The organism is Spirosoma arboris (assembly GCF_009754945.1).
GTDB lineage: Bacteria > Bacteroidota > Bacteroidia > Cytophagales > Spirosomataceae > Spirosoma > Spirosoma arboris.
The window spans coordinates 692058-749728 of sequence record NZ_WPIN01000002.1; the positions used below are offsets into that span (position 1 = coordinate 692058).

53 protein-coding genes and 1 pseudogene (2 of these 54 cut by a window edge) are annotated in these 57671 nt (G+C 45.9%); 38 read left to right on the top strand and 16 right to left on the bottom strand.

Features of this window, described 5'->3' with window-relative positions:
* From GO755_RS06805 to GO755_RS06830, 6 genes are all read left to right on the top strand, one after another.
* A protein-coding gene (locus GO755_RS06805) for a 2Fe-2S iron-sulfur cluster-binding protein (protein WP_157583966.1) crosses the window boundary here: on the top strand, positions 1 to 254 show its 3' end. The gene continues 832 nt to the left of window position 1, outside the view; only the last 254 of its 1086 coding nucleotides appear in the window; the start codon falls outside the window, past its left edge; the stop codon is at positions 252 to 254.
* 90 nt (positions 255 to 344) lie between these two features.
* Positions 345 to 1499: an NADH-quinone oxidoreductase subunit NuoH gene (gene nuoH, locus GO755_RS06810; RefSeq protein WP_157583967.1), complete on the top strand. Its 1155-nt coding sequence runs from the start codon at positions 345 to 347 to the stop codon at positions 1497 to 1499.
* Between the two features lie 54 nt (positions 1500 to 1553).
* Positions 1554 to 2120: a NuoI/complex I 23 kDa subunit family protein gene (locus tag GO755_RS06815; RefSeq protein WP_157583968.1), complete on the top strand. Its 567-nt coding sequence runs from the start codon at positions 1554 to 1556 to the stop codon at positions 2118 to 2120.
* Positions 2121 to 2234: 114 nt separating this feature from the next.
* The gene (locus GO755_RS06820) at positions 2235 to 2789 is read left to right on the top strand and encodes an NADH-quinone oxidoreductase subunit J family protein (protein WP_157583969.1); all 555 of its coding nucleotides are present in this window, start codon (positions 2235 to 2237) and stop codon (positions 2787 to 2789) included.
* Positions 2790 to 2934: 145 nt separating this feature from the next.
* On the top strand, positions 2935 to 3804 hold the full coding sequence (locus tag GO755_RS06825) for an alpha/beta hydrolase family esterase (protein ID WP_157583970.1): 870 nt from the start codon (positions 2935 to 2937) through the stop codon (positions 3802 to 3804).
* A gap of 127 nt (positions 3805 to 3931) precedes the next feature.
* Positions 3932 to 5110 (top strand): acetyl-CoA C-acyltransferase, encoded by a 1179-nt coding sequence (locus tag GO755_RS06830; protein ID WP_157583971.1) that lies wholly within the window; start codon positions 3932 to 3934, stop codon positions 5108 to 5110.
* 203 nt (positions 5111 to 5313) lie between these two features.
* On the opposite strand, the gene GO755_RS06835 is transcribed toward GO755_RS06830, so the two are convergent.
* The 5 genes from GO755_RS06835 to GO755_RS06855 form a co-directional block, all read right to left on the bottom strand.
* Positions 5314 to 5661 (bottom strand): hypothetical protein, encoded by a 348-nt coding sequence (locus GO755_RS06835; RefSeq protein WP_157583972.1) that lies wholly within the window; start codon positions 5659 to 5661, stop codon positions 5314 to 5316.
* Between the two features lie 69 nt (positions 5662 to 5730).
* Entirely contained in the window at positions 5731 to 6495 is a 765-nt protein-coding gene (locus GO755_RS06840) for an SDR family NAD(P)-dependent oxidoreductase (RefSeq protein ID WP_157583973.1), read from the bottom strand.
* Between the two features lie 93 nt (positions 6496 to 6588).
* The gene (locus tag GO755_RS06845; protein ID WP_157583974.1) at positions 6589 to 7380 is read right to left on the bottom strand and encodes an SDR family oxidoreductase; all 792 of its coding nucleotides are present in this window, start codon (positions 7378 to 7380) and stop codon (positions 6589 to 6591) included.
* A gap of 97 nt (positions 7381 to 7477) precedes the next feature.
* The gene (locus GO755_RS06850; RefSeq protein WP_157583975.1) at positions 7478 to 8407 is read right to left on the bottom strand and encodes a helix-turn-helix domain-containing protein; all 930 of its coding nucleotides are present in this window, start codon (positions 8405 to 8407) and stop codon (positions 7478 to 7480) included.
* A gap of 42 nt (positions 8408 to 8449) precedes the next feature.
* Positions 8450 to 8779, bottom strand: a complete 330-nt coding sequence (locus tag GO755_RS06855; protein WP_157583976.1) for an ArsR/SmtB family transcription factor — start codon at positions 8777 to 8779, stop codon at positions 8450 to 8452.
* Between the two features lie 202 nt (positions 8780 to 8981).
* Between GO755_RS06855 and GO755_RS06860 the strand changes: the two genes are divergently transcribed.
* The 7 genes from GO755_RS06860 (at position 8982) to GO755_RS06890 (ending at position 18951) form a co-directional block, all read left to right on the top strand.
* Positions 8982 to 10067: an efflux RND transporter periplasmic adaptor subunit gene (locus GO755_RS06860; protein WP_157583977.1), complete on the top strand. Its 1086-nt coding sequence runs from the start codon at positions 8982 to 8984 to the stop codon at positions 10065 to 10067.
* Positions 10068 to 10108: 41 nt separating this feature from the next.
* A complete protein-coding gene (locus tag GO755_RS06865) occupies positions 10109 to 13195 on the top strand; it encodes an efflux RND transporter permease subunit (protein WP_157583978.1) in 3087 nt (1028 codons plus the stop codon).
* Positions 13196 to 13332: 137 nt separating this feature from the next.
* Positions 13333 to 14679: a TolC family protein gene (locus GO755_RS06870; protein ID WP_157583979.1), complete on the top strand. Its 1347-nt coding sequence runs from the start codon at positions 13333 to 13335 to the stop codon at positions 14677 to 14679.
* 16 nt (positions 14680 to 14695) lie between these two features.
* A complete protein-coding gene (locus tag GO755_RS06875) occupies positions 14696 to 15100 on the top strand; it encodes a VOC family protein (RefSeq protein ID WP_157583980.1) in 405 nt (134 codons plus the stop codon).
* 110 nt (positions 15101 to 15210) lie between these two features.
* On the top strand, positions 15211 to 17010 hold the full coding sequence (locus GO755_RS06880; protein ID WP_157583981.1) for an acyl-CoA dehydrogenase family protein: 1800 nt from the start codon (positions 15211 to 15213) through the stop codon (positions 17008 to 17010).
* A 147-nt stretch (positions 17011 to 17157) separates the two neighbouring features.
* Entirely contained in the window at positions 17158 to 17643 is a 486-nt protein-coding gene (locus tag GO755_RS06885; RefSeq protein ID WP_157583982.1) for a GyrI-like domain-containing protein, read from the top strand.
* A 129-nt stretch (positions 17644 to 17772) separates the two neighbouring features.
* On the top strand, positions 17773 to 18951 hold the full coding sequence (locus tag GO755_RS06890; protein ID WP_157583983.1) for a Gfo/Idh/MocA family protein: 1179 nt from the start codon (positions 17773 to 17775) through the stop codon (positions 18949 to 18951).
* Positions 18952 to 19055: 104 nt separating this feature from the next.
* Here GO755_RS06890 and GO755_RS06895 read toward each other — a convergent pair whose 3' ends face one another.
* From GO755_RS06895 to malQ, 4 genes are all read right to left on the bottom strand, one after another.
* Positions 19056 to 19550, bottom strand: a complete 495-nt coding sequence (locus GO755_RS06895) for a heme-binding domain-containing protein (protein WP_157583984.1) — start codon at positions 19548 to 19550, stop codon at positions 19056 to 19058.
* Between the two features lie 61 nt (positions 19551 to 19611).
* Positions 19612 to 20334, bottom strand: a complete 723-nt coding sequence (locus GO755_RS06900; RefSeq protein ID WP_157583985.1) for an ABC transporter ATP-binding protein — start codon at positions 20332 to 20334, stop codon at positions 19612 to 19614.
* A 30-nt stretch (positions 20335 to 20364) separates the two neighbouring features.
* The gene (locus GO755_RS06905; protein ID WP_157583986.1) at positions 20365 to 23385 is read right to left on the bottom strand and encodes a tetratricopeptide repeat protein; all 3021 of its coding nucleotides are present in this window, start codon (positions 23383 to 23385) and stop codon (positions 20365 to 20367) included.
* 184 nt (positions 23386 to 23569) lie between these two features.
* Complete coding sequence (gene malQ, locus GO755_RS06910) at positions 23570 to 25153, bottom strand: 4-alpha-glucanotransferase (RefSeq protein WP_157583987.1); 1584 nt, start codon at positions 25151 to 25153, stop codon at positions 23570 to 23572.
* A 297-nt stretch (positions 25154 to 25450) separates the two neighbouring features.
* On the opposite strand from malQ, the gene atpD reads away from it, so the two are divergent.
* From atpD to udk, 4 genes are all read left to right on the top strand, one after another.
* Positions 25451 to 26977, top strand: coding sequence for a F0F1 ATP synthase subunit beta (gene atpD, locus GO755_RS06915; RefSeq protein ID WP_157583988.1), 1527 nt, complete (start codon positions 25451 to 25453; stop codon positions 26975 to 26977).
* A gap of 109 nt (positions 26978 to 27086) precedes the next feature.
* Positions 27087 to 27779: a hypothetical protein gene (locus tag GO755_RS06920; RefSeq protein ID WP_157583989.1), complete on the top strand. Its 693-nt coding sequence runs from the start codon at positions 27087 to 27089 to the stop codon at positions 27777 to 27779.
* A gap of 81 nt (positions 27780 to 27860) precedes the next feature.
* Positions 27861 to 28106 carry an ATP synthase F1 subunit epsilon gene (gene atpC / locus GO755_RS06925; protein ID WP_111346111.1) on the top strand — a complete coding sequence of 82 codons (246 nt, stop codon included), beginning with the start codon at positions 27861 to 27863 and terminating at the stop codon, positions 28104 to 28106.
* Positions 28107 to 28211: 105 nt separating this feature from the next.
* Positions 28212 to 28829, top strand: a complete 618-nt coding sequence (gene udk, locus GO755_RS06930) for a uridine kinase (RefSeq protein ID WP_157583990.1) — start codon at positions 28212 to 28214, stop codon at positions 28827 to 28829.
* Between the two features lie 22 nt (positions 28830 to 28851).
* On the opposite strand, the gene GO755_RS06935 is transcribed toward udk, so the two are convergent.
* Positions 28852 to 29898 carry a ferredoxin--NADP reductase gene (locus tag GO755_RS06935; RefSeq protein WP_157583991.1) on the bottom strand — a complete coding sequence of 349 codons (1047 nt, stop codon included), beginning with the start codon at positions 29896 to 29898 and terminating at the stop codon, positions 28852 to 28854.
* 248 nt (positions 29899 to 30146) lie between these two features.
* On the opposite strand from GO755_RS06935, the gene nadA reads away from it, so the two are divergent.
* From nadA to GO755_RS07000, 15 genes and pseudogenes are all read left to right on the top strand, one after another.
* On the top strand, positions 30147 to 31136 hold the full coding sequence (nadA, locus tag GO755_RS06940) for a quinolinate synthase NadA (RefSeq protein WP_157583992.1): 990 nt from the start codon (positions 30147 to 30149) through the stop codon (positions 31134 to 31136).
* A gap of 16 nt (positions 31137 to 31152) precedes the next feature.
* Positions 31153 to 31383, top strand: coding sequence for a DUF433 domain-containing protein (locus GO755_RS06945; RefSeq protein WP_157583993.1), 231 nt, complete (start codon positions 31153 to 31155; stop codon positions 31381 to 31383).
* A 124-nt stretch (positions 31384 to 31507) separates the two neighbouring features.
* Positions 31508 to 31738 (top strand): DUF5615 family PIN-like protein, encoded by a 231-nt coding sequence (locus GO755_RS42140; RefSeq protein ID WP_394351013.1) that lies wholly within the window; start codon positions 31508 to 31510, stop codon positions 31736 to 31738.
* Between the two features lie 8 nt (positions 31739 to 31746).
* Positions 31747 to 33333: an L-aspartate oxidase gene (nadB, locus tag GO755_RS06950; RefSeq protein ID WP_157583994.1), complete on the top strand. Its 1587-nt coding sequence runs from the start codon at positions 31747 to 31749 to the stop codon at positions 33331 to 33333.
* Positions 33334 to 33507: 174 nt separating this feature from the next.
* Complete coding sequence (locus tag GO755_RS06955) at positions 33508 to 34881, top strand: glutamine synthetase family protein (RefSeq protein WP_157583995.1); 1374 nt, start codon at positions 33508 to 33510, stop codon at positions 34879 to 34881.
* A 72-nt stretch (positions 34882 to 34953) separates the two neighbouring features.
* Positions 34954 to 35994, top strand: coding sequence for an aminoglycoside phosphotransferase/kinase family protein (locus tag GO755_RS06960; RefSeq protein WP_157583996.1), 1041 nt, complete (start codon positions 34954 to 34956; stop codon positions 35992 to 35994).
* A 71-nt stretch (positions 35995 to 36065) separates the two neighbouring features.
* Complete coding sequence (locus tag GO755_RS06965) at positions 36066 to 36665, top strand: RNA polymerase sigma factor (protein WP_227686877.1); 600 nt, start codon at positions 36066 to 36068, stop codon at positions 36663 to 36665.
* A gap of 81 nt (positions 36666 to 36746) precedes the next feature.
* Positions 36747 to 37070 (top strand): hypothetical protein, encoded by a 324-nt coding sequence (locus tag GO755_RS06970; protein WP_157583997.1) that lies wholly within the window; start codon positions 36747 to 36749, stop codon positions 37068 to 37070.
* On the top strand, positions 37049 to 37600 hold the full coding sequence (locus tag GO755_RS06975) for a Spy/CpxP family protein refolding chaperone (RefSeq protein WP_157583998.1): 552 nt from the start codon (positions 37049 to 37051) through the stop codon (positions 37598 to 37600). The genes GO755_RS06970 and GO755_RS06975 overlap by 22 nt, the downstream gene beginning before the upstream one ends.
* A gap of 132 nt (positions 37601 to 37732) precedes the next feature.
* Positions 37733 to 37870 (top strand): annotated as a pseudogene (locus GO755_RS42145) (SCO family protein); the annotation flags it as partial.
* Positions 37871 to 37948: 78 nt separating this feature from the next.
* Positions 37949 to 38797: a TIGR01459 family HAD-type hydrolase gene (locus tag GO755_RS06980; RefSeq protein ID WP_157583999.1), complete on the top strand. Its 849-nt coding sequence runs from the start codon at positions 37949 to 37951 to the stop codon at positions 38795 to 38797.
* Positions 38798 to 38998: 201 nt separating this feature from the next.
* Positions 38999 to 39238: an acyl carrier protein gene (locus tag GO755_RS06985; protein ID WP_018617787.1), complete on the top strand. Its 240-nt coding sequence runs from the start codon at positions 38999 to 39001 to the stop codon at positions 39236 to 39238.
* 152 nt (positions 39239 to 39390) lie between these two features.
* Positions 39391 to 40641 carry a beta-ketoacyl-ACP synthase II gene (fabF, locus tag GO755_RS06990; protein WP_157584000.1) on the top strand — a complete coding sequence of 417 codons (1251 nt, stop codon included), beginning with the start codon at positions 39391 to 39393 and terminating at the stop codon, positions 40639 to 40641.
* A gap of 3 nt (positions 40642 to 40644) precedes the next feature.
* A complete protein-coding gene (gene rnc / locus GO755_RS06995; RefSeq protein ID WP_111346076.1) occupies positions 40645 to 41406 on the top strand; it encodes a ribonuclease III in 762 nt (253 codons plus the stop codon).
* A gap of 373 nt (positions 41407 to 41779) precedes the next feature.
* Complete coding sequence (locus GO755_RS07000) at positions 41780 to 43327, top strand: Do family serine endopeptidase (protein ID WP_157584001.1); 1548 nt, start codon at positions 41780 to 41782, stop codon at positions 43325 to 43327.
* Positions 43328 to 43494: 167 nt separating this feature from the next.
* Here GO755_RS07000 and gmd read toward each other — a convergent pair whose 3' ends face one another.
* Together gmd and GO755_RS07010 are read right to left on the bottom strand one after the other, a co-directional pair.
* The gene (gene gmd, locus GO755_RS07005) at positions 43495 to 44607 is read right to left on the bottom strand and encodes a GDP-mannose 4,6-dehydratase (RefSeq protein ID WP_157584002.1); all 1113 of its coding nucleotides are present in this window, start codon (positions 44605 to 44607) and stop codon (positions 43495 to 43497) included.
* Between the two features lie 82 nt (positions 44608 to 44689).
* A complete protein-coding gene (locus GO755_RS07010; protein ID WP_198174771.1) occupies positions 44690 to 45274 on the bottom strand; it encodes an SPOR domain-containing protein in 585 nt (194 codons plus the stop codon).
* A 122-nt stretch (positions 45275 to 45396) separates the two neighbouring features.
* Here GO755_RS07010 and murB point away from each other — a divergent pair, with 122 nt between their 5' ends.
* Positions 45397 to 46422, top strand: coding sequence for a UDP-N-acetylmuramate dehydrogenase (murB, locus tag GO755_RS07015; RefSeq protein ID WP_157584003.1), 1026 nt, complete (start codon positions 45397 to 45399; stop codon positions 46420 to 46422).
* 88 nt (positions 46423 to 46510) lie between these two features.
* On the opposite strand, the gene GO755_RS07020 is transcribed toward murB, so the two are convergent.
* On the bottom strand, positions 46511 to 47425 hold the full coding sequence (locus GO755_RS07020; protein WP_157584004.1) for an ROK family protein: 915 nt from the start codon (positions 47423 to 47425) through the stop codon (positions 46511 to 46513).
* A 154-nt stretch (positions 47426 to 47579) separates the two neighbouring features.
* Complete coding sequence (locus GO755_RS07025; protein ID WP_157584005.1) at positions 47580 to 48269, bottom strand: SDR family oxidoreductase; 690 nt, start codon at positions 48267 to 48269, stop codon at positions 47580 to 47582.
* Between the two features lie 161 nt (positions 48270 to 48430).
* Between GO755_RS07025 and GO755_RS07030 the strand changes: the two genes are divergently transcribed.
* Both GO755_RS07030 and GO755_RS07035 read left to right on the top strand, forming a co-directional pair.
* Entirely contained in the window at positions 48431 to 49162 is a 732-nt protein-coding gene (locus tag GO755_RS07030) for an MlaE family ABC transporter permease (RefSeq protein WP_157584006.1), read from the top strand.
* Between the two features lie 80 nt (positions 49163 to 49242).
* Complete coding sequence (locus GO755_RS07035) at positions 49243 to 49989, top strand: ABC transporter ATP-binding protein (protein ID WP_157584007.1); 747 nt, start codon at positions 49243 to 49245, stop codon at positions 49987 to 49989.
* 5 nt (positions 49990 to 49994) lie between these two features.
* Here GO755_RS07035 and GO755_RS07040 read toward each other — a convergent pair whose 3' ends face one another.
* Both GO755_RS07040 and GO755_RS07045 read right to left on the bottom strand, forming a co-directional pair.
* Positions 49995 to 52091, bottom strand: a complete 2097-nt coding sequence (locus GO755_RS07040; RefSeq protein WP_157584008.1) for a ComEA family DNA-binding protein — start codon at positions 52089 to 52091, stop codon at positions 49995 to 49997.
* A gap of 154 nt (positions 52092 to 52245) precedes the next feature.
* Positions 52246 to 53502, bottom strand: a complete 1257-nt coding sequence (locus GO755_RS07045; RefSeq protein WP_157584164.1) for a hypothetical protein — start codon at positions 53500 to 53502, stop codon at positions 52246 to 52248.
* Between the two features lie 208 nt (positions 53503 to 53710).
* Between GO755_RS07045 and GO755_RS07050 the strand changes: the two genes are divergently transcribed.
* The 3 genes from GO755_RS07050 to GO755_RS07060 form a co-directional block, all read left to right on the top strand.
* Complete coding sequence (locus tag GO755_RS07050; protein WP_157584009.1) at positions 53711 to 54340, top strand: thymidine kinase; 630 nt, start codon at positions 53711 to 53713, stop codon at positions 54338 to 54340.
* An 82-nt stretch (positions 54341 to 54422) separates the two neighbouring features.
* Complete coding sequence (gene porZ / locus GO755_RS07055) at positions 54423 to 56645, top strand: type IX secretion system anionic LPS delivery protein PorZ (RefSeq protein ID WP_227686878.1); 2223 nt, start codon at positions 54423 to 54425, stop codon at positions 56643 to 56645.
* A 153-nt stretch (positions 56646 to 56798) separates the two neighbouring features.
* A protein-coding gene (locus GO755_RS07060; RefSeq protein WP_157584011.1) for a pyruvate dehydrogenase complex E1 component subunit beta crosses the window boundary here: on the top strand, positions 56799 to 57671 show its 5' portion. The gene runs 108 nt beyond the window's last position; the window shows 873 of its 981 coding nt (coding positions 1-873); it begins with the start codon at positions 56799 to 56801; its stop codon lies beyond the right edge, outside the window.

The following is a 57671-nucleotide window of genomic DNA, read 5'->3' on the forward strand; positions in this document are numbered from 1 at the left end:
ACACCTGCCGGTTCGATACGAAGAAAACCAGCGATTGGACTATCGAAGGGCCAACGAAAATTTCTAGAAGTTCAGTAATTTCGGCTAATAAGTACCGGGCCGACACAATCAAACCAAGTTTCGGCCAACGCTTAGCCGCTGCCGAATACAAGGCCATTCACGATGAACGGGATACGTCGCAGCTGGATATTAAGCAATTAGCTCCAGAGCGTTTCGCGAAGGTATTACCATCGGCAATGGAGCCAGAACCTTGAGGAGTTTTATTAATGTGGTATCGGTTTTTTTTACCCGATACGTCACTCATTAAAATGTGTCGGGTTCCTAAACCTGACACCACGCTAAAAATGGACTTAACCGTATTACTCGTTAAAGGATTAATTATCCTTATCATTTTTGCGATAACGCTGGGTATTGCCGCCTACTCTACGTATGGAGAGCGGAAGGTAGCCGCTTTTTTGCAGGATCGAATTGGCCCAAACCGAGCCGGTCCCTGGGGCTTGTTACAGCCCCTTGCCGACGGCGGCAAAATGTTCTTCAAAGAGGATTTTATCCCCGCTCAGGCCAGTAAATGGCTATTTATTCTGGGCCCATGTTTAGCTATGCTTACGGCTCTGATGTCGAGCGCAGTGATTCCTTTTGGTGATACGATCAAATTTGGTACGTATTCCATTCCGGTACAAGCTATTGAAATCAACATCGGAGTACTCTATATTTTCGGTGTTGTTTCGTTAGGTGTGTATGGCATTATGGTAGGTGGCTGGGCCTCCAACAACAAGTTCTCTCTGCTAGGAGCCATTCGGGCAGCCTCGCAGAACATCAGCTACGAAATTGCGCTGGGCCTATCGCTCATTGCCATCTTGATGATGAGTGGCTCCCTGTCGCTTTCGAAGATTATTAATGAACAAGCTACGTTCTTTGAGTGGAATATTTTTACGCAACCTTTAGGCTTCGTCATTTTCCTGACCTGCGCTTTTGCGGAGTGTAACCGTACTCCTTTCGATTTGCCAGAGTGCGAAACAGAGCTCGTTGGTGGTTACCACACCGAATATAGCTCGATGAAACTAGGCTTCTATTTATTCGCCGAATACATCAATATGTTTGTTTCGTCGGCGTTTATCTCGGCTCTGTATTTCGGCGGCTTTCATTATCCATTCATGAATGAGATTGGTCAGGCGCTCGAAAAGTCTTTGGGAGCTATAACTGGCCATAATGTAGCAACAGCCATTGGTGTGGCCGTTTACTTTGGCAAGATTTTGTTTTTCATTTTCTTTTTTATGTGGGTTCGCTGGACAGTTCCACGTTTCCGGTATGACCAGCTGATGAATCTGGGTTGGAAAACATTTATCCCGTTAGCTATTCTGAATGTTGTGATAACGGGTGCTGGTTTGCTCTATAATTTCAAATATGCAACCTGGCTGATTGCCATCGTAATGATTGTATTGGCTGTTTCATCAATGTCTCGCGCCCCCAAGCGGGAAATTGTACCACAAAGAGGTTAATCGGTTTATAGCTTGTAGTCCGAAGTTGATTATAACTACAAACGCCTTACTATTATGCAATTAACAAACCGCTCCAAGCAGGTTAGCAATAAGGAAATGACACTGGCAGAGAAGATGTATCTGCCTGCTGTTATTGGTGGTCTGGCCATCACGATTCGTCACTTTTTTCGTAAAAAGCCAACCATTCAGTACCCAGAGGTCAAGAAATATCTTGGGCCGATTTATCGGGGACATCATATTCTGAAACGCGATGAGCAGGGTCGAGAACGGTGCACAGCTTGCGGATTGTGCGCAGTTGCCTGCCCAGCCGAAGCCATTTCGATGGTAGCAGCCGAACGCAAAAAAGGCGAAGAAAGCTTGTATCGGGAAGAGAAATACGCGGCTGTATACGAGATCAATATGCTACGTTGTATCTTCTGCGGTCTGTGTGAAGAAGCTTGTCCCAAACAGGCTGTTTATCTTCGCCACGATCGGATGGTGCCGGTTTTCCAGGAGCGCGATGAGGTAATCTATGGCAAAGATCGGCTGGTTGAAAAAATGGACGATCGGTATATTCGGGTAAACAACTCTGAGGTAAAAGCTACGCCAACCGAACCAAGCCTGACACGAGCTGCTACCTAGTAAAACTGTCATTCATTGTCAGGAGCAGCAAAAATAGCCAAGTATTGCCAATAATGGGTACTTGCTGGATTTGGACAGCTTCTGACCACACTTGACAATTTCTGACCACTGATTATGACTGAGACACTTAACTTTTTTAAAACACTGACGCCTACCGGCTATCTATTCCTTCTTCTAACGGCACTTACCTTGTTTAGTGCGATTGGAGTAGTAACAGCGCGAAATCCAATTTATAGCGTTCTGGCCCTCATTGCTACGTTCTTTTGCCTATCTGGACATTATATTTTGCTGAATGCTCAGTTTTTGGCCGCAGTGAATATCATCGTGTATGCAGGAGCCATTATGGTTTTATTCCTGTTCACGATCATGTTCCTGAATCTTCGGAAAGAAGATGAGGAGTCAAAGACAAATCTGACAAAAATGGCTTCCGTAGTTGTCGGCGGTTTGTTGATGGTGATGCTCATTACCATTTTCAGGGCCAAAAGTGCTCAGGTACCTGTGGTCAATACCGCTTCGTTCAACAGTAAAACAGGTTTGGTTGAGAATCTAGGGCAACTGCTCTATAGCAGCTATATTCTACCCTTCGAATTAGCGTCTATTTTATTCATAATCGCGATGGTTGGAGCAGTTATGCTTGGGAAGCGGGAAGCGGGTGACCGCCATTTCTGACCATTGATTTAGTTGATTTTTTTGACTGACTTTGATTATTGGCCGCTCTTTATGAGCGGCCATTTTCGTTTATGGAGTATGAATATGCTTTGAGTACTTTATGTCACAAGGAGATAAATTTGCTTACACTTTTCCTATCTATTTTATGATACGATCCTTACTCTTTTTCTGGGTTCTTGGCCTCGGCACAGTATCAGCCCAAAAGCCATTATTAACTGATTCTATTTTAATAGAAGGTCATTATCGGGTCTTTCATTTTATAAAACCAGCCAAAGCATATTCGTCGTTAATTTTCATTCTGCATGGTTCGGGAGGAAATGGCGAAGGAGCCCGAAAAGGAGCCGATAAACTGGAAGAAAAAGCGGATACTGAGAATTTGCTGCTGGTTTACCCGGATGGTTATAAACGATACTGGAATGAATGCCGTAAAACGGCAAGCACAATAGCTAACAAGGAAGACATTAATGAAAATGCATTTTTTGGTCAAATGATCAGCTATTTCGCTGCAAAATACCAGATCAATACGAAGCAGGTTTTCGCCGTCGGCACTTCAGGAGGAGGTCATATGGCCTACAAACTTGCGCTAACTATGCCCGAAAAGTTTAGAGCGATAACAGCTCTGATTGCCAATCTCCCTGATACAAACAACCTGGATTGCCCCGAAAAAAGAATCGCGATTCCCGTGATGATTGTAAATGGTACAGCCGATCAAACGAATCCTTATGAAGGTGGAGAAGTAATAACTGGGAGTATTAGTATGGGGCTTGTTCGTTCTACTGAGCGTACGTTTCATTATTGGGCAGACTTGGCAGGGTACAAAAAACAACCTCTCAAAGAGCTATTACCCGATACAGATCCGAATGATCTCAAAACAATTGAGCGCTATACATATAAAGAAAAAGGCAAGCCAGAAGTTACGTTATTGAAAGTAATTGGCGGTAAACACGACTATCCGAACGACATTAATGTGTATCTCGAAGCCTGGGCCTTTTTCAGAAGACAGTTAACTCCTTAACGCCTTCTTGGAGTTTATTAAGAAAAATAGTATGCTTGCATAATAATTTATTAGCTCTGGCAATTAATCAGACAGAAAATCGGTTATCCTAGAAATTTCCTGCTTAACCAGTAAATACATTGCTTTTATGGACGCATACATTGTAGCCGGTTACCGTACTGCAGTGGGAAAAGCCCCACGCGGAGGTCTCCGTTTCACCCGCCCCGACGATATGGCGGCTGAAGTAATCAAGCATTTATTAAGTCAGGTACCTAACCTCGATCCAGCGCGTGTTGAAGACCTTATTGTAGGAAACGCCGTGCCCGAGGCCGAACAGGGCATGCAAATTGCCCGTTATATTGCCCTTCTTTCATTGCCCAATAGTGTACCTGGTATGACCATAAATCGGTATTGTGGTTCGGGGTTGGAAGCCATTGCTATTGCTTCGGCTAAAATCCACGCGGGTCTGGCTGATTGTATTATTGCCGGTGGTACAGAATCCATGTCGCTAGTACCCGTAATGGGATGGAAAACAGCACTGAACTACGAAATCGCCAAAGCTCATCCTGACTATTATATTGGTATGGGTTTAACGGCAGAACAAGTTGCCCAACAATTCAAGATTAGCCGCGATGCACAGGACGAATTCGCGCTCGAATCGCATCAAAAAGCGTTGCTTGCTCAGAAAGAAGGGAAATTCACCGACGAAATCGTACCGATCAAGGTAAGCGAAACCTATTTCGATGCAGAAAGCAATAAGAAGAAAACGCGCGAATGGACCGTATCGCAAGATGAAGGCCCACGGAAAGACACCAGTGCTGAAGGCCTGGCGAAATTGAAGCCTGTGTTTGCAGCTGGCGGTTCGGTAACGGCTGGTAACTCATCCCAAACCTCAGATGGAGCTGCCTTTGTGGTTGTTATGTCGGAGCGGTTAGCCAATGAGTTGAATTTGCAGCCTGTCGCTCGGATGGTCTCTTATGCTACGGCGGGTGTCGAGCCTAAAATTATGGGTATCGGCCCAGTGGCAGCCATTCCTATCGCGCTCAAGAAATCAGGTCTAAAACAGGACGACATTGATCTAATCGAATTAAACGAAGCTTTTGCCGCCCAGTCACTAGCCGTTATACAAGAATTGGGCCTCGACCGAAGTAAAATCAATCCAAACGGCGGTGCTATTGCCTTGGGTCATGCGCTTGGCTCGACTGGTGCTCGCTTATCGGTGCAGTTGCTGAACGAAATGCGTCGTCGCGATCAGAAATACGGAATGGTATCTGCCTGTGTTGGCGGTGGCCAGGGCGTAGCCGGGATTTTTGAGCGGCTGAATTGATTTGCGGCTCTGAATCTGTAGTTGGTACAGTTTCAAAGTAGGTAACCCTAGATTATCGTTAGTTTTAAGACTTTACGATAATCTAGGGTTACTTTTTGTCATTCCGACGCAAGGAGGAATCTCAAATTTCCTCATTAGTCAAGCTTGAGATTCCTCCTTGCGTCGGAATGACAAAAAATCAACAGAAAACACTTAAATAGCCTCTACTTCTTAAGTGGATGTCCCAAATAGATCATTATTAAAGGCATCAACAAAAAAGGTATTTCGATTAAGGCTGCTTTCATATTATGTGCTTTAACCTGGAAAGCCAGAATAAGCAATATCACCGCTGCATTAATAAGATTAGCACTAAAGAACGTTTGTGGAAATAAAACCAACAGCCCAACGGCCAGCGTAAGAATACTGATCAGCAGCATAACTGGCTTCCCAAAACCTAATTCCGTAAACAGTTTCGCTTCTTCGGGCTTCACATTATTCGTTATGCCAGCCCATCCGTGTTTAATACTAAAGAAGACGGTAATTAAAATGAGTATTCCACTTATGATCTTCATGGCGGGTTGGTTTAGTTAAAAAACAGGGAGGACTGAAACAATACAATCCTGCTAATAAATTCTTTTGCCTTACAGATGCATGCCGCCTGACACCTCAATACGTTGTGCGTTGATCCATTTCGCATCGTCGGTACATAAAAAAGCAACTACACCGCCTATATCATCTGGACGCCCGACCCGACCTAAAGCCGTTATTCCGGCAATGTGCTGGTTTACCTGTGGATTATCCCGCACTACACCACCACTAAAGTCTGTGGCGATCGCACCTGGTGCTACAATATTGACTGCAATACCACGTGAACCAAGTTCACTGGCCATATACATGGTTAATGTCTCAATTGCTCCTTTCATAGATGCATAAACGGCGCGGCCGGGTGACGTAAAGCGGGCCAGACCTGTAGAGATATTAATGATTCGGCCACCATCATGAATAAGTGGTAGTGCTTTTTGGGATAAAAAGAAGACGCCTTTAAAATGAATATTCATTAGTAGATCAAACTGCTCTTCGGTCGTTTCGGCAAACGAAGCACTAAGACCAATACCTGCATTGTTGATCAAAAAATCAAAATGATCGGTGGCAAACGTGTCTTTCAGGGCTGCGGCTAATTGACCGAAAAATGCGTCAAAACTTTTTGTGTCGCCGGTATTGAGTTGTAAAGCTGCGGCTTTTTGACCTGTCTTTTCAATTTCAGTGACTACTGCCAGGGCTTCGTCCTGTTTACTGTTATAGGTTAGAATTACGTCGATACCTTTTTGGGCAAGGCGAAGAGCCATGTCTTTACCCAGGCCACGGCTTCCGCCAGTGACCAAAGCGATTTTACTGTTGGTTGTCATTGTTCAATTTGTTGGTTAATTACTACGCTTAATTTTTAATCACAGAGGCACAGAGCTTTAATAGCATGCTCTATGGACAATAAAATTTGTTTATTAAAGCACCGCTAGTTGGAATGATTGAGCCAGTGACTTCTCAGCTACTTTACTCATCTGATTGAAAAGAAAGTTTGGCGCTATTCGGCTTAGGTATTTCAGGACGACAGCAATGCCTGGCAGGATTTCCAGCTTGTCTTTCATCATTCCTTTTATGGCGACGGCAATCAGCTTGTCAGGCTCCATCATCATTCCACTGTCTACGTCGCCCTCGAACTTATCGTTTAACGGTGTTTTGGCGCCCGGCGCAACTAGTTCAAATACCCTTATATTGGTCTTCTTCAACTGCACGCGCAACGCTTGCGTATAAGCCCGAAGACCCGATTTTGTAGCCCCGTAGATTGGCGATAATGGAAAGGGAACGAAGGCAATTCCGGATGTTACATTCAAAATGGCTGCCGATTTTTTGGCCATCAAATGCGGCAGAAACTGCTGCACCATACGAACTGGCCCCGACAAGTTGATGGCAATTTCCCGATTGACATTTTCCGGGTCAAGCATAGGATCGAGCAAGTTGAGCTTGCGCATTTCGCCCGCATTGTTAATCAGGATATTGAGGTCGGGAAATTGCCGGGTCACCTTCTCAAACAGTTGGGCAATAGCCTCTGGATTGCTCACATCACTTTGAAACGTGTGAACGTTGGGTAATTTTTTCTTGGTCTGGTCAAGCCTGGTCTGATCACGTCCTGTTATAAGAACTGTGTTTCCAAGATTAAGTAGCTGGCTGGCAAATTCGTAACCAAAGCCACTAGTGCCACCTGTTATTAGAATTGTGTTGTTGCTCAGTTCCATCTTCTGCTGATGTTTTGATGGAACAAAGGTAGATTAGACGTCAGGGTGACTGTTTGCGAACATCAATCCAATAGTTGCAAAATTCAAATCAAAGGGTTTATGCACGAAAGGCTACAGGAGAAAGGGAAGTCTGTTTACGGAAGAAGTTAGAGAAATGAGCCACTTCTTCAAAACCCAGGCTGTAAGCGATTTCAGAAATATTCCAGTTGGTTTGTTTTAATAGGATTTTAGCTTCCTGAACAATCCGGCTGCTGATAATATCGGTGGTGGTTTTACCCGTATTTTCCTTTAAAACCTTATTGAGGTGATTGACGTGAATGGCTAGTCGTTCCGCGTAATCTTTAGCCGTCCGTAAACTGAGTTTCTGATGGGGCGATTCTATCGGAAACTGTCGCTCTAACAACTCAACAAATAGCGAGGAAACGCGGGCTGATGCTGTATGAGTAGGATACAAAGACGTAGCAGGCTGCAATTTTTGTCCGTAATGAATCAGTTCAAGAACGTAATTGCGAATTAGGTCATACTTATAGGCATAGTCCGACGCTAACTCCTTGTACATTTTCTTGAATATGAATCGTATATCGTCAGACTCTTCATCCGAAAGCTGGAAGATAGGGTAACCGCCGGGCTGGAAAATAGGCAGCTCATCCAGAACTACACCGCTTTTAGACTGGATTAAAAACTCATCGGTGAAGACGCAGAAATAGCCTGATTGATCCATATCCTGCGGCAAATAATGATAGGGGACTTTAGGGGTTGCAAACAGGAGCGCATTTTTCTCAATATCAATGACCTTGTCGGCATATTCGGCCCTATTGCGGCCACTAATGAAGCTTATTTTATAATAAGCCCTCCGGTTATAGGGCATGAATGGCTTGTCCCGGTATCTGGCCATAAGATCGGCCATGCTAAATATATTGAAGTGGCCGATTTCCTTATTTATTCCCTCTGGTAAAAGAGAGTTTACGACTCCCCCTTCGACAGGAGCGATTTCTTTATAGAACTCATCAAGTGAGATAATGTCCATAGCCTTATTTGTAAAATTCAAATGTAGGCAATTTTAAGAATCCTACACCTCCTCCACAGAACTCGTGCTACTTGCGGCTTTCAGAACCGAATCCAATACTCCAGGAAACTTCGTTTCTAACTCATGCGACCGAAGTGAGGTCAAACTCTGCGTGCCTTCTGTTCGGATTTGAATAATACCAGCCTCGCGCAATACCCGTAAGTGATGCGACATGGTCGATTTGGCAACCGGTGTAGGAATGGCTCCGCACGGTTGTTCGCATGTAAGCTGTGCCAAACATTGGACAAAATTTAATCGAACCGGATCACTCAGCGCATGGAGTACACAGGTTAAACTAATTTGGTCAACGGTAGGGTGCTGGTACTGTTTCATAAGCCATTTTCTTCCAATTCTCTATCTACTGTAGGAAAACGAAGTAGCTACAGTAATTGCCACTACAACGATCAGACAGCCGAAAATAATTCACTGTTTTTTCAGATGAAGGAAACCATCTGGAGTACACCCTTGTTCGACATCCATAAAACAATAAAGTTCGATAATCATAGAACATTAAAACAATACAACCTCGTTCATTATGAAAACGCTAAGCAATCGAACAAAATCGCTCATCGTAGGTCTTGTAGCCTTCACGGTAGCCCTTTTTTTCATCACGCCAAAAATTTTCTCCAACAAACCAGAGTCGTCAACTAGCAAATCCTCATCACTACCCGCTTCTGACAACAAAGTTGCATCTGACGTTTTCGTCGTAAAACGGGAAACAATTACCGACGAGCTTCAAACCACAGGTACTATTGCAGCTAATCAGGAAGTGGATTTAGTCAGTGAAGTAGCGCGAAAATTGATTCGGGCCTATGTCCGCGAAGGCAGTTACGTTAATCAGGGAACGCTATTATTCAAATTAGATGACGCGGATCTGCTCGCCAAAAAGCAAAAGATAGTCCTCCAGGAAAAACTCGCCAAGTTGGACGAAAAGCGGTTCCGCGAATTACTTGCCACCGAAGCTGTCAATCAGCAGGAATACGACAAGATTTTAACGAATCTGAACGTATTACAGGCCGAGTTAGCCATGATCGATGTTGATCTGGCCAAAACTGAAATCCGCGCACCCTTCTCAGGTCGGCTGGGTTTGAAGCGTGTCGATGTTGGCGCTTACGTAACGCCAGCCACTGTTTTGAGCTCGTTTGACGATTTAAGTCGGGTAGAAATTAACTTCACGATTCCCGAGAAATACGCTTCTGAGGTTCGGGCTGGACAGGCCATTCGCTTTACGACCGAAAATAGCAGTCAACAATTCGTAGGCAAGGTCACAGCGACCGAACCTAAGCTGGAGGCCAACACGCGGAGTTTATTGGTGAAAGCCGTTAGCGACAACAAAAACGGCAAACTTGTTCCGGGTTCATCGGCCAAAATCGCCTTTGCTTTACACATCGCTCAGGATGGAATTCTGATTCCTACGGAAGCGTTGATTCCTACCGCCAAAGGGTACTCGCTATTCAGACTCAACCACGGTAAAGCAGAACATAGAGACGTAAAAACCGGCAGTCGCACCAAAGGCACAGTTCAGATTCTGAGTGGCTTATCCATCGGCGATACCGTATTAACTACCAATCTACTTCGGCTCGACACGGGTGTTCCTGTTACTATTTCTTCTGTCAATTAGGCGTTTAGCGCATTCATTATTGACCCAAAATTTACCTAATCATGAGTTTATCGGGAATTAGTATTCAACGGCCAGTATTGGCCGGAGTACTCTCTGTGCTGATTATTTTATTTGGTTTCGTTGGACTTACCTATCTGGGAATTCGGGAATATCCCGTCACTGATTCGCCCATCGTTACCGTTACAACAACCTATCCGGGAGCCAGTCCAGACGTTATTGCCTACCAGATTACCAAACCATTGGAAGAAGCTATTGGCGAGGCAAACGGCATCCGGACAATATCGTCGGTATCGCGTGAAGCGGCCAGCGTGGTTACCATTGAGTTTAACCTCGATGCTGATCTGGAAGCCGCAGCCAACGACGTTCGCGACAAAGTAACGAAAGCCCGGCGGTTGCTTCCCGGCGATGTTGATCCACCCATTGTGGAGAAAGCGAACAGTGGCGACATCGTGATTTTCATGGCCGTAGAAAGCAAAACGCGCAGCATTCTGGAAGTCAGCAATATTGCTTCTACCGTCATCAAAGAGCGGATGCAGACCATTCCCGGCGTAAAACGGGTGGGTATTGCCGGAGAGAAAAAGTACGCCATGCGGCTTCGAATCGACCCGGCAAAACTGGCAGCGTATCAATTAACACCGTCAGACATTGAGCAGGCATTACGAAAAGAAAATGTGGATTTACCGTCTGGCCGAATTGAAGGTGACCGAAACGAACTGACGGTGCGCACGTTGGGCAGGCTGACTAAAGAGGACGATTTCAACAACATGATCGTCAAGCAGGAAGGCAGCAGTATTATTCGTTTCAAAGACATTGGTTATGCCGAATTAGGTGCCGAAAACGAGCGAACCGCCATCCTGAACAGCCTGAAAGGAAATTCTCCAACGATCGGTGTCTTTGTTGAACCACAACGGGGAGCCAATGCCGTAGCCATTGCCGATGAATTTTACCGTCGGCTGAAAGAATTACGAAAAGAAATTCCAGCTGATTATCAATTAACTATCGGAAAGGATTTCACAGAACCAATTCGTGACTCGATCTCCGAAGTAGAAGAAACACTATTCGTCGCCTTCGGTCTGGTTATCCTGATTCTATTCCTCTTCCTGCGTGACTGGCTTTCGACCATTATTCCGGTCGTGGCCATTCCGGTTTCCATCGTATCGGCCTTCTTCATTATGTACGTAGCGGGCTACTCCATCAATATTCTAACCCTGTTAGCCCTGGTATTGGCCATTGGATTAGTTGTCGATGATGCCATTGTCGTTCTGGAAAACATCTATGCGAAAGTTGAGGAAGGCATGTCGCCCTTGCAGGCTGCATTTAAAGGGTCATCGGAAATCTATTTTGCCGTTATCTCAACGACCATTACGCTAGCCGCCGTTTTCCTTCCGATTTTATTTCTACCGGGGATTACCGGCAAGCTCTTTCAGGAATTTGCCGTGGTTGTAGCAGGGTCGGTAATTGTGTCGGCCTTTGTGGCTCTGACACTTTCGCCCATGATGAGCGCCTATTTGCTCAAACGGCACAGTAAACCCAACTGGCTCTATCGCACAACAGAGCCGTATTTCGTGGCCTTGAACCGAGGGTACGAAAAATCGCTGGGCTGGTTCCTGCGCTTTCGCTGGGTCGCCTTCCCAACGTTGATCGTTACGTTCGGTTTGATTTATCTTATCGGCAAGCAACTACCTTCTGAACTGGCTCCGCTGGAAGATCGCTCACAAATCAGTCTGGCCGTCGTTGCGCCAGAAGGGTCGTCGTACGAATACACGGAAAAGTACATGAACGAGATTGCCAAATTCTCGGTCGATTCTACACAAGGATTATTCCAGACGTATTCCATTCTGGCGCTCACCTTTGGCCCACCGGCGCCGGTTAACATAGCTATCCAAAACACTTTCCTCAAAAAAGCGGACGAGCGGAAAACCACACAGGCCGATGTCTTCGCCACCTATTCGCGGAATGCCCAGAATTTCAGAGGGGTAATGGTATTTCCAGTTCAACCGCCAACCATTGGTAGTCGATTTGGGCAGTCCCAGCCCGTTCAGTTTGTGTTACAGGGCACTAATCTGGCTGCCATCACAGACGTATTGCCGAAGTTCATGGACGAGGCCCGCAAAAGTCCGATTCTACGCTTCGCAGACTCGGACCTGAAGGTTAACAAACCCGAACTAGTGCTTCAGATTAATCGGGATAAAGCCGCCGAATTAGGCATATCCGTTTCCGAAATCGCTCGGGGTTTGCAACTGGCGCTCAGTGGGCAGCGGTACGGCTATTTTATTTTCAACGACCGTCAATATGAAGTCATTGGTCAGCTTCAGCGCCAGGATCGCGACACACCTTACGACCTCAAGTCCATGTATGTGCGCACCCGAACAGGCGATGTGGTTTCGCTGGACAATCTGGTTTCGTTTAGGGAAAGTATTAGTCCGGCAGCAATTTACCGCTACGATCAGGCTATCTCGGCAACTGTTTCAGCAGGGCTGGTGCCGGGAAAAACCATCGGCGACGGCGTTGCTGAAATGAACCGAATTGCTCAGAAAGTTTTGCCGCCCACGATTAAAACGTCACTTGCGGGCGAATCACGCGACTTTGCCGAAAGCTCATCGAGCCTGCTCTATGCGTTTGTGTTTGCCCTGATTCTGATTTATTTGATTCTGGCTGCCCAATTTGAAAGTCTGGTCGATCCATTTATCATCCTGCTCACCGTACCAATGGCGATGACAGGCGCTCTACTCAGCTTGTGGATTTTCGATCAGACGCTCAACATCTTCAGCCAGATTGGCATCATTACGCTAATTGGCCTGATTACCAAAAATGGTATCCTGATTGTCGAATTCGCGAATCAGAGCAAGGAAGAAGGAATGAATACATTGGAAGCCGCCAAAATAGCCGCAGCCTCCCGTTTCCGGCCCATTCTGATGACGAGTTTGGCAATGATCTTCGGAACAATCCCAATTGCGCTTACCGAAAATAGCCGCAATTCGCTCGGAACTGTAATCGTTGGTGGCCTCCTGTTCGCGGGTTTGCTAACGCTTTACATCATCCCGGCGGTGTATTCTTATTTCTCCAGAACGCCCAAACACAAGCAGGAAGAGGTGGAGTTGGCCATTGAACACGTAGAATTGAGTTAGGTGCTGGTGTGACCCCGACGGGGTCAGATGTTTATAGCGTAATGGCTTTCTCTATAAACATTTGACCCCCGTCGGGGTCATACAGAAACCATCGCTAACACCCACTACACCAACATCTTTTTACAACAACATTAATCATGAAACACACGAATTATATCGTCGTCCTGTTTTTAGCTTTTGCGCATCTGGCTCTCGGTCAGGTGACACTGGCCCAGGTTCGGCAATTAACAATGGACGATGCAGTCAAGCTAGCGCTTGACAAAAATCGGGACTTAAAGGTCGCTACACTGGAGACATCAAAATCTACTCAGAAAGTAGTGGAAGCGAGAGGCTACGCCTTACCGACTGTAGCTGCTTCGGCGCAATACTTATATTACTTCAATAAACAGGTCTCCTTCCTACCCGGCAGTTTTGTTGGCCTTGGCGACGATCAAGTGGCAACCTTTCGGGTCGGCGGATCAAATGCCTTGTTGGGTGGTGTTGCTGTATCGCAGCCGCTTTTCCAAACCAGTGTTCGATCGGGAATCAAAGTAGCGCAGATCGACGAATCGGCCACGACCGAAGCGTTGACGACTGTGCGGGCCAACGTCGTTACGGATGTGAAGAAGGCTTATCTGGACGTATTGATTACGCAGGAGCAACTTCGATTACAGCAACAGAGCATTGCCCGCAACGAGCAGGCACTAAAAGATTCGCGATCCTTATTGGCTCAAGGAAGAGCTTCACGCGTCGATACACTACGTGCCTTCGTTACGGTTGAAAACCTGCGCCCAACGCTGATCCAATTGACGAACCGGATTGGTATTACCAAAACGATTTTGAAGCAGACGATGGGTCTGGATGAACAAGAAGCCATTGAACTTCAGGATTCTCTTCTCTACAACGAAGCTCTATTCATTTCTCCCGGAACAGACGTTTTTCTGGATGCTGTTCAGGCAAGACCCGAAGTACGTCGATTGGAATTACTGGAAAAGCTGAATCAGGAGCAAATTGTCCAACAGATCGCCGAGAAGCAGCCGAAGCTATCGGCGATTGGTCTGGCGCAAGCTCAGTCGCAGGCTAATAATTTTCAGTTTGGCGATTACAAATGGCCAGTGAGTTCATACGTAGGCCTACAAGTGAATGTCCCAATTTTTACGGGTTTCCGGACAAATTCTCGTATTCAACAGGCACAGATTACCCGTCAGCAAAGCAACACGCAACTGGCTAACCTTAAAGAGATTGTACGGGCTCAAGTAAAGATTGGGCTCGCTAATGTAGAAGAAGCACGGCTTCGGATTCAAACCCAGCAACAAACCATTTCGGTCGCCGAATTAGGCTACCGTATCACCCGCGACCGCTGGAAACAGGGCATTGCCTCCCGGTTAGATATGTCGGATGCAGAACTTTCCCTAACGCAAGCCAAATCGAATTATCTACAAGCAGTTTATGACTACCTCACCGCAACGGTTAATCTGGACAAGGTGTTGGGAAAGATTAAATAACACGCTAAAACATATCATGGAAAAAGCCATAAAAGAGTTGAGACTTATTCTCACTGTCGAAAATCTGGACGAATTGATCAGTTTCTACCGAGATACAGTCGGCCTGGCAACATCGAAAGAATGGCATGAAGAAGCGGGAAACGGTATTATTCTGGATGCGGGTCGGGCATCTCTCGAATTGATCGATGCTAAACATGCCGCACGGATCGACCAGATTGAAGTAGGCAGTCGGGTTTCAGGGCCTGTTCGGTTGGCGTTGCGGGTTAGTGAGCCTATTGCCACCGCAACCGAGAAACTAATCGACGGTGGAGCGACTTCGGTTGCCCTTCCTACAACCGCTCCTTGGAGTGAGGTATCCAGAATTCAGGCACCAGATGGTATGCAAATTACGTTATTTGCGACATCTACACTTACCGATTAGTAGGTTAGAGCGCTCAGGAGAAAAATATTATTAGTATGCTTGCATACTAATTTTGAAATGATTTTCTTTGTCGTATAATTAGTATGCAAGCATAACAAACTGACTGCAATATGATTGCGACAGAGCCTAAAGCCTCCATTAAGGGTGGCGAGTTCCTGATCAAAGAAACTGAAGCCGCCAAAGTCTTTATCCCTGAAGAATTTACTGAAGAGCAACTGATGATTGCGGCTACCTGTCGCGAGTTTCTGGAGCGGGAAATATGGCCACGTCTGAATGAAATCGACAATGCCAAATCGCCAGAGCTGATTTCGTCGCTGATGGACAAAGCCGGTGAACTGGGCATTCTTGGCACATCGGTGCCTGAGCAGTACGGCGGTTTTGGCACAAATTTCAATACATCCATGCTGGTTGCCGAGGTGACTGGTGCTGGCCACTCGTTTTCAGTGGCTCTGTCGGCGCATACGGGTATCGGTACATTACCAATTGTCTACTACGGCAACGACGACCAGAAGTCGAAATATTTACCGCAATTAGCCAGTGGCGAATGGAAAGCCGCCTACTGCTTAACTGAGCCCGATTCTGGTTCAGATGCTAACTCTGGCAAAACCAAAGCAGTCCTTACTGAAGATGGTAAACACTACGTTCTGAATGGCCAGAAGATGTGGATTACCAACGGTGGTTTTGCTGATCTTTATATTGTGTTCGCGAAGATTGATGATGACAAAAATCTCTCAGCCTTCATCGTTGAGCGGACATATGAAGGCATCACGATGAATGAGCCGGAGCATAAGATGGGAATCAAAGGCTCTGATACGCGTCAGATTTTCTTCAACGATGTGAAAGTGCCAGTCGAGAATTTGTTGTCGGAGCGTGGCAACGGGTTCAAGATTGCCGTAAACATTCTGAACATTGGTCGGATCAAGTTAGGCATTGCCGCTATTGGTGGTTCGAAAGAAGTACTTAACAACGCCATTCGTTATTCGAACGAACGCAAACAATTCAAAACGGCCATCTCTCAGTTTGGTGCCATCAAGCATAAACTGGCCGAAATGGCACTGAAAATATATGCTTCAGAAACGGCTTCATATCGGGCTGGACAGAACATCGACGACCTGATTGAAGACTTCAAGGGGCAGGGAATGGAAGACGGGCAGGCGAAATTGAAAGCGCTGGAGCAGTTCGCCATCGAATGTGCGATCATGAAAGTCCACGGATCGGAAGTACTGGATTATGTGGTCGATGAAGGCGTTCAGGTATATGGTGGTATGGGCTATTCGGCCGATGCTCCTATGGATCGCTCCTACCGCGACGCCAGGATCAACCGAATTTTCGAAGGCACGAACGAAATCAACCGCATGCTTGTGGTGGACATGATGCTGAAACGGGCGATGAAAGGTGAACTTGACCTGATGGGTCCAGCCATGGCCGTTGCCAAAGAAATCATGTCGATTCCAGATTTCGGTTCGGATGAAGAAGAAGGCTTATTCATTGCCGAGAAAAAAGTCCTGAAGAATCTGAAAAAAGCGGCTCTGATGGTATCGGGGGCTGCCGTGCAGAAATTCATGATGACGCTGTCGAACGAGCAAGAGATTCTTATGAACGTAGCCGATATGGCGATTGAAGTGTACGTAGCGGAATCTGTTCTACTACGTGTTGAAAAACTGATCGGCATCAAAGGTGAAGAAGCGGTTGCCCTACAGAAGCAAATGGCACTGGTTTATTTGCACGAAGCCGTTGAGAAGGTCAACAACGCTGGCCGGGCAGCTATCACATCCTTTGCCGAAGGCGATGAATTACGGGGTATGTTAATGGGTCTAAAACGATTCACCAAAATTGAGCCGATGAACCTCAAAGATGCCCGCCGTCAGATCGCTGACGCGATGATTGCAGATAATAAGTATATCTTTTAGTCATAAATCGACAGCTAAATACCGAGAGTCAGCCCACAGGGCTGGCTCTTTTTTTTGTAGGAAAATCATCTTCAAACCCTACTGACATACCGTTGTCACTACCTCATTCGACCTTTGTTGCGGTCATTCACCAATCTCCAACAAATCATGACAACGCAACTGACAATGCCAGAAAACGCTTTATCCGAAAAAGAAACGCTGCCCTTCACAGCCCTTACATTTACTACCCGCACAACTTTGCAGACATTGTCGCAATATGCTCCCAGCGTTGCGATGGAACTCTATAAAGAAGCCAGCCTACTTAACCTGGACGTCGCAGGGCCAATCCAGTGGATTTATACGGATGCCACTGGCGATGAAACCAAAGAATTTCAGCTGGAAATTGTCTTACCTATTAATCAGCCGGGAGAGTTATCTGATCGGTTTTCGTATCAGGTATTCCCCGCATTTCGCTGCCTGTCGTATACCCACACGGGCCCTTGGAGTGACTTTGGTGCGCTATATGATGCCCTTTTTGGCCAGTTTCACGGGGGTGGTCATCAGACTGATGGGCGCGTTCGTGAGGTATACAGTGTCGTTGACTTGGAACACATGGAGAGGTGTGTAACCGAGATTCAGATTGGCCTCGTTTAAACTCACTTTTTAAGTAGTAAACGACCTCGTACCGAAGTTGGTAGAAAAGCCAGCTTCGGTACTTTTTTATGAACTCCAGCACGTATTACAGTTTACGTAGCTTTACTGAGTTCTAGAACCGGCCTATTCATGAAAAATCAGCAATCCAATTCCCGACGAACTTTCCTGCGTAATCTGGGTGCGAGCGCATCGGCAATGTCGCTACCTATGCTCGGCTATGCCGGTAATGAAGTTGTCCAGAATGAGTCCAGCGGCCTTTATTCCATTCTGACAGATCTCGACCGTAAAGGATCGGGGCAGCCTGGTCGCAAGTTAGGCATTGCCTTAGTTGGCTTGGGGTATTACAGTACAAACCTATTGGCTCCCGCTTTACAACAAACACAGAACTGCCGTCTGGCAGGGATTGTAACAGGCACGCCGTCAAAAGCCGAGGAATGGATGAAGAAATACAACATTCCCAAGGAAAACGTCTACGACTACAAAACCTTCGACCGGATTGCTGACAATAAGGACATTGACGTTGTATACGTAGTGCTTCCTAACTCGATGCATGAAGAATACGTTGTTCGGGCGGCACAAGCGGGCAAACACGTCATTTGCGAAAAGCCAATGGCGATTACGCCGAAAGCTTGCCAGAACATGATTGACGCCTGCAAAAAGGCGAACAAACAATTGGCTGTTGGGTATCGACTTCACTACGAGCCATTTACCAAAGAAGTAATGCGCCTGGGACAGGAAAAAGTATTTGGGGCCGTTAAATTCGTAGAAAGCAGTGATGGTTTCCGAAGTGGCGATCCCAACCAATGGCGCTTGAAGAAAAGCATGGCCGGTGGTGGACCGCTCATGGACGTAGGCATCTACGCGATACAGGGAGCCCGATACGTAACGGGCGAAGAACCCATTTCAGTAACAGCGCAGTTTGCTCCGAAAACCGATCCCGTAAAATTTAAGGATGTCGAGGAAACGATGTTCTGGCAGTTTGAATTTCCGAGCGGTGCAGTTTCAAATTCAACTACCAGCTATGCATCGGGCGTTGAGCGGCTTTACGCTTCCTGCGAGAAAGGATGGTTTGAACTGTCTCCCGCTTTCGGGTATGGCCCATTGAAAGGACGTACCAGCAAAGGGCCAATTGAGATGCCCGTCGTGAACCATCAGGCCGCTCACATGGACGGTGTATGCAAAGACCTACTCGATGGGAAACAACTACCCGGTCACGTTACCGGTGAAGAGGGTCTGCGGGATGTTACCTTATTACAGGCTATTTATCAGGCCGCCGAGACAGGAAAGAAGTTGAAATTGAAAGCGTAGTTTTTTGTTTTTGTCATGCTGACGAAGGAAGCATCTTAATGTGCCCTTATTGACTATTAGAAGCATTTAAGATGCTTCCTTCGTCAGCATGACAAAAAAACGAATCAATGCTCTTCGTGATGCTCACCCTCTTTTTCTTCACCAGCAGGTACCTGAATCTGGGCTTCCAATCCCTTTGCCCAGTCTGCTAGCATTTTAGCTTCTTCGGGTTTGAGTTTGGCATCGTGGTGAATCCAGAGGTAAGAACCCAAGGGCATCCAGCCTTCAGTAACAGCCTCCCCTACTTCCTCCAGTTTATGGTGGGCTTTCTTAGGCGAATACGTAGCAAACTCCGAAAAATTGAGTTCCTCCTTCCCTTCTTCGATGTGGTGATGGAGCCACCAGGCAATAGGTTGAATGTTGTCGTACCAGGGGTACGTTGTATTGTTGGAATGGCAATCAAAACAGGCCCGTTTAAGCACAGTATGAACATCAGCGGGAACTGCATATTTGGTTGTAATGTCGTTCGCCGACACACCTGCAGCCTGATTTTTTTCAGGCCGAATAAATTGAATAACGACCAGCACAACGAACAGGGCCAGAAGAATTTTACGAAACATGTTAATAGGAGTTAGTAGGAGGTTTAAATATAATCTATTTGACTATAACCTCACTCCCATCTCATTTTAGCGACTGCATCAGCGCCTGAGCTTTGCGGATATTCGTGTTCTGGCGATCTGTCTCGATTAGGCCATCGCGAAGCCGGATAATTCGGTGGGCATATTCAGCAATATCCTCTTCGTGCGTTACCATAATAACGGTGTTGCCTTTACTATGAATCTGGTCGAACAGGTCCATGATTTCGTAAGACGTTTTCGTATCAAGGTTCCCCGTTGGTTCATCGGCCAATAGAATACTAGGATCGTTGACCAGAGCACGAGCTACAGCCACACGCTGCCGCTGTCCGCCTGAGAGTTCGTTAGGCCGGTGGCCAGCGCGATTTTCTAGACCAACATTTTTGAGTGCCTGCATGGCTTTTTCGGTACGGTCAGCTTTGCTGTAGCCAGCATATATGAGTGGCAAGGCTACGTTCTCAAGCGAAGTTTGCCGGGGAAGCAAATTAAACGTCTGGAAGACAAAGCCTATTTCCTTGTTACGAACTTCAGCCAGTTCGTTTTCGCCCATACGACTAACATCCTGACTATTCAGAATATACTGACCAGACGTGGGCGAATCCAGGCAGCCAACGATGTTCATCAGTGTGGATTTCCCCGACCCCGATGGTCCCATGAACGCAACATATTCCCCTTTTTGAATGCTAATCGTAATCGACTTGAGCGCGTCAACCACTTCGGTGCCCATCACGTAACGTTTAGCGATGTTGCGAGTTTCTATAATGTTCATAGTACGTAAGGCTGAATAGACAAAGCTACTTCATTGTAGAAATTTCTCCTTACTCTTTTCGATTGACGCTAATTTTTCCTGATAAGTCAGCAGAAACGCCTGATAATCGGCAGGTGAGGTGGCCGCTTGTAGTTTTGCAAGCCCATTAGCGGCATAGTCAGGCAGGCTTAAGTCCAGACACAGCGTAACATATAGTTTCAGCAAGTCGGCGTTGGCTTCATTAACCGACAACGCTGTTAACACAAGATCATAGGCCGTTTTTGTATGCTTTTGCTGTTGTTCAAGCTGTGCCGCAGCCGAAACAATTCGGGCATTCAACGGAGCCAATTTGAGGGCATTTTGATAGGCTTCTCGTGCCTGGCCGATTCGATGGGTACGTTCGTAGGTTTGCCCTAACCAATAGTCCCGTTCTGCCCATTGCTGTGGCAAAATAGCTCCCTTCGCCATCGTCTCTGCCGAACCGATACTCCGCCGGAAAGCCGACAACCGAATTGCGGCAACATCCCGTAGTGATGCAGCTAAAGCGCTCACGTGTTTTGAATCGGGTAAGCCCGATAAAACCAACTGCGCATTACGCCACTGTAAATTATCGAGGTAATCATTCGTCAGGGCGACACCGGTCACAGTCTTCAGACTTGGATCCTGGATAGTCTCCCAATAAGCACCCCGGTTTAAATCATCCACGCGATAGGTGGCATAAAATGCTTTTTCCAAATCGGACACTGGCTTTCGCTCCTGATAAAGCACCTGTTTCAAGGCGGTCACAGCCTGATCATTTTTGGCAGCGGTCTCCCATAAACGTTGCGCAATTACCAGTTCATTGGCTTTTGTAAAAGCGATAGCCCGATAGTAAATTGACGTTGTATCAGCGTTATAGCCAAATATGTCAGCCGCCTTCTGATACAGACCTTGTTCCAATAACCACAAACCCGCAATAGAACGGTAGGCAGCTCCATTTTGCTCGTCTCCCTCAGCCAATTGCCCCATCAACCCAAAAGCAGCCGAATGATTATGCTGCGTATATTCAGCGACAGCACGGGCCAGGAGTAAATCGTCGGTAAAATCCTGATTAGCGGGATTTTCTGACAACTTCTTAAATGCTTTAGCCACTGTACTGTCAGGGCGTTGATTCACTAGCGCGTAGTTATATAAACTGGCGAATCGGCCCACGCTTAGACCTTGTTTTATAGCTTCGTCAGACAGCCAGGTCGGTAGCTTCGGTTGTGTCGTATCCTGTGCAGCTACAATTCGCAACGCCAGCGCATTCGCCTGGTAGGATTCATACGATGATTCAATCGCACTACGCGCTAAGGTCGAGTCGGCGGCCAACACATTCGGATTCCGTGCGTAGAAGGCCAGTAAATTCGACTCTGGCACGTCAGTACGATCAGCATTTGCGGTCGCTGACTTTAAATAATAGTAGGCCGAGTCGGCGATGCTGGTACGTGCATAGAGATAACCAAGATTATTCCGGAGTTCGCCACAGTTCGGAAACGCCCGAATACCCCGCTGCAAGGCTTTTACAGCCTCGAAAAACAGTTCTGTTTTTAAATAAGTCTGACTTAATCCTGCATAATCCTGCGGACTAGGCTTCTTCAAAAGCGCCTGCTGGAAATAAAAAGCAGCCGCTGTCTGATTGTTCTGAGCCAGCGCCATCGACGCCAAACCATAGTTGGATTTATGATTTTGAAATTCCTGTTCCAGTGCGAGTTGATAAAATGCATTGGCGGATGTAGGCTGGTTGCTGGCGATGTAATAATCACCCAATCCATTATAATAACCTGCAATGCTCTGGCGAAGGGTAATCAATCCGCCCGATGCCAGCAAAGCGATTACCCCAACCACGCCCACAATTCGGAATAAGCTTAGTTCAAGCCGTTTAGGTTTATAAAGGATCCGATGAACGGGCAGATTTTGCTGATAAATCGGCAGGAAGTTAATGACGACATAGGCAACGAAACACAACCCCATAGCCAGTTGCGTATAGGTAATCACATCTTCGAATACTTCTACCAATGGATCATTGGCCGTAACGAATGTATAAGCGATCGTAAGGGTTGTGAGCAAAGCCAGCCCTGCGTACAAATAAGCGCCCGAATCGCGAAATGAGAAGGCGTCCTGTTGTTGAACCAACCGTCGAAATCCCCAGATACCTAGTTTTACCGAAACCAGATACAGAATAAAGGGACTGATCGCCAGCACGTCCCAATCGATAGATTTCGTATTCTTCAACCAGGTAAGTGCCAGATTGAGTAGGTACAAAAAGCTAATAAAGAGAAAGTTATTGATACCCAGAGTCCGGCGTGAACTGACCTGCGTCTTTCCTTCTTCAGAACGCCCGGCAGATGTGAGCCAGACAAGTCCGGCAACTAATTCGGTAGCAATGAAGAAAATGAATCCACTGCCCAACACCAGCAATACAGGCATACCATAACTGATCACGATCAAAGCTGGGAACTTCACCGGTGAGAGCGCACTTAGAGCAATTGCAACACCAAGAGTTAGTAGCCCAAAAACGCCGAGCCGAACGGGTATCTGGAAATCGGATCGAAAAGCGTGGAAATAGTAGCTCGTAGTCCCAAATAAAAAAGTGAGCAGCAAAAACAGGTAATTACTGCCAAGCCCCGGCACTTCGAGCATGTCCCAGCGAAAAAAAGCCAGTCCGAGAATAAGAATAGCCATGCCAATCAGATACCGAATTCGGTCGAAGCGGGTAATGGCGCTAATCAGCAAAATGAAGGCGATACAAATACCAATCAGAAAAGCGGTAGCCAGTTCGGGGCGCACCTGCATCGCCGATGCTATAAATTGTTCAGAGACGGCGTAGGCTTTTCCGTTTACAGCATAGTCAAGGATACCGTCGGAGAAAGAATGAAAAGTAATCGGCAGTTCGTTCAGTTCACTCAGTACGTCCCAGTGGACAACATTGCCCAGGCCGCGTACCCAGGCAATAACGAACGCGACAAGACTGATAATGAAGGCAATAAAGCTAATCAGGTAGGTAAGCCGATATGTCCGGCTCCAATTTTTCCAGAAAAATAAGGATGACATGAAAGAGAAACGTAGTTAATCACTGGTTAGTGCCTACGAACCTACTGATGTCCACCACGAATACCCGATGCGAATAGTAATTTCGCATCAAGCAGAACACGTTTTACTAAGATCTCACGGGTTGTAGTCAGAACGTTAGCTCCCGGTATAAGCGCGTATGAGCAGCAATCTCAAACCCGCAACTTTACATCCGTCCCGTCATCCTTGTCAGTTTTAATAGCTTCTCAGCTACCCGATGGGTCAATTGCCCCGATTGCAAACGCCATTGCCAACTTCGACCACCCAGGCCAGGCGTATTCATTCGGTGCGTATCGTCAAGATTCAGAATGTCCTGAACAGGCATAATAGCCAGCCGGGCTACCGACTGCATTGTCAGACGGCAAATCTGATCGACGACATTCTTCTCCGTGATTTTAAACCCAAGGTATTCATTCATCCGCTGATGATGAATTTCATCTGATTCCCGAAACCAGCCCAACGTTGTATTGTTGTCGTGGGTACCGGAGTAAACTACAAAATTTTCGGTATGGTTGTGAATAGCGTGCGTGGAAGTGGGCATGTCGTGACCAAAACCAAATTGTACTACACGCATTCCGGGTATACCATAATGCCGCAGGAAAGGCTGAATTTCAGCGGCTTTAGCACCTAAATCTTCGGCAATAATGGGTAATTGAACAAATTGTCTGTGCATGGCATGCATGAAGGCTTCGATGGGTGCTTTTACCCACTCACCTACCTTAGCCGTTGGTTCATTAGACGGAATCTCCCAATACACTGCAAATCCTAAGAAATGGTCCAAACGGGTCAGGCTATAGAGTGACATCTGGTGACGCAAACGATGCATCCACCAGGCAAATCCAGTACGTTCGTGTTCGGCCCAATCGTAAATAGGATTGCCCCACCGCTGCCCATATTCGCTGAAATAATCGGGGGGAGCACCTGCGACAAACAAAGGCTGAAAGTTAGCATCGAGCTTAAACAGCGTCGGGTTCGCCCAGACATCAGCACTATTAAACTGAATGTAAATGGGAATATCGCCCATCAAATGAATCTTTTTCCCATAACAATAGGCCGTCAACTCGTTCCACTGTCGCATGAAAAAGTACTGCATCACTTTAATCACCTCCATCCTGTCATGTAGCAGCTCGGTCTGACGAGCTAATGCAGCGGGCTCGCGCCGGACCAATTCTTCAGGCCATCGTACCCAGGTAGGTTCGCCGGTAGACTCCTGCAAAGCGGTAAAAAGCGCGTAGTCATTTAGCCAATCGGCCTGCCAGGCACAAAAGCGGTCGTAGTCACTACGTTGTGCAGGCGCTGCATCGCGCAGAAAGATTTCGGCTGCCTGTTGCAACAGTGGCCGCTTCTTTATCCAGGCAGCATGCATCGTGTTGGGGGCTAATACAAGCGGACCAGCCAGTATGGTCGGACTCACATTACCTGACATATTGGGAGGCTCTGTCACCGTTACGTCATGAACAGGCTGCACATTAAATACATCCAGATCATTCTGACTAAGCAGATTTTCATCCACCAGTTTCTCAAGACTGATCATCAGAATATTTCCCGCAAAAGCCGACGGACTACTGTACGGAGAGAAGCCTGAGCCAGGATCAACAGGGGTGAGTGGTAGAATTTGCCAGTATGTTTGCCCTGATGCTTCCAGAAAATCAGCAAACCGATAGGCTTCAGGACCTAAATCACCCACACCGTGCGCAGAAGGCAATGACGTAATATGAAGAAGCAAGCCACTTGAACGTTGTTGAAGCATGAAAAAGAGTCGTTGAGTCAGTAGTAGCTAATTAACAGTTGCTCACAGATAGTGTTGATATTACCCAGTAATGATCACACACGGACAAGCGACTGTTGACAAGCGACTTGTTTTTGTACAAATCCGCTCTAGGTGGTTTTTGTTTGACTTTTCACGTAAAAACCTAACTGCCAAACCTATTTCGTTATGAATCAACAGGAAAATGACTAGGCTGTTCCTTGACCTTACGCTGTTTTTCTCCTACTTTTGCAGTCCCAAACAATGGGCAACATTTCAATAAAGAAATACCACATACAAATGAGTAAGGCAACGGCAGTCAATACGGGTAAGATTACGCAAATAATCGGGCCGGTCGTGGACGTGAGTTTCGAGGGCGAAGGCACTCGGATTCCCGCCATTCTGGACGCCCTCAAAGTAACAAAATCCAATGGCCAGGAGGTCATTTTGGAAGTTCAGCAACACCTCGGCGAAGACCGTGTACGCGCTATTGCGATGGACTCGACCGACGGGCTGTATCGCGGCTTAGATGTTATTGACCTTCGTGCTCAAATTACCATGCCAACGGGCGAAGGCATCCGTGGACGGCTGTTCAACGTTGTTGGCGATGCTATCGATGGTATCCCTCAACCAAAGACAACTGGTACAGGACTGCCAATTCACCGCGCTGCTCCTAAATTTGAAGACCTCGCTACCTCAACCGAAGTTCTCTTCACAGGTATCAAAGTAATTGACCTGCTGGAGCCTTACGCAAAGGGTGGTAAAATCGGGCTCTTCGGGGGTGCCGGTGTAGGTAAAACCGTATTGATTCAGGAATTGATCAACAACATCGCGAAGGCCTATTCAGGTCTGTCAGTATTTGCCGGTGTGGGCGAACGTACCCGCGAAGGAAATGACCTGCTCCGCGAAATGATCGAAGCTGGTATCATTAAATACGGCGACGCATTCAAACATTCGATGGAAGAAGGTGGCTGGGATTTGACCAAAGTAGATTTGGAAGAAATGACCAAAAGCCAGGCAACGTTCGTATTCGGACAAATGAACGAGCCTCCAGGAGCGCGTGCTCGTGTGGCTCTGTCAGGTCTAACTATCGCTGAGCACTTCCGCGATGGTGACGGCGAAGGTGCTGGTCGTGATATTCTGTTCTTCGTTGATAACATTTTCCGCTTTACGCAGGCGGGTTCTGAGGTATCGGCTCTTTTAGGCCGGATGCCATCGGCTGTAGGTTACCAGCCTACGCTGGCTACCGAAATGGGTGTCATGCAGGAACGTATCACCTCAACCAAAAGGGGTTCGATCACGTCGGTACAGGCCGTTTACGTACCTGCCGATGACTTAACTGACCCTGCTCCTGCTACGACCTTTGCTCACTTAGATGCTACGACGGTATTAAGCCGGAAAATTTCTGAGTTGGGTATCTATCCTGCCGTTGACCCTCTTGATTCAACATCGCGGATTCTGTCTGCCGAAATCCTGGGCGACGAGCACTATAACACGGCTCAACGTGTGAAGGAGATTCTGCAACGCTACAAAGAATTGCAGGATATCATCGCCATTCTGGGTCTGGAAGAACTTTCTGAAGAAGACAAACTGGTAGTAAGTCGCGCTCGTCGTGTACAACGCTTCCTGTCGCAACCATTCTTCGTGGCTGAGCAGTTCACCGGTTTGAAAGGCGTTCTGGTACCGATTGAAGATACCATCAAGGGCTTCAACCTGATCATCGACGGTAAATATGACCACCTACCTGAAGCAGCGTTCAACCTCGTTGGTACAATTGAGGATGCCGTTGCGAAAGGAGAGAAAATGCTGAAAGAAGCGGGTCAATAAGCGCAATTCCTGGTTTCCAGTCCACGATTTAATTGTTTATTAATCGTAGACTGGAAACCAAAGCCCCTTTCTTAAGTCTGATGGTTTGACAATAAACAAACTTAGTTTTATGAAAACGATTCGATTAAGAATAGGAGTCGCTCTTATGTCATTTAGCTTGGTCACAACAGTGGCTACGTCAGCACAGATTACGACACCTGAAATTCCAGCAGTTCCAACAAAACCTATTGTTGGGGGCGCTATTAAGGATTCGACGGTAATGCCAGGCGGGTCGGCCACGACACTACAGGATGGTTCAGCAACTGCCCATTTAGACAATGCAGTAGCTGCGCTTGACAAAGGCGATAAAGCAACTACAACCCAGGAGTTGAAAACTGGAATTGCAGGTTTGGAAGCCGAAGCTCAAGCCAAGCCAACGTCCTTCAAGGATAAGGTACTAGCGCAGGCAAGTAAACTGAAAGCCTTGCTTCCCTTAATTCCAACTGGTGCTCTGGGCAGCGGAGCTTTAGGCAAAGCTGTTAGTTTAGCGAAATTGGCATCGGGCGGAAACCAGCTGGAAGGCATCATGGCTGCTGGTTCACTACTTGGAAAAGGAAGTCAGCTAACGAGTGGCTTAAGCGGTATCAGTGGTGCATTGTCATCACTTGGTGGTAGCACCCAATCATCAGGCCAGTCTCTGGTTTCAACAGCACTGGCAACTGTGGGCAAACTCGATCAGGGAGGTTTAACTGCAAAAGCAGCCGAACCTGCTGCAAAAACTCAGATTAGCAGCGTTCTTAATTTTGTAAAAGGAGCTTTATAATAAAGATGTATGACGTATGATTATGATGTAGGTTAATACCTCGTCATGCATCATATATCATACATCATACATCTCTTGAGTATGACATTAGATATTATCACTCCCGACCGTAAGGTTTTTTCTGGCGAAGCCAGTGCGGTTACGTTTCCAGGTAGCGAAGGCCAGTTTCAGGTTCTGAACAACCATGCTCCTCTGGTCAGTACATTGGATAAAGGAAAGCTTATTGTGCAAACGACTTCAGGTGAACAAACATTCATCGTCGACGGTGGTGTGGTTGAAGTACTTCAGAACAAAGTACTGGTACTTGCCGAGTCTGTAGTTGCTTAAACTAGGTTAGCCATTGATTTAAAAGCGATTCACTTAACAGGTGAACCGCTTTTTTATTGGCCATTTGCGTTTTCCTGCTTTCTTTGTTATTTCTCTTACTTCATCATGGCAACCAAACCTTTCATCGTCGGCATTACCGGCGGCAGTGCTTCAGGAAAAACATCGTTTTTGAAAGGTGTTCTGAATGCCTTCACCGACGATCAGATCTGCCTGATTTCGCAGGATAATTATTACCTCAGCCGCGATGTCATTCCGGTAGATGATCAGGGCATTCATAACTTCGATTTACCCGAAACAATTGATCACCATCTGTATGCAAAACATATCGGTCAGCTACATAATGGTGAGATTGTCACGCAAAAAGAATACACGTTCAATAATCCGGCCATTGTTCCCAGAATGTTGACGTTTAAGCCTGCGCCGATCATTATTGTTGAAGGAATTTTCGTTTTCCACTTCCGGGAGTTAGCAGACCAGATGGATCTGAAAATTTTCATCGACGCTAAAAACAGCATCAAACTCGAACGGCGGGTCAAGCGCGACGCCGAAGAACGTGGTTATGATCTTGATGATGTCATGTACCGCTGGAAATACCACGTCAAACCAACCTATCGCCAATTCATTAAACCCTACCGTGCTGAAGCGGATATTGTAATTCCAAACAATCATCACTATCAGAGAGGTCTGGATGTAGTCATTGCGTTTTTGAAAACGAAAGTATAAGTAGCGCCGTCGGAAGCACGCGCTACACCACGTCAATCACGACCCCATCGCTTTCAGGAAATCCCGTACAGGTAAGCACCCAGCCTTGAGAAAGATCCCGCTCCGTCAGTACGTCGTTGATAGTCATGTGTACACTGCCCGATAGGCAACGGGCAGCGCAAGTAGAGCAGCGACCTCCCCGGCAACTATAGGGTAAATGTATCCCCTCATCTAAAGCGGCCTGTAAAATGGATTTATACGCCGGAACCTGAATCTCAACCTCATGTCCCCGAAAACGTAGCAAAACGGTTCTATCCTGCGCCGATAATGGTGGCGGAGTTAAAAAAACGGGCTCAACCACGAAATTCTCACGTCGAATCTGCTCTGAGCGAAAGCCGCTGAACACAAGTGTAAACTGGATCATTCGCATATAATCGCCGGGTCCACATACGTAAAATCGGACTTCTTCAGGATTTGAAGCCCCAATTAACTCGGGCAACAGTCGTTCGAGCATTACATTATTCAACCTTCCCCGTAGTCCGCTCCAGTCATCAGACGGGTTACTCAACAGGTAGATTAGTCGAAAACGTTCTGGAAACTGGTCTTGTAAGTCATTTAATTCATCTCGAAAAATGATATTTCGCTCGTTTGGACTGCTGTAAAATAGCGTTACCCGTTGAGCCGACTCCTCGCCTAACATCTGTTTAATGAGGCCAAACAACGGAGTTATTCCGCTTCCTGCCCCAAATAAGACGACATCTCCGGCTTGGTCTTCATCCAACGTAAATCGCCCGGCGGGATATAAACTCGTTACAACGTCGCCAATGCGGAGTGTATCATGAAGATAACGTGATATCTCCCCGTTCTGGACTCGCTTAATTGTCAAGCGTAAGGCTTTTTCTTCAGGAGTTGAACTAAGCGAATATGACCTACGAACCTCATGACCATTATGAAGTATAATCAGGGTCAGAAACTGTCCGGCATGGTATGGAATGAATTGACCATTTAGTGGTTCAAGAAAGTAACTATTGGAATCACCTGTTTCAGGAACAATGCGAACGATACGTAGTTGAAGAAAATCGTCTGTCATGAATAGAACCGCTTTATCTCAAAACTAATCAAATACAAGCTGTTGTTTGAAAGCCCGAACGATTTACTGAAATTCGCCCCACCTGGATTCACCCATCTGAAGAACGATGAAGTGAATTTGCCAGCGAAGTCCGTTCTCCGCGGCCTTATAAAGACCCATATGGAGAAGATAGGCTTTCGGACAAAAGAATATCGTGACATTTTCTTAGTATTCGTTGTTTAGTAGTAAACCACCTGTCGATACCCTCAATGGAAGCACTCCTGGAAGAAGTTCAACGTATTGGCTATGTTAATAAGCCTGTCGCCGAAGGCATAGATTTGGTCGCCGAAATTAACCGGCTCAAAAAAGAAAAAAATGCGGTTATCCTCGCTCATTATTACGTAGATGGAGACATTCAGGATATAGCCGATTACATTGGTGATAGCCTCGGTTTGTCTCAACAGGCAGCTGCTACACCCGCCGATATGATTGTCTTCTGTGGTGTGCATTTCATGGGCGAAACCGCGAAAGTGCTATCACCAGAGAAAAAGGTAGTCATTCCTGACCTGAATGCAGGTTGTTCACTCGCCGATTCGGCCCCGGCCGATAAGTTTGCCGAGTTCAAAGCGCAATACCCTGATCATATCGTACTCTCATATATTAATTGCTCGGCCGAAATCAAAGCGTTATCCGATATTATCGTTACGTCGTCGAACGCCCTGAAAATTGTCGAAAGCTTACCCAAAGATCAGAAGATCATTTTCGCGCCAGACGCCAATCTGGGCCGCTTTGTTTCGAAGAAAACCGGACGCGATATGGTATTGTGGGATGGCGCCTGCATCGTCCATATCGATATTTCGCTGGAAAAGCTGCACAAATTGCGGGCAGATTACCCAGAAGCAAAGTTCATCGCTCACCCTGAATGCCAGGAGCATATTCTAAGTGAAGCCGATTATGTGGGTTCGACAACCGCTTTGCTTAAATACGTAGTTGATAGTCCTGAGCAAACGTTTATCGTCGGTACAGAAGCGGGTATCCTGCACAAAATGAAACAGGCCGTTCCGCACAAGAAGATCATTCCCGCTCCAGCCAGTCAGAATAATACGTGTGCCTGTTCGGAGTGCCCTTACATGAAGATGAACACGATGGCGAAGGTTTACAACGCTATGCTTTATGAACAACCAGAAATTATTGTTCCAGAGGATGTGCGCGTGAAAGCCTATGAATCGGTGGCGAGGATGCTGGAGTTGAGTAAGTAAATAACGAATAGAAACTATGAACTGGCGAGACTACATTACTTCGGACCCAACCATTATGTTTGGAAAGCCTGTCATAAAAGGCACACGCATTCCTGTCGATCTGGTTCTGGAAAAGCTAGGCAATGGCGAGACAATACCGCAGCTATTGGAATCGTATCCACGTGTTACTGAAACAGCGCTGTATGCCTGCTTATTATTTGCATCTGAAACGGTGAAAAATGAGGTCGTTTATGCCCAGGCAGGATGATTACTCTTTTGTCGCTGACGAGAATTTTGATTTTACAGTCGTTAAAGAATTACGAGAGAAAGGCTTTTCTGTTCTTGCTATAGCCGAATCGTTCTCTAGTATACCTGATCCATAAGTCTTACAAATTGCAGTAGATCGAAATGCGATTTTGCTCACAGAAGACAAAGATTTTGGAGAGCTTGTCCATCGGCTTCGTATGAATCACTGCGGTATCCTATTGGTTAGGCTATTAAAAATGAATAGTACAGAAAAATCCCGACGAGCTATAAATGTAATCTTAAGTCAAGGAGACGCGCTTATGAATAGCTTTTCTGTACTCAGTAACGAACAACTTCGCATTAGACCCGGCAAATAAAAATACCAATGCCCCATCAATTCGATTTTCTGGTTATCGGCTCCGGCATCGCGGGCCTAAGTTACGCCACTAAACTGGCGATGCATTTTGAGAAGTTACAACAGGATGTAAAGATTGGTGTAATTACTAAAGTGCAGGCCGAAGAAACCAACACTAAATACGCTCAGGGTGGCATTGCCGCGGTTTGGTCGGAGGATGACTCGTTTGAGAAACACATTGAAGACACCATGATTGCGGGCGACTTTCTGAGCGACCGTCACATTGTCGAGATTGTTGTCCGCGAAGCACCTGTACGTATTCAGGAGTTGATCGACTATGGCACTCGATTCGACAAAGAGCATGGCGGTTCCGATTATGACCTCGCCAAAGAAGGTGGCCACTCCGATTTCCGGATTCTCCACTTCAAAGACATTACCGGGGCTGAAATTGAGCGGGCATTGCTCGAAAAAGCAAATTCGCTAAAATCCATTGAGATTTTTACACATTTCTACGCGGTTGAACTCATCACGCGCCACCAACTTGGCGAAACGGTTCATCGCTACGATACGGATAATAAGTGCTTTGGGGCCTACGTACTGAACACGCGAACAGGTGAGGTTGAGCAGTTTCTAGCTAAAACAACTCTGCTGGCAACGGGCGGCATCGGCAACATTTACCAGAATACAACCAATCCGAACATTGCCACTGGTGACGGCATTGCAATGGCGTACCGTGCTAAGGGCATCGGGAAAGATATGGAATTCATCCAGTTTCACCCGACCGCTCTTTATGAACCAGGCAAGAAGCCAAACTTCCTAATTTCAGAAGCTGTGCGGGGCTTTGGTGGTGTGCTACGTACCCGAAAAGGCGAGACGTTCATGGAAAACTACGACCCGCGCCTGTCGCTAGCCCCACGCGATATTGTGGCTCGCGCTATCGACTCCGAAATGAAAAAAGCCGGGGATCCTCACGTTTACCTAGATGTAACCCACTGCGACTATGAACGATTTGTTGAGCACTTTCCCAATATAACTGCTTACTGTCGAGACCATTTAGGCCTGGATTTGCGTAAAGATTACATTCCGGTCGTACCGGCTCAACACTACCTCTGTGGAGGTGTCCGGGTAAATGAGTGGGGTCAAACGAATATTCAGTTTCTGTATGCAGTTGGCGAGTGCTCCTGTACAGGCTTGCACGGGGCCAATCGGCTGGCATCAAATTCGCTTCTCGAAGCCGTTGTCTTTGGTCATCGGGCTTATGAAAAAACCGTGGAATTGCTTGATCAAGCCGTTTTACCAGGAAACATCCCGGCCTGGAATGATGCAGGTACAACCCACCCTGAGGAATTGGTTCTGGTAACCGAGATGAAAAAGGAACTGGAGTCGATCATGTCTAACTACGTTGGCATTGTGCGCACCAACCGACGCCTGAAGCGAGCTATGGATCGCCTTGAGTTGATCTATTTAGAACACGAAGAACTCTACCGTCAGTCAAAAGTATCGGTTCCCATTTGTGAACTTCGAAATATGATCGAGGTCGCTTATCTGGTTATCAAGATGGCAATGGCCCGGCGCGAAAACAGTGGTTTACATTTTAATCTGGATAATGTGAAGTGATTGATCTGAGAATGCAGTATTATGCTTTATCAAACGAATCGGATTCTAGTAATACATGGAAGGTAGCCTGGGAATAAGTAGCTTTACCCGCACGAATCCAGTTTTTTATACCTGCCCGAATAACGACTTAATACTGTTTTTCGGGCAGTATTCCGAAGAATAAGCCTTACTGTCATGACTCAGCAAGATATTATCGACTTCATCAATCAAAACGACAGTCCGAAAATTAAATATGCGTTTACCGATATTGACGGCGTTCTACGGGGCAAAATCATTCATCGACAGAAGTTTCTGGACGGCCTGACCGATGGTTTCGGTTTTTGCGATGTTGTCTGGGGGTGGGATTCCTCCGATACCCCATATGATAATGGTCGCACGACGGGTTGGCACTCAGGTTACCCCGATGCTCCTGTCCGCATCGACGTTTCTACATTTCGTCAACTCCCCTGGGAAGACAATATTCCCTTTTTTCTAGCCGACTTTAGCACTACCTCAACCAACCATACTACTAGCTATGCACTAGCCGCCTGCCCACGCAGCCTGCTCAAACGTATTGCCAGTCAGTGTCAGGATATGGGCTTTCATGCTGAATTTGCGCAGGAGTTCGAATGGTTTAATTTCCGCGAAACACCCCAAAGTCTGCAACAGAAAGACTTCCGGCAATTAGAACCGCTTACACCGGGCATGTTCGGGTATTCTATATTGCGGCCCTCTCTCGAAAGTGCATTTTATCATGATCTATTCGATCTGTTGGCTCAATTCGATATACCACTTGAAGGCTTACATACCGAAACCGGGCCTGGTGTTTATGAAGCGGCCATCATGCATGATGAGGTTGTTCGGGCTGCCGACAAAGCAGCTTTGTTCAAAACAGCCGTAAAGGAAATTGCGTATCGGCACGGTGTAATCGCTACGTTCATGGCGAAATGGAATGCTGAGTTACCGGGTTGTAGTGGGCATATTCACCAAAGTCTCTGGAACCCCGAACAGACAAAAAACCTGTTCTACGATCCCACAAAGCCCAACAACATGAGTGAGCTGATGCGTCAGTTCATTGCCGGGCAATTGTATTGCTTACCACACATTACGCCAATGTTCGCGCCAACGATTAACAGCTACAAACGATTGGTTGAAGGTGCCTGGGCTCCCACCACACTAACCTGGTCGGTAGATAATCGGACAACTGCGCTTCGAGTGTTGAACCATAAAGAAGCCTATACCCGCGTTGAGCATCGTGTGTCGGGGTCTGATACGAATCCCTATTTGGCAATAGCCGCGTCGCTGGCTTCAGGCTTGTATGGTATTCGTCATAAACTAAAACTCGACATTCCGGCTTCGGTTGGCAATGGCTATGCTGATAAGCGAAATGGCATATTGCCAACGAATCTGGATGAAGCTACGCGGGCAATGGCTAATTCTACTGTAGCGACCGAACTGTTTGGCTCCGAATTTGTTGACCATTTCACGCGTACCCGAGACTGGGAATGGCGGCAATATCTTCGCCAGGTCAGTGACTGGGAACTGAAACGATATTTTGAGATTATTTAGTGAAGTCGGTGGAGTAAGTTCGGTTAATCCAATCTATCCTTAATCTACTTACTCCACCCTTTTACCAAAAAAATGCGTCTTGTTGATTATCCTACCATTATAAAAAAAGCCTGGGCGGAGTTCGATGGATCTGTACAAATTCAGACCATTGAAGACATTAGCGCGCGGGTTTCAACCAACCACGTCTTCAAAGTTACCTTTGAGGATGGAGAGCATATCATTGCCAAACTGTCTTATTTTGGCAAGTACGATCACTTTCTGGAAGATCATCGTATTATTCACGCCTTAGCCAACAATCTGCTCTATCCATTCGAAAATGTATTGGCAAAATCGCTGGTACGGGATGGTCAGGTGTATACGTACCGGCAAAAAGACAGTTTTGTGGATGCCTGGGTGGTGTTTTATAACCCAATTCGGATTCAATTAAAACTGCCCCGTCGGCTAGAGGAGCATCATATTCAGATGCTGGGCAGACAGATTGCGAAATTTCATAAGGCGTGTTCACGAGTGAGCACAGTACTTCCGAAATCGTCAAAAACGCTACGTTCCGATGTTTGGGATTTGCTGGACCTACTGGAAACTGAAGTTGGCCAATTTGAGCACCGGCTACATATAAATGAATTAAAACGGCAGTGCGAATTATTTCTGGCAAACCGCCAAAAACTCGTAGCAGGCACTGTTGAAACGATGCCCGTCTTTGTCGACTGGAATATTGGCAATTTTTCGGTCACGCAAAATCTCGAACTCTACTCCCGCTGGGATTACGACTGGTTTCGGATCAGCTACCGGGTATTGGACTTTTATTTTTTCAGTCGGGTAGTTTCCAACGCTGGTGACCGAACAGTTTTCAGCTACGTAATCGGCCCATTAATGGAAGACCGATTTCTGTTGTTTTTAAAAGAATATCACAAAGTCTTTCCACTTACCGAAAACGAAATTCGGTTTCTGCCCGAAGCCTACCGGTTTTTCATCCTCAACTACGTTATCAAGTACGGTCGTTATTTTTTCCACCGAACCTACGCCATCAAGCTGCAACGCGAGGCATACGAGATTTATTTCCCGTCTATCGAGCAGTTCGACGCAGAGAAAATTCTGCGAGCGTTAGGTATATAGTTCATCTATTCAATGACTTTCGACCAGGCAAGGCGTCAAAGTAGCATTATAACCATTGAGCGGATAGCTTGATGATGAACAACTTACCGAACTTGCCATTATTGATTGAGGAACTACAGAAAGGCAACGAACTGGCCTTCAGGGAATTTTATGACCAAACTAAAAGCCGGGTATTTACACTGACACTAGGCTACGTTCGTAATCGCGAAGATGCCGAAGAGATTACGCAGGATGTTTTTGTAGAGGTATTTCGATCGGCAAGTACCTTCAAAGGTGACGCCAGTGCCACAACCTGGCTCTATCGAATTGCGGTTAATAAATCGCTCGATTTCCTGAAACACAGGAAACGTCAAAAGCGATTTGCCTTTATCACCAGCCTATTCGACAGCAGTACGGGTGAAGTTCTGCACCAACCCACCGATTTTTTCCATCCCGGTATCGCCTTAGAAAAGCAGGAGTCTGCAGCGATCCTCTTTCAGGCGATTAACAAACTATCAGACAAACAAAAAACGGCTTATATCCTGACAAAAGTCGAAGGGCTAAACAATATCGAAGCGGCTCAAGTAATGACTATAAGCGTTGGAGCTGTTGAATCCCTTTTGCAACGCGCTACCGAAAACTTAAAAAAACAATTAGCGGGTTATTATAAGTCGTTGGTCAACAGTGGTTAGGCATCAGTTTTTATATCAGTTACTAACGACTATTGACTTATTCACCCGTAGGAATCCCCAGCACCTGTCGTCTTAATCAATATGGAACCTAAAAAAGATAAATGGATAATCGATATACTAGGTAGTTTAGATGGCATCCAACGAGCAGAACCAAACCCGTTTCTGTTCGCAAAAATCCAGAAGCGGCTTGATCAGGAGCCACCTAAAACCTATGTATCAGTACGGGTAGTTTGGGGTATGGTAGCTTCGTTCGTATTACTGATTCTACTAAACTGGCAGGTAATTAATCAATCAGCTAGAGTCAAACCAGCAGAAGCGACCGATTTAAATACGGTTGTTTCAGATATGCAGCTTTATCCATCCAATAACCAACTCTATGATTTATGGAGCGGACAAAACTACTGACCTTCGCCGTAATTGGCCTGCTCTTACTAAATCTGCTAACCATTGGCTATCTGGTCTTGACCTCTGGCAGGCCGTCACAGGCCGGTCAGTTGCAAGGCCCATTACCTGACGGCAAAGGCCCTGCCAGGGTAATTATTGAGCGGCTTCATTTCGATGAGCAGCAGCAACAGCAGTATTTAGAAATGGGCCGGCAACATCACCAACAAACGGAACGATTAAATGCGGAGTCGATTCAGTTATTTCAGGAATACTATAGTCTGCTTCCGTCAGCGCAACCTGATTCAGCTAAAGCAAATGCGCTAATTCGTCAGATTGAGGATGTGCAGCGGCAAATTGCCGAACTTAATTTCTCTCACTTTCGGCAAATCAAAGCACTTTGCCGACCGGATCAGCAAGCTGACTTTTCTCGATTAGTAGCTGACTTGGCGAAACTATTCGGTCAGCGCCCGCGCCCGCCCCGGCTTCCTGGAGATGGCCCGCCAGATGATCGTCCAGAAGGACCTCCCGAAAATTTTCCGCCCCACCGGTAGACATTAACCGGTGATAATGTCCAAGTCGTTAACTAAACACTAATTGTCATGAATCGACTCCACCTAGTCACAGTCCTTAGCATGTCAGTTATTGACAGTTATTACCAGTCAAACCAACAGCTTCATTAACTATCAACCGAATTTCTGCATACTGAGCACCTGATCCTGGTTGATCAAAATCGCCGGATTCGGGGTATTTACAATGGAACATTGCCCCTGGACATCGACAAACTAATTATCGATATACACAGCTTGCTTAAAGAAAACTGATTGATAATTCGGCTTGAATCGTATTTTTACCAATAATCTATAGGTAATCAACGAACCTACTCTTCATTTTGCCCATCTATGCAACTTGCCGATTTCAAGACCGTAGCAGAAAACTATAAAGTCATTTTCTTCGATGCCTTCGGGGTTCTGAAAAACTCAGAAGGCCTTCTGCCGGGTATTGAAAAAACGTTTGACTGGCTTCGGGAAACGGGTAAAGACTACTACGTACTAACCAATGATGCCTCGCGTGGGCCTCATGAGCTGGCCGAATCTTATTATCGACAGGGTTTCTATGCCCTTAATCCAGAGCGCATTATCTCGTCAGGAATGCTGGCTAGAGAATATTTAGACTTAAAAGTACACAATGGTACAGTAGCCTATTTAGGGACCGAAAAATCAGCTCATTACCTCGAAACGACTGGTCTTAAAACACTACCCATCAGCCAGGTTGATTTAAAAGACGTAGCCGACATTAATGCCTTAGTACTCCTGGACGATGAAGGTTTTGATTGGAATACTGATCTAACCAAAACAGTGAATCTGCTTAGAAAACGTAATATTCCGGTTATTGTAGCCAATACAGATAATACGTATCCCGTCTCGAAAACCCGCATTGCGATTGCCATTGGTGCTATTGCTAAAATGATTGAAAACATCGTAGGCAAACAGTTCATCCGCTTCGGTAAGCCCGACGCTCAGTTATTTATGTTTGCGTATGAGCGACTCGAGAATGCAGCCCATATTAGCAAGCGAGATATTTTGATGGTAGGCGATACCTTACGAACTGATATTCTGGGTGGTAACAAATTTGGCCTAGATACAGCCCTTGTCTTAACGGGTAATACCCAGCCACAAGATGCCGAAGTACTAATTCGAAGCACGGGTATTATTCCAACTTACGTCTGTAAGTCAGTTGTGATTCGATAAATAGGCTAGTTTTTTACAACATGCCTTAGCTACATGGGATTTATCTTTTCGCTGAATTTCTATTCATAATCGTTTGATTTCCAAAAGTATAAATCCATATACGTAGCTAACACGAACGATTTATAGTCCAAAAAATTGTTTGATAATACAAAGGTAAATACGTTTCTTTGCGCAGTTTTTTAACTAGAACAGACTACTAAAATGTCGGACATTGCACAAAAAGTTAAGAATATCATTGTTGAGAAACTGGGGGTTGAAGAGTCAGAAGTGACGCCAGAAGCAAGCTTTACCAACGATCTGGGTGCCGATTCGCTTGATACAGTTGAGCTGATCATGGAATTTGAAAAAGAATTCAATTTGCCCATTCCCGACGACGAGGCTGAAAAAATCTCTACCGTTGGTTTGGCCATCGAATACCTGGAAAAACACATCGGGAAGTAAGCCCCTTTACGGAAACCTGATTCGGAATTAAGGCCACTAGTCCAAGTTCGAATTGTTCATTCCGATCAGTAAATCCATTAAGTACCTGGAAGCCAACACCAACAATTCTAGGCTTGGCGTTGTTTTTCTTTTTCATTACGCAGTATAGCTGTATGACATTCAAACGAGTAGTAGTGACCGGCCTCGGTGCGTTGACACCCATTGGCAATGATGTACCCACTTATTGGAACAACTTAGCCGCCGGTGTAAGCGGGGCCGGTCCCATTACGAAGTTTGACGCCAGCAAGTTTCGGACGCAGTTCGCCTGCGAAGTGAAAGGGCTGGACGTCACTCAGTTCATTCCCCGGCAGGAAGCCCGTAAGATGGATGCGTTTACGCATTACGCACTCATCGCTACCGAAGAAGCCGTTCGTGATGCTAATCTGAATCTCGATACGCTCGACAAAAACAAAGTCGGTGTTATTTGGGGATCGGGCATTGGTGGGCTCAAATCGTTTGAGGACGAAATGATCGACTATGCCAAAGGTGACGGCACTCCCCGTATCAATCCTTTCTTTATTGTCCGCATGATTGCGGATAGTGCATCGGGACAAATTTCAATGCGTTATGGCTTTCGGGGCACCAACTACGTGACCGTATCTGCCTGCGCATCCACTAACAACGCCATTATTGACGCGTTGAACTATATTCGCTTAGGGCGGCTGAATATGTGTGTTGTGGGAGGATCTGAAGCGGCTGTAACAAAGGCGGGTATTGGTGGTTTCAACGCCAACCGGGCTTTGTCAGAACGTAATGATTCGCCTGAAACAGCCTCCCGGCCATATGATAAAGATCGGGATGGATTCGTATTAGGTGAAGGCGCTGGCTCTATTATTCTCGAAGAATATGAACATGCGCTGGCTCGTGGAGCCAAAATTTACGCAGAGTTAATTGGGGGTGGAATGTCTTCGGATGCCTATCATATTACGGCACCTCATCCTGATGGCTTAGGCGCATTTCTGGCGATGCAGGACGCCCTCAACGACGCTGGTATTTCGCCCACCGACATTGATTATATTAATACCCACGGTACCTCAACCCCGATTGGCGATCCACAGGAACTGAAAGCTATTCATCAGTTGTTCGGAGAGCATTCGTTCAAGTTAAATATTAGCTCAACCAAGTCGATGACTGGTCATTTGCTGGGAGCTGCAGGTGCTGTTGAAGCGATTGCTTGTTTAAAAGCGATGGAACATCAACTAGTTCCACCGACAATTAATCACTTCACTGACGATGAAGAAATTGACCCGCGCTTTAATTTAACCTTCAACACGGCACAGGAGCGATCCATAACAACCGTGATGAGTAATGCGTTTGGGTTCGGAGGTCATAATGCCATCATCATTTTCCGTAAACTTAGCTGAGTCGTGCAACTCGCTCTGCCCCGTAGTTTATTCAATCCTCTAGAGTGGTTTCGGTCTGGCAACAGCGATCCGCGTAAGAATCTGCGCCGGTCAATTGGCCATATTATTGGCGCACGTCCGTCAAATCTTGGATTGTATCAACTGGCCTTGCGTCATACGTCGGCCTCAAAAGCGACGGCCATTGAGGGATTTCGGGAATCAAACGAACGACTCGAATACCTGGGCGATGCTGTACTAGGAATGGTTATTGCTGAGTTTCTCTTCAAAAAATACCCCTACAAAGACGAAGGTTTCTTAACCGAAATTCGCTCCCGCATTGTGAATCGGGAAACCCTTAACGGCATTGCCCGTAAAATAGGTCTCGATCAACTGATTGAATACGATGGCAGTCGTACACGTAGCCTGCCTGCTCGTACCTCCATGTATGGCGATGCCCTCGAAGCTTTGGTAGGGGCAGTGTACTTAGATAAAGGATTTCGATTCTCGCGCCAATTTATCCTTAAAGACCTATTGTCTCACTACGATATTGAATCGGTGGTGCAGAATAATGGCAACTACAAAAGCCGTCTGATCGAGTGGGCGCAGCGCGAAGGGAAAGAGATTCGTTTTGAAATTGTCTCCGAAAAAGGCAACAGTCACTTCCGCGAATTCATCGCACAGGTTCTTGTTGACGATGAAGCCTTTGCTACAGGTAGTGGTTACAGCAAGAAAAAAGCCGAACAAGCTGCTGCCGAGAAGGCCTTTGAGCTCCTGGCTATAAAGTAGACTTTCCCCTTTTATACCTTATTAGATAGCAGGCTCCTATCTTGCCTATAAGTTAATCTGTTGATCTTCTAATCAATAATTGTTCATTTTGACATATTTTTTGTTCTATTGAGCATAGAGGCATGTCAAATCGTCATGATTATTCTCATTTATACGGTTGGTATAAAATTTGGGAATTATAGTAAATTGGTTGGCGGTTAATGTGGGTTAAAGAGTCATTAAGGGTTAAAATGCCTTCTAACAAAGCCTTGTTAAATTTTGTTAAGCCCCCACAAGACCTGGATTTTTCGGAAGTGACTTTCCGTTATACTAACAAGACAGAGAAAGCTGTCTCTAACACAAAAAGAAAGCAATTAGATTTTCCCATTTAAACATGAAAAGCAACTGGAAATTATTAGCGTTGATAGCACTCCTGTCGAGTGGAATTACGCTGGCCGCTTACAGCCTGTTGGGATTCAACAACCGGGATGTAATTTTTAACGAATCGTCGCAGACACCAACGATTATGGGCCGATTGGCCTCAATGCCGGGTGGACCTTCATCTGTGCCGGGTGATTTCTCAACGGCTGCCGAAGCCGTTACGCCAATGGTTGTGCATATTCGTACCACAATGACCCGTACCGTTCGTCAGCAACAGATGCCTGACATTTTCCGGGAGTTCTTCGGTGATGAGTTTGGTGGTCAGCGGCAGCAGCCTCGTCGGCAACAGGGACAAGCATCTGGCTCTGGCGTAATTATCAGCAAAGATGGTTATATCGTTACCAACAACCACGTTGTGCAGGATGCCGATGAGGTTGAGGTAATTATGACCGACAAACGAAGTTTTAAAGCCAAAGTAATTGGTACTGATCCATTAACTGATTTGGCAGTCATCAAAGTAGAAGCAAATAATTTGCCTGCCATCACACTTGGCGACTCTGATGCATTGAAATTAGGTGAATGGGTATTGGCTGTGGGTTATCCACTTGACTTAGAGTCGACTGTAACAGCTGGTATTGTTAGTGCTAAAGGTCGCCGGATTGGTATTCTGGATCAGGATTATGCACAACGCCAAGGTCAACAAGGCCGCACGAGCACAGACAAACAAGGTGATACACCCGTAGAAGCGTTCATTCAAACTGATGCTGCCATTAACCCAGGAAATTCGGGCGGTGCATTGGTAAACCTGCGTGGTGAATTGGTAGGTATCAACTCTGCAATTGCATCGGCTACGGGTTATTACAGTGGTTATGGCTTTGCTGTACCAGTATCGCTTGTGAAAAAAGTATCGGCAGACCTGCTTAAATATGGCAATGTGCAACGCGGTTACCTTGGCATTCTGCCTGTTGAATTAAACAGCACAGTTGCAAAAGAGAAAGGGGCAAAAGTAGGCCGTGGTATCTATGTTGAAAAAGTTGTTGAAAAAGGTGCCGCAGAAGCTGCTGGCCTGAAAAAAGGTGACGTTATCGTAAAAATGGAAGGTCAGACACTCGACTCGGATGCCCAAATGCGTGAAATCATCGGTCGTCGTCGTCCAGGAGATGCCGTTGCCGTTACGATCAACCGTGATGGTACCGAACGTGATGTTAAAGTTGAACTTCGCAACCGGGATGGTGGACGTGATATCATCAAGAAAGCAGACGTCACAGCGGCAAATACTTCGTTGAATACCCTTGGTGCTCAATTTGAAGAACTCTCTGCTCAGGATGCTAAACAACTAGGCGTTAGTGGTGGTGTTCGGGTGAAAAAGATCATGGATGGTAAACTGGCCGAAACTGATGTTGAAGAAGGTTTTATCATTGTGAAGGCAAACGGGAAGAACGTTAAGAGTACAAAAGATCTTCAGGCTATTATGTCGTCCGTGAAAGAAGGTGAAGGGTTGATGCTCATCGGCATGTATCCCAACAGCTCACGGATGTACTACTACGCTGTTCCAGTGTAAAAAGTAAAACAGCAGTAAGTTTGTAAGTAAAAAGTGGTAAGTTCTGCTAGCAGAACTTACCACTTTTTTTTGTGTATAAAAAAGCGTCGGATTAAAATAACCCGACGCCAAAATTTTAACAAACTTCAGGAATGACCTACAATCGCTCTACTTATCACTTATGGTTTCTATTCGAAATAATTCAATATCTGATGGCCGCTACTAGCTAAAAGTTGATCACGTCGGAAAAGATTAATATCAGAAGTCATCATATCTTTTACCAAGGCAGGTAAATCATATTTTGGTTTCCAGTTCAACTGGGTCATTGCTTTGGTTGGATCGCCAAGCAGTAAATCAACTTCTGTTGGTCGGAAGTATCGAGGATCAATGCACACGACCGCTTTACCGACCTCAACAGGAAACTCAGGATTGGTTGAACTAGCTACTGTGCCAACTTCATTAACGCCTTCGCCAGTGAATGTCAGTTCAACACCAATTTCAGCAAACGACATCCGTACAAAATCACGTACGCTGGTTGTTACGCCGGTAGCGATCACGTAATCTTCGGGCTTGTCCTGTTGCAAAATCAGGTACATCGCTTCAACATAGTCTTTGGCATGGCCCCAATCGCGTAGAGAATCCATATTACCCAGATAAACCTTATCCTGCAATCCCAGACCAATACGTGATACGGCACGGGTAATTTTACGAGTTACGAAGGTTTCACCCCGTAATGGCGACTCATGGTTAAACAGAATGCCGTTACAAGCATACATGTTGTAAGCCTCCCGATAGTTAACCGTAATCCAGTAGCCATACAATTTAGCAACAGCATAGGGCGAACGAGGATAGAATGGCGTCGTTTCGGACTGAGCATGACCCTGGACGCCACCATAGAGTTCAGAAGTGGATGCCTGATAAATACGCGTTTTTTCGGTCAATCCCAGAAGCCGAACAGCTTCCAGAATACGAAGTGTGCCAATACCATCAACCTGAGCGGTATATTCGGGCTCATCGAAGCTTACCCGAACATGCGACATAGCGCCAAGGTTATAAATCTCATCAGGCTGAATTTCCTGAATGATACGGATAATATTCGCTGAATCAGACAGGTCTCCGTAGTGAAGCTTTAAAGGCACTTTTTTCTCATGCGGATCTTCATACATATGGTCAATCCGCTGTGTATTGAAAAGTGAACTACGGCGTTTAATCCCATGTACTTCATAGCCTTTCGCTAACAGTAATTCGGCCAGGTAGGCCCCATCTTGTCCGGTAATCCCGGTAATCAGCGCTTTTTTCATATCATCCTTAACTGGTCAAGGCAAATGCCTAAATTTGTCGAAAACTAATCAAAGTTAATGTATACTAGCCTAATCTTATCAATTACTTTATTAATAGGCTACGTCGAATATCCACTTTATCAGGTTGTAATTGTGCGGATGCCATCAACCGACGAATCGATGTATAGTACCGTTCGGCATCTAAACGACGCATGAAGTCACCTACTTTAAGTCTATAAGTCGGTTGATTATAGCTTAAATAAGGGCTCAGTTCCGGAAAGTTCTGAGAGATCAACAATTTGGCAGCGTCCGCTTCCTGGCGTTGATTTCCAACATAAACCTGAATGCGATAGCCTGGTGCATAGCGTATTAACCGATTATGGGTAGCAATAGTATCAAGTACCAGATCCAGTCTTCGATTAATATGAAGTGCTTCAATTGGTGCATTCGGTTTGCGCGTATCTGTTTTGCGGGGCGTGGTTGCGGATGTCGTTACTGGTAAGGCTGGGCGACTCGTAACAGGTGAGTTAGGTGTTATTGAACCGTATACAGGCCTTACCGAAGTCAAATCTTCGTTATAGCTATTATAATCCGTAGCAGATCGACCAGAAGTGGCTGAACGGCTGCCTGCACAACCAGTCAGGATCAGTACACCCAGTATAAACACTCCCTTCAATTTGTAATGCATAGTGATCGGCAAATAAAATGCTAAAATAGCCATTTTGCCATTCGAATCACTGAATCCACTAAACGTATGAATAAACCCATGCCAGATTTTAGTTAATTTTGGCTATTCACCAGAAATACTACATGCTGAATATACAAAGCCACGTATCGCTCAAGCCCTATAATACATTTCGGATTGATGCCAACGCGCGGTATTGGGTTGAGATTAGCAATGAAGAAGATCTCCAGACTTTGCTTCATCTGGCTGACTTTATTGATACACCCAAACTGATTCTTGGCGGAGGGAGCAATGTACTACTATGCCAGAATTTTGACGGCTTGGTGGTTAAAATCAACATTCAGGGCATTGACATTGCTCGAGAAGACGATGATCATATTTACTTGACGGTCGGTGCAGGAGTCAACTGGCATGAGCTGGTTCTCTTCTGTGTAAAGAGAGGCTACGCAGGTATGGAAAATCTATCGCTGATCCCTGGTACGGTTGGAGCTGCTCCCATGCAAAATATTGGCGCCTATGGTGTTGAGTTAGAGCAAGTATTCGAGTCGCTCACAGCGATTCATGTACTAACCGGCAAAAAACGAACCTTTACCCACGCCGATTGTGCATTTGGTTATCGAGAGAGTGTGTTTAAGCGCGAATTAAAGGGTCAATATATTATTACAAGCGTCACGTTTCAGCTAGATAAACTACCTACATTTCACATACGCTATGGAGCCATTCAGGAAACACTAGTTGAAATGGGAGTATCAGAAGAGAATCTAACTATAAAAGCAATTAGTGAGGCTGTTATTCGGATTCGACGCAGCAAACTTCCTGACCCGGCCCAGATCGGGAATGCAGGTAGTTTTTTCAAAAACCCGGAAATTTCAACAACTCAATTTGATCTATTAAAAGCTAAGTATCCGGCCTTACCAGGCTATCCCACTGGTAATGATCTAGTGAAAGTACCAGCGGGTTGGCTTATTGAGCAGGCTGGATGGAAAGGGTATCGCTCTGGCGATGCAGGCGTTCATACCAAGCAGGCATTGGTATTGGTCAACTATGGCTCTGCTACGGGCGATGAAATTATGATACTCGCTAAACAAGTACAGAAATCCGTACAGGAGAAATTCGGAGTTTCTATCTCTCCAGAAGTCAATATCGTTTAAGTACTAAGTGGATACGTTGTAAGGGAGTAAGTGGTGCCGTGCGTCAACCACTTACTCCCTTACAACGTATCCACTTAGTACTTATTTTCTATTCAAAACAAAGCGAAGCCGCACCAAGCAAACCAGCGTCGTTTCCGAGTGTTGCCTTTTTAATGCTCAAGCCATTTTTGTAGTAATCATTGAGCCAATAATCGAGCGTCTTGTCAACAGCGGGTATAATATAGTCGAACGAAGCCGACAAGCCGCCACCAATCAATACCTGCTTAATATCTAGCACTTTGATAAGTGCAGCTAAGCCTTCACCTAGCATTTCACCTACTTCAGTCCAGATTTGTAAGGCTAATTCATCTCCTTCGGCAGCGGCAGCAACTAAACCAGTTGTTGAGATACTTCCATCAGCGGGCAAATGGGTATCGCCTTTAAATTCGCTCCGGCGCTCGTTAGCGAGATCCAGTAATTCTTTTTTGCCAATGTTACGCTCCAGTACGCGACCATTACGAGATGGGATATGTCCCGGTTCCATCGCATTGCCATCACCTCCAGTAAATATTTTCTTGTTAATAATGGCAGCGCCACCTACGCCTGTACCAAGCGTAATGAAAATGTAGTTTTCGGTAATTTTTTCTTCGGCAAAATAGTATTCGCCCAGCGCTGCGGCATTGGCATCATTAGCCAGAAAAAATTGAGTACCGGGAAACCGCTTACTTAATATTTCCACCATTGGAATACCATTGATTTCTGGAATGGCGGTAATTTCAAGCGGAACGGTTCGTTCACGGTTGAGCATACCGGGCAAGCCAATTCCAACTTTCTTTACATCCTTATTATTTAGCAATTGCAGCGAAACTGCATCACCAAAGCGATCAACGAAATGGCCCGATTCGCGCCAACTGATGGTGTCGTGGCTATAGAAATTGGAAATTTTACCGGTATTCGCATCGACAATACCCATTTTGACGTTCGTACCGCCGACGTCAATACCCAAATACTCAACGGAAGCCATTCGTAGCAATAATCAGTTTAACAGTGAACAATTTTCAGAGCTCAGGAATGATGAAGCAGGGCGCAAGATACGAAACAGTCTTTAGTCAACAGTCATTAGTCGGCATCTGTTTCAGGCTCATAAACTTCTAATAGGTAAAGCCAGCGTTTCTTAGCTAAATATCACCTAATTGGGGGCGGATAAGAATTTCTTCTACAACGGCACTTTTTGAAAGCGAATAAGCAGCCCAGGCACTATTAGCCACGTCTTCAGATTTCATAAACCGTTCTTCAGGCAGGTCGGTGCCCTCCCAGCTGGCTGTGAGCGTTGCGCCAGGAAGAATAGCCGTTACCTTCACTCCATGTGGTTTTAGTTCCTCCCGCAATACGCGACTCATTCCCAGCAACGCAAATTTCGAGATGCAATACGAACCACCATTCGTGTAAGGAGTGATACTTGCGGTGGAGCACATCATAAAAATATGACCCTGTCGACGAGAAATCATACCCCCAACTAAACCGCGTGTGAGATGGTACGCACTAGCAACGTTAGTGTTCATTAGCAGTTCAAACGTCCCTTCTGTTTCATTATGAATCTGTCCAGGCTGAAATATGCCCGTATTATTAACCAACACATCTACAGGCCGGTTGAGCGACTGGATATAGTCAAGTAAGACGTCGACCCCGGCTCGTGTCGATAAATCTGCAGCAACAGCTAGTATTCCAGACGTAGATTCCCCCGATTCTTGCCGATTCTCAATCGAACGAGCGCATATAATAGCATCGAATCCTTCTGCAACAAATCGGTCGGCAATGGCGCGACCAATCCCTTTAGTGCCGCCAGTTACAACAATCAGTGGGTTCATTAAAAAAATATTCTGTTTCTTAAGCCTTTACTCGCTGGGCTCAAGAAGGTTTCTCTTAGGGTGCAAGTTACATAGAAACCATTCTATCTTTGCCGGGGTTCTTTTGAGTATATAATACCGACCTGACCCGAGCAAAGTCGGTTTGTTTCGCTACTCGATTTATGTCACGATTAGGCAGTTACTTTATTTTTTTGGGTACTCTCTTCCGAAATCGAGAGAAACTCCGTGTTTATCTGAGCCTCATTCTGAACGAATGCACCTCCATTGGAGTCGGTTCTATTTTCATTGTGGCGCTGGTTAACACTTTTATTGGGGCCGTTACCTGTGTGCAAACGGCTTATAACCTCACGAATCCCTTTGTACCCAAAAATATTATCGCACTTATTGTACGGGATAGCTCTATTCTGGAGTTAGCCCCAACGCTATCATGCATTGTATTGGCGGGTAAAGTAGGCTCTAACATTGCCAGCGAAATAGGCACTATGCGAATCACTGAGCAAGTTGATGCGCTGGAGGTAATGGGTATTAATTCTAGCTCGTATCTGGTCCTACCAAAGGTCATCGCGTCTGTTCTGATGTTTCCCTTACTGGTCATCATGGCTGGTTTTCTGGCCATTCTGGGTGGATATATTGCAGGAACACTGGCAGGTGTTATTTCCTCTGAGGATTACATATCAGGGCTTCGTTTCGAGTATAAACCGTTTGGGGTCACGTTCGCGCTTATCAAAACTGTTGTATTTGCCTTTCTGGTCTCAACAATTTCAGCTTACCAGGGCTATCGGGTAAGCGGGGGCGCACTGGAAGTTGGTGCTGCTTCTACGGCGGCTGTTACAAATAGTTGTATTGCCATCGTAGCCGCCGATTTTATCCTGACACAGATGCTGCTAACTTAATTTTGAATGAGTGATTGGGTGAATGAGTGAATTGCTAGCAATTCACTCATTCACCCAATCACTCATTCAATCATCAGCCAATGATCGACATTAAAAATATATCAAAGACCTTCGGTGATCGGCAAATTCTGACGAGCATCAGCGGAACCTTCAAACCTGGCGATACAAGCTTGATTATTGGCGGGAGTGGCACGGGTAAAAGTGTACTGCTCAAGTGTATGATTGGCCTGGTTAAGCCCGATTCAGGAGAGGTTCTTTACGACGGGCGAAACTTCCTGACGAGTAACCTTGATGAACAGAAGGCAATTCGTCGGGAAATGGGCGTTTTGTTCCAGGGGTCGGCGTTGTTTGATTCTAAGACCGTTCTGGAAAATGTTCGATTCCCACTCGACATGCTTACAGAACAGACCGAAAGTGAAAAAGTTGATCGGGCGCGGGAGTGTTTACAGCGGGTTGGTCTGGAAGCTGCTGCCGATCGCATGCCGTCGGAAATTAGCGGTGGGATGAAAAAACGCGTCGGCATTGCTCGCGCTATTGTCTTGAATCCCAAATACTTATTTTGCGATGAGCCCAACTCTGGTCTTGATCCACTAACATCGATAAAAATTGACCAGCTTATCTCTGAAATTACGGATGAGTATCAGATTACAACGGTTGTTATCACGCATGATATGAACTCAATGATGGAGATCGGAGAGAAAATCATGTTTCTCTATCAGGGCAAAAAGCTCTGGGAAGGCAATAGTGATACACTTATCCATTCGAATGTGAACGAATTGAACGAGTTCATCAACGCCAATAAACTCATTCGGGAAATGGAGAAGTGAATTGTTCAAAACCGCCAACGCACCTGTACCTTTACTTCGGTTTTATGAGGAGCATCAATTTGATCAAGATCGGAGCCAACGGTATTTTGATTGGTGAGATCAGTCCGAGCCCAGCGCACCCAGACATCCAGATGACGATTTAAGCTGTACTGAGCTAATAAATAATGGCGAATCCCCCGATTGAAGTAGGCAGGAAATGAGAATGCATACAACACGTCGCGTTCATAAACATATTGCCGACTATCATAATCATCAGTGCCGAACAGCGCAACCCGACCACTTAAACTCAGGCGTCGATAGTCTAAAGTAGCATCCTGTATCAAAGCGAATCCACGAGAAGCCGATTGGCCCGAATAGATAAAACCACCCCACTGCGCCCGCGACCGTAGCGACAGTATACGCGTCAGTTTATAATCAGCATTGAGTGCATAACTCCAACGCGTTGTACCAACAACATCCTTAGCCTTTCCAATAGTTAGGTTTTTCTGTTTATGTTCTTCGTGATAGACCGCATAAAATGCTGTTTGTCGATTAGGTGTATAACGTGCCTGAAGCAAATAATCGAATCCATCAGACGGTTTGTCAACCAGATATTTCAACCATGGAAAATTGAAATAGTCAACAAAGGCACCCAGGGTTAGTTTTCGATAAACCGTATATTTCAAGCCCAAGTATGCACCCGATTCATTAATCGTTCGGCTTCCTTCGCTAAAGCCATTGCTGTAGAAACTATGAAAGTTGCGGTCATAATGGCGCAATACAATAGCCATATCAAGTTTTTTCGTGAGGCTAGCCAAAACACCGCTCACAGCCCCAAGCCCACCTGAATTCGTTGCAGAACCACTGCTATGAGCCACTTCAGCAAATAAATTCCAGTTATGCCAAATGTATCCCCCATGCAGCCCAACAACAAGGTTTTGCTGTCCAGTAAACTCATATTGGTTATAAGGCAGATCTCGCTTCTGAAAAAATTTATTAAAAGACGTACGAAGAAAAGTTAATCCAAGTTGAAATTGACGCCGGTTATGATACAGTAAATGCACACCTAGATTAGTTTCAAGCAAACTACCCTGATCATCAAGTTCAGACTGCGTCCGATGAAGACCCGACGTTTGCAGTGAGGTAGCTATGATCCCTAGCCCTGAACTATCAACTGCGGTATTAGCATCGCGATGGTTGCGGGCAGCAAACAAGGTTATATCCAGCGTTCGGTGCAACGCGTAAGTAGCGGTTCCACCCCGGAAATAGCCATATTCAGTAAGTGAGGTGTACGGTCGTGCACCCAGACTTGGCCTACGAATAGTCTGTACTGTTTCGGCACTTTTCCCCAAGACAAATCCGGCAGATAGCACCAAGCCCTGCCCTATCTGCAACTGATAATCACCCAATATAATATTTCGCCATCGGCCCCGATTCTGTATCTGGGCATGAAAAGAAATGTAATCAGCACCATAATGTCGTGTTGAAGGTTGCCAGTCAATTTGCTCACCAGGGTCTTTTTCCAGCGTTAATCCGATGCTAAAAGCCCTAGGACGGCTATAGCGATAACGAGCGTAGTATTGACCTGCATTGCCTAGATAACGAGAGGGTAGATTACCTTTTTTATCTGGAGTAGCTTCAGAAAAACCTTTCTGTTGCTCTAAAACACGCTCATAGCGTACAATCAGGTAATTATCAGTTGGAGTCGGCAAAGTTCCAAATAGTCCTGGTGTTCCAGCTACCGTAACGAAGGGCAACAAACGGCGAATTGTTGGCAAATCAAAGTCAGGTACTGCCTGTAACTCATAAATAGACAACAGGTCCCCGAATTCCGCCCGGTAGGTAGCTAGACTACTTAACTGACGTTCAGTGAGAAGGTAAGTCGTTTCTAATTCATCCCGGCTAGCACTATTAAGATCGAGGGGATTAGCGTAGAGTTGCGCCAGCGCATCATAAACAGATTGGTAATCAATATCTTCGGCTTGTACTGGGAACAGATCTTGCAGATACCGACTAATATCACCCGACCGATCTATTCGCTGACTTGGGGGTGTACTCTGTTGAGAAAAAGCAGGAACAATGGTCACTAATCCGACCAGTATGAGCAGATAAATAGTTCGCAAATCCTTTTTGTTCAAATATTGTTCTAGCTATCCTTCAGACTGTTCATCCCGTTGACCCAATCGTTTCAACGATTGACGGGAAGTAAGACGAGAAAAAAGGCTAAAAGATACTATTTGAAACAAAAAAGATACATAGCATATCAGGCGTTTTGTTTTACGAGAAGCGTCTCTTCAAAATTTCAACTAATTCACTTACTTCATCACTGCTCATATCCCACAGATACTGAGAGGCATATCGGTACGATATCAGGTCCAGCGCCTGCCCATAATTGTTCAGGGTATCGATTTCCTCAACAGCCTGATTGTAAGCGCTCGAATTGCCATTGAAGAGTTGATTAATAAATCGAAACTTTTGATTCAATGAAATACTCCGGGCAACACTCTCAATAGGTGCACGATGAAAAGTCTCCGCAACTGTAGATGGCTCTGCAGAAGCTGTTTCCCGTAATGTATCATTGAGCGAAGGGGGCGTATCTATAGCAATAATTGGCTGCCTGGTTTCCGTAGGCGTTGTAATTGCACCTGTTTGCAATTGAGACGGCTGACTAATAGGTGCTACAGGCTCTGGTCCGGCAGTTGTATCATCAAGAAATTTGACTCCACCTGAACTGGAGTTATCTACTAATTCGGGGGCAGGAGTTGGGTCAGGTTTAGGGGGTATGGCCGGATTGATCGTTTCGGCTAACGACTCTATCGCAACCAATGGTGCTGGTGGAACTGAAGATTCAATAGCCGTATCGAAGAATGATCGTAATGGGGCTGCGGGAATGCTATCGGGCACATGGCTACGTAGCAAAGCCGATACATCCATCGGTAATTTCTCCGAAAACTGGGCTACAAATTTATCATACTGCTCTATCTCATGGCCTTTCTGAGTTAGTGCCTCATCCAAATAAATCAGGGCCTGGTTGACGTAAATAAACGCTTTCCCATTCATGCGTTGCGTGATATGGGCAGGAATAAATTGATTAATCTTTGTATAGCGCACAATTTGCTTGAGAGCAGCAGCTGTCACCGTAAAGTCGGGTTGACCGCGTAGCACATCATCGAAATAAGCACGAGGATCGAAAATCATAATAATGGCTCGTCGCGTAGCATCGGCTAGTAGAGGCTCAAGGTGTTCGCGCCGAACCGAAATATATTGCGACACAACGTTCATAAAATTCTGCAATGCTTCCTGTACTTCCTCATTGGTAAAGTCAAAATAAGGACTCCGAAACTTTGCAGCATCTGCCTGCCATTTATCTGATAAACTACTGATGATAAATAAGTTAATTTGACTAATAGGAGTGAGCGAAAGAATCTGCCGACCATTCATAGTCGCATGCTGTTGATAGAAATCAGAGGCAATCCGACGAGCGTAGGATTTACTATATTCAGTAAGGGCGTTGGCGTTAAACTTGTTCGACATTAGGAAAAGCCTTTGTTTTGTAAATATATAACTTTCGGCTACAAACCGACTGTTGTCAATAAAGAAATCAAATGCAGCGGGATGCGCTCCATGATTCAGGCCCACTACGGGTAATCCATGTGGATAAATAAAACAATATTCGTTCCTGTTGTTCACGGTAGGTTGTAATTAGTATAACTAATCTGCACATTTTTACTGCTTTTACCCGATGTTTATTGAACCCTCCCGACGGCGCGATCCACCTCACCTGCGAACAGGTTGGATTGAAATAATTTGTGGCTCAATGTTCTCTGGCAAAACCGAAGAATTAATTCGTCGGCTCACGCGGGCTCGTATTGCTAAGCTAAATGTCCAAATCTTTAAACCTGCTCTGGACACTCGCTACCACGATGAAAATATCGTTTCGCACTCCGAAATGGCCATTCATTCAACACCTGTGCAAACAGCGGGCCAGATTCTCTTGCTAGCCGGTGATTGTGATGTAGTTGGCGTAGATGAGGCCCAATTTTTTGATAAAGACATCTCCGATGTCTGTAATGAACTGGCAAATCAGGGGAAACGCGTCATTGTAGCGGGCCTCGATATGGATTTCTCCGGAAAGCCTTTTGGCTGTATGCCTCAACTAATGAGCGTTGCCGAATATGTAACCAAAGTTCACGCCATTTGCGTCGTCTGTGGCGATATAGCCCAGTATTCTTATCGGCTCGTACCTTCGCAGGAACGCGTATTATTAGGCGAAACCGATAGCTACGAAGCCCGATGCCGACGCTGCTTTAACCTCGGCGACGAGGCAGGTCGAAAAGAATGGGCATACGAAAATGTCACGAATAATGAATAGTACTATTTATATAGTAATAAAAAAAGCAGGACTTAAAAAATCACTTTTTAAGTCCTGCTTTTTGTTAGTATTGTTTTATTCATTGTTCATCACTTCACATTTCGCATTCTCCCAAATTGGTACCTGGCAAACGCATGTTAGTTATCAGTCAGGGCAGTCGGTGGCGGTAATTGGGTCTAAAATTTATGCCGTTACTCAAAACGGTTTTTTTTATTACGATAAAACGACAAACGAAACCACTACGCTCAGTAAAACCTCAGGACTAAGTGATGTAGGTGTCAGTCGACTTTTGTATCTCGCTGATCAAAAAAAATTGCTCATCGCCTTTCGAAATGGCAATCTGGACTTCTTAACATTAACAGATGCAGGTGAACCGGGTCCCGTTGCTAATGTCAATACAATTGTTTCGGCATCAAACTTACCGACTTCGAGAGCTATCAATCACCTGAATCGTATTGGGAACAACGCTTATCTCAGCACCGACTTTGGTGTGGTTGTTTTGGATTTACTCAAGAATGAGATTCGAGATACCTATTTCAGTCAACGAGCTGACGGCTCACCCCTACCAATTTATGAGACAGCAGCTACTAACGATAGTCTATACGCGTTAACGGGTCCATTACGTTCGACGGACATGGGACTTAAATTACGGGCTATACGCTTTGCCGAAAATGTCAATATTGTAGATCCAGCCAATTGGCGAACAATAACTGAGCCTGGCTTGCAACTCTCATCTATAGTGTCTAATCAGGGGCGATTATCAGCAACTGTCAATGGAGTTGGGCTATATGAGCGGCAGACCAGTAAGTGGGTTTTAACCCAATCGCTGACGAATTCTATTATTCGGCAGTTTCCAGCAACAACAGGCCCAATCCTGGCTACAGATCAGTCAATTACACTGTTAGGCTTCGGTCAATTTTCAGGATCGCTCCTGACCGACCCTCGCGAGGTTGTAGCCGATGGAAATACCATATGGGTTGCAGATACGAAAACAGGCTTGCTGTTCGGAAACGCAGGACAATTTCAGCGGATTGCTCCTGAAGGCCCAACTCGTGACTCGTTTGTCAGTTTATACGCCTATCCGCAAACACTCGTAGCCTTACCTAGCGGTCCGCTCGATGCTACGTTGCTAACAGCGAATCAATCTCTTTATGATTTTTTTTCGGTAACTAGCGGGCGATGGAACACTGGTAATGCAACAACTACAGGATTAACCCGCGGTTTTAATTCATCGGCTTACTTACCTGCCGAACAGAAGCTTTATCTGAGTAGCTTTGGTGGAGGCCTATGGAGCCAAGTCGAAGGACAAACACCAGTAGCCGTTGCATTACCAGCTACAATAAGTCCATTTATCAGTAGTCTGGCAACGGATATCGATGGCAATCTTTGGATAACAACCGGACGAACGGTTTCTTCTCAGCAAGCTACATTGCACGTCCGGCGAGCTGACGGCACATTTCAATCTTTCTCCATTGTCAGTCAAACAAATATTGTACAGATCGTTCCCGACGACAATGGATTTCTCTGGCTCCGACCCGATCTGGGGGGAGGTTTATTGGTTGTTGATCCTCAAGGCAATCGTAGTCGTTTCTTGACAACTCAAACAGGCCAGGGCGGTTTACTTTCTAATAGCATTCGGGCGCTCGTAAAAGATCGCAATGGGTCTATCTGGGTGGGAACCGATCTAGGGCCAACTGTATTTGACAGTCCATACGCAGCATTTGACGCAACCATTGATGCCCAACCTCCCCTACTCAACCGACGTCGATTACTGGCCAATGAACTCATTACTGCTATTGCGGTTGATGGGGGTAATCGAAAATGGATAGGCACACAAAAAGGCGTCTATCACGTTGCACCCGATGGTTCGCAGCTTTTAGATACGTTCACGGCAGAGAATAGTCCGCTACCAAATAATACTGTTCAGGCAATAGCGATTGAACCCACGACCGGTAAGGTATTTATTGAAACTGGCCCATTAGGCAACTCCAATGGTCTGGTGTCTTACCAAAGCCCAGCTACAGAGCCTTCCGAAACGCTCGAGAGTCTAACTATTTTCCCAAACCCCGTCCGGCCAGACTTCAACGGTACTGTAGGTATAAATGGCCTAACTGAAAACGCAACCGTGAAAATCCTTGATGCAGGAGGCCAACTAGTCTACGAAACTAAATCTCAGGGAGGTTCGGCTACCTGGAACCTCCGTGATTATCGAGGTCGACAAGTACAAACGGGTATTTATTTAGTTGTAGTCGTTACGGCAGATGGTTCAGAAGGACTGCGTGGGAAGCTGGCCGTGGTTCGATAGGCCCTAATCATCTATGAATTTTACTGCATACTACAAGAAGCTGTTGACCTTCATTTGACGAATCAGGTCATTTTACCTACTTTTGATCAATTTTTCAGCAATCTAGCCTGATTGAAGTCAGGTAGGTAACTAACCGAAAGCAACACACTCAGCATGAGAGAAATACAGTTCCGCGAAGCCCTGCGGGAGGCCATGACGGAAGAAATGCGCCGGGACCCTCTGGTCTATCTGATGGGCGAAGAGGTCGCCGAATACAATGGAGCTTACAAAGTTAGCCAGGGTATGCTGGACGAATTCGGTCCGGAGCGCGTAATTGATACCCCCATTGCCGAACTTGGCTTTGCAGGTATTGGTGTTGGTTCAGCCATTAATGGACTGCGGCCAATCATCGAATTCATGACCTTTAACTTTTCGCTCGTTGCGATTGACCAGGTCATCAACTCAGCAGCGAAAGTTATGTCGATGTCGGGTGGGCAGTATTCTTGCCCTATTGTTTTCCGGGGCCCAACGGGTAACGCTGGTATGCTGTCTTCACAGCACTCACAAAACTTCGAGAACTGGTTCGCCAATACATCAGGTTTGAAAGTTGTTGTCCCATCTAATCCTTACGATGCCAAAGGACTTCTGAAATCGTGCATCCGCGATAACGATCCCGTTATTTTCATGGAGTCGGAGTTAATGTATGGCGATAAAGGTCAAGTGCCCGAAGAAGAATACTTAATTCCGATTGGTCAGGCCAAGGTTGTTCGCGAAGGCAACGACGTGACGATCGTATCGTTTGGCAAAATTATGAAAGTAGCTCTGGCTGCTGCCGACGAATTAGCCAAAAACGGCGTTTCGGCAGAGGTTATTGACCTGCGTTCAGTTCGCCCGATTGATTACGCAACGATTATCAACTCGGTGAAGAAAACCAACCGATGTGTTATTGTGGAGGAAGCGTGGCCACTGGCAGCTATTTCGTCGGAGTTGACCTATAACATTCAACGTAACGCCTTCGATTATTTAGATGCACCGGTTGTGCGTGTT

Coding starts and splice junctions, on each gene's coding strand:
- nuoH (WP_157583967.1), top strand. CDS start 345: ATGGACTTAACCGTATTACTCGTTAAAGGATTAATTATCCTTATCATT.
- GO755_RS06815 (WP_157583968.1), top strand. CDS start 1,554: ATGCAATTAACAAACCGCTCCAAGCAGGTTAGCAATAAGGAAATGACA.
- GO755_RS06820 (WP_157583969.1), top strand. CDS start 2,235: ATGACTGAGACACTTAACTTTTTTAAAACACTGACGCCTACCGGCTAT.
- GO755_RS06825 (WP_157583970.1), top strand. CDS start 2,935: ATGATACGATCCTTACTCTTTTTCTGGGTTCTTGGCCTCGGCACAGTA.
- GO755_RS06830 (WP_157583971.1), top strand. CDS start 3,932: ATGGACGCATACATTGTAGCCGGTTACCGTACTGCAGTGGGAAAAGCC.
- GO755_RS06835 (WP_157583972.1), bottom strand. CDS start 5,661: ATGAAGATCATAAGTGGAATACTCATTTTAATTACCGTCTTCTTTAGT.
- GO755_RS06840 (WP_157583973.1), bottom strand. CDS start 6,495: ATGACAACCAACAGTAAAATCGCTTTGGTCACTGGCGGAAGCCGTGGC.
- GO755_RS06845 (WP_157583974.1), bottom strand. CDS start 7,380: ATGGAACTGAGCAACAACACAATTCTAATAACAGGTGGCACTAGTGGC.
- GO755_RS06850 (WP_157583975.1), bottom strand. CDS start 8,407: ATGGACATTATCTCACTTGATGAGTTCTATAAAGAAATCGCTCCTGTC.
- GO755_RS06855 (WP_157583976.1), bottom strand. CDS start 8,779: ATGAAACAGTACCAGCACCCTACCGTTGACCAAATTAGTTTAACCTGT.
- GO755_RS06860 (WP_157583977.1), top strand. CDS start 8,982: ATGAAAACGCTAAGCAATCGAACAAAATCGCTCATCGTAGGTCTTGTA.
- GO755_RS06865 (WP_157583978.1), top strand. CDS start 10,109: ATGAGTTTATCGGGAATTAGTATTCAACGGCCAGTATTGGCCGGAGTA.
- GO755_RS06870 (WP_157583979.1), top strand. CDS start 13,333: ATGAAACACACGAATTATATCGTCGTCCTGTTTTTAGCTTTTGCGCAT.
- GO755_RS06875 (WP_157583980.1), top strand. CDS start 14,696: ATGGAAAAAGCCATAAAAGAGTTGAGACTTATTCTCACTGTCGAAAAT.
- GO755_RS06880 (WP_157583981.1), top strand. CDS start 15,211: ATGATTGCGACAGAGCCTAAAGCCTCCATTAAGGGTGGCGAGTTCCTG.
- GO755_RS06885 (WP_157583982.1), top strand. CDS start 17,158: ATGACAACGCAACTGACAATGCCAGAAAACGCTTTATCCGAAAAAGAA.
- GO755_RS06890 (WP_157583983.1), top strand. CDS start 17,773: ATGAAAAATCAGCAATCCAATTCCCGACGAACTTTCCTGCGTAATCTG.
- GO755_RS06895 (WP_157583984.1), bottom strand. CDS start 19,550: ATGTTTCGTAAAATTCTTCTGGCCCTGTTCGTTGTGCTGGTCGTTATT.
- GO755_RS06900 (WP_157583985.1), bottom strand. CDS start 20,334: ATGAACATTATAGAAACTCGCAACATCGCTAAACGTTACGTGATGGGC.
- GO755_RS06905 (WP_157583986.1), bottom strand. CDS start 23,385: ATGTCATCCTTATTTTTCTGGAAAAATTGGAGCCGGACATATCGGCTT.
- malQ (WP_157583987.1), bottom strand. CDS start 25,153: ATGCTTCAACAACGTTCAAGTGGCTTGCTTCTTCATATTACGTCATTG.
- atpD (WP_157583988.1), top strand. CDS start 25,451: ATGAGTAAGGCAACGGCAGTCAATACGGGTAAGATTACGCAAATAATC.
- GO755_RS06920 (WP_157583989.1), top strand. CDS start 27,087: ATGAAAACGATTCGATTAAGAATAGGAGTCGCTCTTATGTCATTTAGC.
- atpC (WP_111346111.1), top strand. CDS start 27,861: ATGACATTAGATATTATCACTCCCGACCGTAAGGTTTTTTCTGGCGAA.
- udk (WP_157583990.1), top strand. CDS start 28,212: ATGGCAACCAAACCTTTCATCGTCGGCATTACCGGCGGCAGTGCTTCA.
- GO755_RS06935 (WP_157583991.1), bottom strand. CDS start 29,898: ATGACAGACGATTTTCTTCAACTACGTATCGTTCGCATTGTTCCTGAA.
- nadA (WP_157583992.1), top strand. CDS start 30,147: ATGGAAGCACTCCTGGAAGAAGTTCAACGTATTGGCTATGTTAATAAG.
- GO755_RS06945 (WP_157583993.1), top strand. CDS start 31,153: ATGAACTGGCGAGACTACATTACTTCGGACCCAACCATTATGTTTGGA.
- nadB (WP_157583994.1), top strand. CDS start 31,747: ATGCCCCATCAATTCGATTTTCTGGTTATCGGCTCCGGCATCGCGGGC.
- GO755_RS06955 (WP_157583995.1), top strand. CDS start 33,508: ATGACTCAGCAAGATATTATCGACTTCATCAATCAAAACGACAGTCCG.
- GO755_RS06960 (WP_157583996.1), top strand. CDS start 34,954: ATGCGTCTTGTTGATTATCCTACCATTATAAAAAAAGCCTGGGCGGAG.
- GO755_RS06965 (WP_227686877.1), top strand. CDS start 36,066: ATGATGAACAACTTACCGAACTTGCCATTATTGATTGAGGAACTACAG.
- GO755_RS06970 (WP_157583997.1), top strand. CDS start 36,747: ATGGAACCTAAAAAAGATAAATGGATAATCGATATACTAGGTAGTTTA.
- GO755_RS06975 (WP_157583998.1), top strand. CDS start 37,049: ATGGAGCGGACAAAACTACTGACCTTCGCCGTAATTGGCCTGCTCTTA.
- GO755_RS06980 (WP_157583999.1), top strand. CDS start 37,949: ATGCAACTTGCCGATTTCAAGACCGTAGCAGAAAACTATAAAGTCATT.
- GO755_RS06985 (WP_018617787.1), top strand. CDS start 38,999: ATGTCGGACATTGCACAAAAAGTTAAGAATATCATTGTTGAGAAACTG.
- fabF (WP_157584000.1), top strand. CDS start 39,391: ATGACATTCAAACGAGTAGTAGTGACCGGCCTCGGTGCGTTGACACCC.
- GO755_RS07000 (WP_157584001.1), top strand. CDS start 41,780: ATGAAAAGCAACTGGAAATTATTAGCGTTGATAGCACTCCTGTCGAGT.
- gmd (WP_157584002.1), bottom strand. CDS start 44,607: ATGAAAAAAGCGCTGATTACCGGGATTACCGGACAAGATGGGGCCTAC.
- GO755_RS07010 (WP_198174771.1), bottom strand. CDS start 45,274: ATGCATTACAAATTGAAGGGAGTGTTTATACTGGGTGTACTGATCCTG.
- murB (WP_157584003.1), top strand. CDS start 45,397: ATGCTGAATATACAAAGCCACGTATCGCTCAAGCCCTATAATACATTT.
- GO755_RS07020 (WP_157584004.1), bottom strand. CDS start 47,425: ATGGCTTCCGTTGAGTATTTGGGTATTGACGTCGGCGGTACGAACGTC.
- GO755_RS07025 (WP_157584005.1), bottom strand. CDS start 48,269: ATGAACCCACTGATTGTTGTAACTGGCGGCACTAAAGGGATTGGTCGC.
- GO755_RS07030 (WP_157584006.1), top strand. CDS start 48,431: ATGTCACGATTAGGCAGTTACTTTATTTTTTTGGGTACTCTCTTCCGA.
- GO755_RS07035 (WP_157584007.1), top strand. CDS start 49,243: ATGATCGACATTAAAAATATATCAAAGACCTTCGGTGATCGGCAAATT.
- GO755_RS07045 (WP_157584164.1), bottom strand. CDS start 53,502: ATGTCGAACAAGTTTAACGCCAACGCCCTTACTGAATATAGTAAATCC.
- GO755_RS07050 (WP_157584009.1), top strand. CDS start 53,711: ATGTTTATTGAACCCTCCCGACGGCGCGATCCACCTCACCTGCGAACA.